Source organism: Klenkia sp. AC732 (assembly GCF_979256525.1).
Genome location: NZ_CEEDOS010000011.1, coordinates 1 through 56645, shown reverse-complemented (window position 1 = coordinate 56645; position 56645 = coordinate 1). Strand labels below are relative to the sequence as shown.

55 protein-coding genes and 2 pseudogenes (1 of these 57 running past the window's edge) are annotated in these 56645 nt (G+C 74.5%); 35 read left to right on the top strand and 22 right to left on the bottom strand.

Going from position 1 to position 56645, the window contains the following annotated elements:
- Positions 1-721 carry the 3' portion of a 5-oxoprolinase subunit C family protein gene (locus AC0IVP_RS07175; protein WP_471755526.1) on the top strand. It extends 119 nt beyond the left edge of the window, so only the last 721 of its 840 coding nucleotides appear in the window; the start codon falls outside the window, past its left edge; the stop codon is at positions 719-721.
- Positions 722-753: 32 nt separating this feature from the next.
- Positions 754-1110, top strand: coding sequence for a hypothetical protein (locus AC0IVP_RS07170; RefSeq protein ID WP_471755524.1), 357 nt, complete (start codon positions 754-756; stop codon positions 1108-1110).
- A 4-nt stretch (positions 1111-1114) separates the two neighbouring features.
- Here the strand turns inward: AC0IVP_RS07170 and AC0IVP_RS07165 are convergent, their stop codons facing one another.
- The 3 genes from AC0IVP_RS07165 to AC0IVP_RS07155 all read right to left on the bottom strand — a co-directional run bounded on the left by AC0IVP_RS07165 (position 1115) and on the right by AC0IVP_RS07155 (position 4605).
- Positions 1115-2737 carry an FUSC family protein gene (locus AC0IVP_RS07165; protein WP_471755522.1) on the bottom strand — a complete coding sequence of 541 codons (1623 nt, stop codon included), beginning with the start codon at positions 2735-2737 and terminating at the stop codon, positions 1115-1117.
- Between the two features lie 79 nt (positions 2738-2816).
- Positions 2817-3791: an aldo/keto reductase gene (locus AC0IVP_RS07160; protein WP_471755520.1), complete on the bottom strand. Its 975-nt coding sequence runs from the start codon at positions 3789-3791 to the stop codon at positions 2817-2819.
- Between the two features lie 55 nt (positions 3792-3846).
- The gene (locus AC0IVP_RS07155; RefSeq protein WP_471755517.1) at positions 3847-4605 is read right to left on the bottom strand and encodes an SDR family NAD(P)-dependent oxidoreductase; all 759 of its coding nucleotides are present in this window, start codon (positions 4603-4605) and stop codon (positions 3847-3849) included.
- Positions 4606-4832: 227 nt separating this feature from the next.
- On the opposite strand from AC0IVP_RS07155, the gene AC0IVP_RS07150 reads away from it, so the two are divergent.
- From AC0IVP_RS07150 to AC0IVP_RS07130, 5 genes are all read left to right on the top strand, one after another.
- Positions 4833-5861 (top strand): methylenetetrahydrofolate reductase, encoded by a 1029-nt coding sequence (locus tag AC0IVP_RS07150; protein WP_471755515.1) that lies wholly within the window; start codon positions 4833-4835, stop codon positions 5859-5861.
- Positions 5858-7099, top strand: coding sequence for an amidohydrolase family protein (locus AC0IVP_RS07145; protein WP_200939007.1), 1242 nt, complete (start codon positions 5858-5860; stop codon positions 7097-7099). The genes AC0IVP_RS07150 and AC0IVP_RS07145 overlap by 4 nt, the downstream gene beginning before the upstream one ends.
- A gap of 141 nt (positions 7100-7240) precedes the next feature.
- Positions 7241-8035 (top strand): ABC transporter ATP-binding protein, encoded by a 795-nt coding sequence (locus tag AC0IVP_RS07140; RefSeq protein ID WP_471755513.1) that lies wholly within the window; start codon positions 7241-7243, stop codon positions 8033-8035.
- A gap of 32 nt (positions 8036-8067) precedes the next feature.
- Positions 8068-8955: an ABC transporter permease gene (locus AC0IVP_RS07135; RefSeq protein WP_082557061.1), complete on the top strand. Its 888-nt coding sequence runs from the start codon at positions 8068-8070 to the stop codon at positions 8953-8955.
- Positions 8956-9169: 214 nt separating this feature from the next.
- The gene (locus tag AC0IVP_RS07130; protein ID WP_056297028.1) at positions 9170-10345 is read left to right on the top strand and encodes a hypothetical protein; all 1176 of its coding nucleotides are present in this window, start codon (positions 9170-9172) and stop codon (positions 10343-10345) included.
- A gap of 193 nt (positions 10346-10538) precedes the next feature.
- On the opposite strand, the pseudogene AC0IVP_RS07125 reads toward AC0IVP_RS07130, so the two are convergent.
- A pseudogene (locus AC0IVP_RS07125) lies at positions 10539-12110 on the bottom strand (phytoene desaturase family protein); the annotation flags it as partial.
- 39 nt (positions 12111-12149) lie between these two features.
- A complete protein-coding gene (locus tag AC0IVP_RS07120) occupies positions 12150-13451 on the bottom strand; it encodes an amidohydrolase family protein (RefSeq protein WP_471755511.1) in 1302 nt (433 codons plus the stop codon).
- A 61-nt stretch (positions 13452-13512) separates the two neighbouring features.
- On the opposite strand from AC0IVP_RS07120, the gene AC0IVP_RS07115 reads away from it, so the two are divergent.
- The 5 genes from AC0IVP_RS07115 to AC0IVP_RS07095 all read left to right on the top strand — a co-directional run bounded on the left by AC0IVP_RS07115 (position 13513) and on the right by AC0IVP_RS07095 (position 18797).
- Positions 13513-14289 (top strand): creatininase family protein, encoded by a 777-nt coding sequence (locus AC0IVP_RS07115; RefSeq protein WP_056298125.1) that lies wholly within the window; start codon positions 13513-13515, stop codon positions 14287-14289.
- Positions 14286-15035: an SDR family NAD(P)-dependent oxidoreductase gene (locus tag AC0IVP_RS07110; RefSeq protein ID WP_471755509.1), complete on the top strand. Its 750-nt coding sequence runs from the start codon at positions 14286-14288 to the stop codon at positions 15033-15035. The genes AC0IVP_RS07115 and AC0IVP_RS07110 overlap by 4 nt, the downstream gene beginning before the upstream one ends.
- A gap of 9 nt (positions 15036-15044) precedes the next feature.
- Positions 15045-15629, top strand: coding sequence for a class I SAM-dependent methyltransferase (locus AC0IVP_RS07105; RefSeq protein ID WP_471755507.1), 585 nt, complete (start codon positions 15045-15047; stop codon positions 15627-15629).
- Positions 15630-15811: 182 nt separating this feature from the next.
- Entirely contained in the window at positions 15812-16957 is a 1146-nt protein-coding gene (sfnG, locus tag AC0IVP_RS07100) for a dimethylsulfone monooxygenase SfnG (RefSeq protein WP_471755505.1), read from the top strand.
- 220 nt (positions 16958-17177) lie between these two features.
- Positions 17178-18797, top strand: coding sequence for an ABC-F family ATP-binding cassette domain-containing protein (locus AC0IVP_RS07095; protein WP_056297049.1), 1620 nt, complete (start codon positions 17178-17180; stop codon positions 18795-18797).
- A 1-nt stretch (position 18798) separates the two neighbouring features.
- Here the strand turns inward: AC0IVP_RS07095 and AC0IVP_RS07090 are convergent, their stop codons facing one another.
- Positions 18799-20004, bottom strand: a complete 1206-nt coding sequence (locus AC0IVP_RS07090; protein ID WP_471755503.1) for an amino acid deaminase/aldolase — start codon at positions 20002-20004, stop codon at positions 18799-18801.
- A 102-nt stretch (positions 20005-20106) separates the two neighbouring features.
- Between AC0IVP_RS07090 and AC0IVP_RS07085 the strand changes: the two genes are divergently transcribed.
- From AC0IVP_RS07085 to AC0IVP_RS07075, 3 genes are read left to right on the top strand one after another with little or no spacing between them, the layout of a single operon-like run.
- On the top strand, positions 20107-21423 hold the full coding sequence (locus AC0IVP_RS07085; RefSeq protein ID WP_471755501.1) for a D-arabinono-1,4-lactone oxidase: 1317 nt from the start codon (positions 20107-20109) through the stop codon (positions 21421-21423).
- 10 nt (positions 21424-21433) lie between these two features.
- A complete protein-coding gene (locus AC0IVP_RS07080; RefSeq protein WP_471755499.1) occupies positions 21434-22021 on the top strand; it encodes a TetR/AcrR family transcriptional regulator in 588 nt (195 codons plus the stop codon).
- Positions 22018-23247, top strand: coding sequence for an MFS transporter (locus AC0IVP_RS07075; protein WP_471755497.1), 1230 nt, complete (start codon positions 22018-22020; stop codon positions 23245-23247). The genes AC0IVP_RS07080 and AC0IVP_RS07075 overlap by 4 nt, the downstream gene beginning before the upstream one ends.
- Here AC0IVP_RS07075 and AC0IVP_RS07070 read toward each other — a convergent pair.
- Both AC0IVP_RS07070 and AC0IVP_RS07065 read right to left on the bottom strand, forming a co-directional pair.
- Positions 23231-25090: a TIM barrel protein gene (locus AC0IVP_RS07070; protein ID WP_471755495.1), complete on the bottom strand. Its 1860-nt coding sequence runs from the start codon at positions 25088-25090 to the stop codon at positions 23231-23233. The two genes, AC0IVP_RS07075 and AC0IVP_RS07070, sit on opposite strands and share 17 nt — an antisense overlap.
- Complete coding sequence (locus AC0IVP_RS07065) at positions 25083-25982, bottom strand: shikimate dehydrogenase (protein ID WP_471755493.1); 900 nt, start codon at positions 25980-25982, stop codon at positions 25083-25085. The genes AC0IVP_RS07070 and AC0IVP_RS07065 overlap by 8 nt, the downstream gene beginning before the upstream one ends.
- 159 nt (positions 25983-26141) lie before the next feature.
- Between AC0IVP_RS07065 and AC0IVP_RS07060 the strand changes: the two genes are divergently transcribed.
- Together AC0IVP_RS07060 and AC0IVP_RS07055 are read left to right on the top strand one after the other, a co-directional pair.
- The gene (locus tag AC0IVP_RS07060) at positions 26142-26792 is read left to right on the top strand and encodes a TetR/AcrR family transcriptional regulator (RefSeq protein WP_056297064.1); all 651 of its coding nucleotides are present in this window, start codon (positions 26142-26144) and stop codon (positions 26790-26792) included.
- A gap of 262 nt (positions 26793-27054) precedes the next feature.
- On the top strand, positions 27055-28473 hold the full coding sequence (locus AC0IVP_RS07055; RefSeq protein ID WP_471755491.1) for an MFS transporter: 1419 nt from the start codon (positions 27055-27057) through the stop codon (positions 28471-28473).
- Between the two features lie 45 nt (positions 28474-28518).
- On the opposite strand, the gene AC0IVP_RS07050 is transcribed toward AC0IVP_RS07055, so the two are convergent.
- From AC0IVP_RS07050 to AC0IVP_RS07040, 3 genes are all read right to left on the bottom strand, one after another.
- Entirely contained in the window at positions 28519-29388 is an 870-nt protein-coding gene (locus AC0IVP_RS07050) for an oxidoreductase (RefSeq protein WP_056297071.1), read from the bottom strand.
- A 26-nt stretch (positions 29389-29414) separates the two neighbouring features.
- Positions 29415-30632: an MFS transporter gene (locus AC0IVP_RS07045; protein WP_471755489.1), complete on the bottom strand. Its 1218-nt coding sequence runs from the start codon at positions 30630-30632 to the stop codon at positions 29415-29417.
- 109 nt (positions 30633-30741) lie between these two features.
- Complete coding sequence (locus AC0IVP_RS07040) at positions 30742-31920, bottom strand: alcohol dehydrogenase catalytic domain-containing protein (RefSeq protein ID WP_056297077.1); 1179 nt, start codon at positions 31918-31920, stop codon at positions 30742-30744.
- A gap of 303 nt (positions 31921-32223) precedes the next feature.
- Between AC0IVP_RS07040 and AC0IVP_RS07035 the strand changes: the two genes are divergently transcribed.
- The 3 genes from AC0IVP_RS07035 to AC0IVP_RS07025 all read left to right on the top strand — a co-directional run bounded on the left by AC0IVP_RS07035 (position 32224) and on the right by AC0IVP_RS07025 (position 35491).
- On the top strand, positions 32224-33429 hold the full coding sequence (locus AC0IVP_RS07035) for a M23 family metallopeptidase (protein ID WP_471755487.1): 1206 nt from the start codon (positions 32224-32226) through the stop codon (positions 33427-33429).
- Between the two features lie 110 nt (positions 33430-33539).
- Positions 33540-34466 (top strand): cation diffusion facilitator family transporter, encoded by a 927-nt coding sequence (locus AC0IVP_RS07030; protein WP_471755485.1) that lies wholly within the window; start codon positions 33540-33542, stop codon positions 34464-34466.
- A gap of 71 nt (positions 34467-34537) precedes the next feature.
- Positions 34538-35491 (top strand): cytochrome c oxidase assembly protein, encoded by a 954-nt coding sequence (locus AC0IVP_RS07025; protein ID WP_235564845.1) that lies wholly within the window; start codon positions 34538-34540, stop codon positions 35489-35491.
- Between the two features lie 69 nt (positions 35492-35560).
- Here the strand turns inward: AC0IVP_RS07025 and AC0IVP_RS07020 are convergent, their stop codons facing one another.
- Positions 35561-37075 (bottom strand): MFS transporter, encoded by a 1515-nt coding sequence (locus AC0IVP_RS07020; protein WP_056297083.1) that lies wholly within the window; start codon positions 37073-37075, stop codon positions 35561-35563.
- A gap of 88 nt (positions 37076-37163) precedes the next feature.
- On the opposite strand from AC0IVP_RS07020, the gene AC0IVP_RS07015 reads away from it, so the two are divergent.
- Together AC0IVP_RS07015 and AC0IVP_RS07010 are read left to right on the top strand one after the other, a co-directional pair.
- On the top strand, positions 37164-37673 hold the full coding sequence (locus AC0IVP_RS07015; RefSeq protein ID WP_056298139.1) for a metallophosphoesterase family protein: 510 nt from the start codon (positions 37164-37166) through the stop codon (positions 37671-37673).
- Positions 37670-38518, top strand: a complete 849-nt coding sequence (locus AC0IVP_RS07010) for a putative RNA methyltransferase (protein ID WP_471755482.1) — start codon at positions 37670-37672, stop codon at positions 38516-38518. The genes AC0IVP_RS07015 and AC0IVP_RS07010 overlap by 4 nt, the downstream gene beginning before the upstream one ends.
- Positions 38519-38601: 83 nt before the next feature.
- On the opposite strand, the gene AC0IVP_RS07005 is transcribed toward AC0IVP_RS07010, so the two are convergent.
- Positions 38602-38871: a GlsB/YeaQ/YmgE family stress response membrane protein gene (locus tag AC0IVP_RS07005; protein WP_056297089.1), complete on the bottom strand. Its 270-nt coding sequence runs from the start codon at positions 38869-38871 to the stop codon at positions 38602-38604.
- 306 nt (positions 38872-39177) lie between these two features.
- On the opposite strand from AC0IVP_RS07005, the gene ctaD reads away from it, so the two are divergent.
- On the top strand, positions 39178-40929 hold the full coding sequence (gene ctaD, locus AC0IVP_RS07000) for an aa3-type cytochrome oxidase subunit I (RefSeq protein ID WP_056297093.1): 1752 nt from the start codon (positions 39178-39180) through the stop codon (positions 40927-40929).
- A 113-nt stretch (positions 40930-41042) separates the two neighbouring features.
- Entirely contained in the window at positions 41043-42329 is a 1287-nt protein-coding gene (gene serB, locus AC0IVP_RS06995; protein ID WP_471755480.1) for a phosphoserine phosphatase SerB, read from the top strand.
- A 9-nt stretch (positions 42330-42338) separates the two neighbouring features.
- Here serB and AC0IVP_RS06990 read toward each other — a convergent pair whose 3' ends face one another.
- Both AC0IVP_RS06990 and AC0IVP_RS06985 read right to left on the bottom strand, forming a co-directional pair.
- The gene (locus tag AC0IVP_RS06990) at positions 42339-42917 is read right to left on the bottom strand and encodes an isochorismatase family protein (RefSeq protein ID WP_471755478.1); all 579 of its coding nucleotides are present in this window, start codon (positions 42915-42917) and stop codon (positions 42339-42341) included.
- Positions 42918-42951: 34 nt separating this feature from the next.
- Entirely contained in the window at positions 42952-44235 is a 1284-nt protein-coding gene (locus AC0IVP_RS06985; RefSeq protein WP_056297099.1) for a nicotinate phosphoribosyltransferase, read from the bottom strand.
- 36 nt (positions 44236-44271) lie between these two features.
- On the opposite strand from AC0IVP_RS06985, the gene clpS reads away from it, so the two are divergent.
- Both clpS and AC0IVP_RS06975 read left to right on the top strand, forming a co-directional pair.
- On the top strand, positions 44272-44601 hold the full coding sequence (gene clpS, locus AC0IVP_RS06980) for an ATP-dependent Clp protease adapter ClpS (RefSeq protein ID WP_056297102.1): 330 nt from the start codon (positions 44272-44274) through the stop codon (positions 44599-44601).
- On the top strand, positions 44598-45092 hold the full coding sequence (locus AC0IVP_RS06975) for a DUF2017 family protein (protein ID WP_056297105.1): 495 nt from the start codon (positions 44598-44600) through the stop codon (positions 45090-45092). The genes clpS and AC0IVP_RS06975 overlap by 4 nt, the downstream gene beginning before the upstream one ends.
- Here AC0IVP_RS06975 and AC0IVP_RS06970 read toward each other — a convergent pair.
- A complete protein-coding gene (locus AC0IVP_RS06970) occupies positions 45034-45387 on the bottom strand; it encodes a hypothetical protein (RefSeq protein WP_056297108.1) in 354 nt (117 codons plus the stop codon). The two genes, AC0IVP_RS06975 and AC0IVP_RS06970, sit on opposite strands and share 59 nt — an antisense overlap.
- Positions 45388-45490: 103 nt before the next feature.
- Here AC0IVP_RS06970 and AC0IVP_RS06965 point away from each other — a divergent pair, with 103 nt between their 5' ends.
- From AC0IVP_RS06965 to AC0IVP_RS06935, 7 genes are all read left to right on the top strand, one after another.
- Positions 45491-45964: a M67 family metallopeptidase gene (locus AC0IVP_RS06965; protein ID WP_056297112.1), complete on the top strand. Its 474-nt coding sequence runs from the start codon at positions 45491-45493 to the stop codon at positions 45962-45964.
- A 158-nt stretch (positions 45965-46122) separates the two neighbouring features.
- Complete coding sequence (locus AC0IVP_RS06960) at positions 46123-46398, top strand: MoaD/ThiS family protein (RefSeq protein ID WP_471755476.1); 276 nt, start codon at positions 46123-46125, stop codon at positions 46396-46398.
- A gap of 25 nt (positions 46399-46423) precedes the next feature.
- On the top strand, positions 46424-47374 hold the full coding sequence (locus AC0IVP_RS06955) for a PLP-dependent cysteine synthase family protein (RefSeq protein WP_056297120.1): 951 nt from the start codon (positions 46424-46426) through the stop codon (positions 47372-47374).
- On the top strand, positions 47365-48051 hold the full coding sequence (locus AC0IVP_RS06950; RefSeq protein ID WP_471755474.1) for an HAD-IA family hydrolase: 687 nt from the start codon (positions 47365-47367) through the stop codon (positions 48049-48051). The genes AC0IVP_RS06955 and AC0IVP_RS06950 overlap by 10 nt, the downstream gene beginning before the upstream one ends.
- A gap of 13 nt (positions 48052-48064) precedes the next feature.
- Complete coding sequence (gene murI / locus AC0IVP_RS06945) at positions 48065-48874, top strand: glutamate racemase (RefSeq protein WP_056297122.1); 810 nt, start codon at positions 48065-48067, stop codon at positions 48872-48874.
- Positions 48871-49611 (top strand): MBL fold metallo-hydrolase, encoded by a 741-nt coding sequence (locus tag AC0IVP_RS06940; protein WP_056297125.1) that lies wholly within the window; start codon positions 48871-48873, stop codon positions 49609-49611. Before murI ends, AC0IVP_RS06940 begins: the two co-directional genes overlap by 4 nt.
- Positions 49612-49620: 9 nt before the next feature.
- A complete protein-coding gene (locus AC0IVP_RS06935; protein WP_471755472.1) occupies positions 49621-50586 on the top strand; it encodes a DNA polymerase domain-containing protein in 966 nt (321 codons plus the stop codon).
- Between the two features lie 57 nt (positions 50587-50643).
- On the opposite strand, the gene gndA is transcribed toward AC0IVP_RS06935, so the two are convergent.
- From gndA to AC0IVP_RS06915, 4 genes are all read right to left on the bottom strand, one after another.
- Entirely contained in the window at positions 50644-52080 is a 1437-nt protein-coding gene (gene gndA / locus AC0IVP_RS06930) for an NADP-dependent phosphogluconate dehydrogenase (RefSeq protein WP_471755470.1), read from the bottom strand.
- A 63-nt stretch (positions 52081-52143) separates the two neighbouring features.
- Positions 52144-52635 (bottom strand): thioredoxin-dependent thiol peroxidase, encoded by a 492-nt coding sequence (bcp, locus tag AC0IVP_RS06925; protein WP_471755468.1) that lies wholly within the window; start codon positions 52633-52635, stop codon positions 52144-52146.
- A 38-nt stretch (positions 52636-52673) separates the two neighbouring features.
- On the bottom strand, positions 52674-53078 hold the full coding sequence (locus AC0IVP_RS06920) for a YjbQ family protein (protein ID WP_056297134.1): 405 nt from the start codon (positions 53076-53078) through the stop codon (positions 52674-52676).
- Positions 53079-53134: 56 nt separating this feature from the next.
- Positions 53135-53806: a DUF4337 family protein gene (locus tag AC0IVP_RS06915; protein WP_471755466.1), complete on the bottom strand. Its 672-nt coding sequence runs from the start codon at positions 53804-53806 to the stop codon at positions 53135-53137.
- A 160-nt stretch (positions 53807-53966) separates the two neighbouring features.
- Between AC0IVP_RS06915 and rph the strand changes: the two genes are divergently transcribed.
- Positions 53967-54731 carry a ribonuclease PH gene (gene rph / locus AC0IVP_RS06910; RefSeq protein WP_082557015.1) on the top strand — a complete coding sequence of 255 codons (765 nt, stop codon included), beginning with the start codon at positions 53967-53969 and terminating at the stop codon, positions 54729-54731.
- Positions 54728-55333, top strand: a complete 606-nt coding sequence (rdgB, locus tag AC0IVP_RS06905) for an RdgB/HAM1 family non-canonical purine NTP pyrophosphatase (RefSeq protein ID WP_471755464.1) — start codon at positions 54728-54730, stop codon at positions 55331-55333. Before rph ends, rdgB begins: the two co-directional genes overlap by 4 nt.
- Positions 55334-55338: 5 nt before the next feature.
- Here rdgB and AC0IVP_RS06900 read toward each other — a convergent pair whose 3' ends face one another.
- Positions 55339-55917, bottom strand: coding sequence for a hypothetical protein (locus AC0IVP_RS06900; RefSeq protein WP_056297146.1), 579 nt, complete (start codon positions 55915-55917; stop codon positions 55339-55341).
- Positions 55914-56645: pseudogene (locus AC0IVP_RS06895) on the bottom strand (hypothetical protein); the annotation flags it as partial. The pseudogene AC0IVP_RS06895 and the gene AC0IVP_RS06900, both read right to left, overlap by 4 nt.

Sequence of the window (56645 nt, the reverse complement as noted above, 5' to 3'; positions counted from 1 at the left end):
GGCCAACCGGCTGGTGGGCAACCCGGTCGCCGCCGCACTGCTGGAGGTCACCGCCGGGGGGCTGGTGGTCCGTGCCGATGCGGAGCTGTGGGTGGCGCTGACCGGTGCGCGCTGCGCCGGGGCGCCCTACGCGGCCCCGGTCCGGCTGCGGGCCGGGGAGCAGCTGGCGCTCGGTGCGCCGGTCGGCGGGCTGCGCTCCTACCTCGCCGTCCGCGGCGGGGTCGACGTCGACCCGGTGCTGGGGTCCCGCTCCACCGACCTGCTCTCCGGGCTGGGGCCGGCCGTCGTCGTCGCCGGGGACGTGTTGCCGGTGGGTCCGGCGTCTTCTGCGTGGCCGGGGGTCGACGTCGCACCGGTCCTGGAGCCGCCGGCCGGGGAGGTCGTCGTGACCGTGCTGCCGGGGCCCCGCGCCGACTGGTTCACCGACGACGCCCGGGCGCTGCTGACCTCGGCCGGGTGGACGGTGACCGGGGACGGCAACCGGGTCGGCCTGCGGCTGTCGGGTCCCGAGCTGACCCGCGCCCGGGACGGCGAGCTGGCCAGCGAGGGCATGGAGCGCGGCGCCCTGCAGGTCCCGCCGTCCGGGCAGCCGGTGCTGTTCCTGGCCGACCACCCGGTCACCGGCGGGTACCCGGTGATCGGCTACGTCGCCGAGCCCGACGTCGACCGGTGCGGCCAGCTCACGCCCGGCCAGGTGCTGCGGTTCCGCGCGAGCCGTTGACGCCGGGGACGGCGGGCCGCCACCATCCCCGCGTGACCGCCGTCCCCACCGGACCGCCCGACGTCCACGCAGTTCCCCGCTCGCCGCTGCTGGCCGGTGCCGCCGTCGGCGTCCCCGGGCTCGGCTACGTGGCCCTCGTGCTCCTCCCGTGGCTGGCGGACGCCCCGTTCGTGCTGGGGGCCGGCCGGGGCGTCGGGTTCCTGGTCTCGGTCCTGGCGTTCACCGGGGCGCTGGTCGCGCTGGCGGTCAGCGGTGTCGCGCTGGTCCGGGGTGCCCAGCGGTCGGGCCGGACCGGGGCGTGGCTGCTCGTGGGCGCCACGGCGCTGCTGGTCGTGGGCTGGTTCCTGACGCCGGTGGCTCGGGCCCTGCTGGTCGCCCAGGTCGACTGACGGGTCAGAGGTCCGCGCGCACCCGGGCTGCGAGCACGTCGGCCAGGTGGGACTCCCCGCGCGCCCGGGTGCCCAACAGGCCCCAGCCCAGGTCGGCGGTCCACCGGCCCCGGCGCAGCCACGCCTCGGTGCCGGCCGCGGGCCGCAGCTCGGCCCGGGCGGCGGTGGCCACCTCGTTGAGGACGACCAGTGCGTCGTGCAGGGCGCCCTCGTCCACCGTGCCCTCGTCCACCGTGCCCTCGTCCACCGTGTCCTCGTCCACCGTGTCCTCGTCCACCGTGTCCTCGTCCACCGTGTCCTCGTCCACCGTGCCCTCGTCCACCGTGCCCTCGTCCACCGGGCCCTCGACCAGGGCGCGGGCCCGGGCACCGGCGGTCGCGACGACGCCGGGCAGTCGGCGGCTGGCGGCCCGCGGGAAGAGCAGCAACCCGGCGGCCAGCGCCAGCACGATGCCGACGACGGTCTCGGTGAGCCGCGTGGTGATCAGCTCCAGGCCGCTGCGCTCGGGCACCCCGACGTGCACCAGCAGCAGCGACAGCGGGGTGATGAAGGAGACCGCCAGCACGTACTGGTGGGCCACCAGCAGCTCCACCCCGACCAGCAGCAGGCCCACCGCCAGCACCTCCAGCCCGACCGGCAGGTCGGCGGCGAAGAGCAGTGCGGCCACGCCCACCCCGACCAGCGTCCCGGTCACCCGGTGCCCGGCGCGGGCCCGGGTGTTGCGGGCGTCGGTGCCCAGCAGCACGGCCACCGCGGTGGTGGCCGCCCAGTAGGTGCTCGCCAGGCCCAGCGCGCCGGCCACCAGCCCGGCCGCGGCCACGCCGAGCCCGATGCGCAGCGACGTCCACACCCACGGCGGCACCGGGCGGACGGCGACAGCGGCCCCGCCCGGCGGGGGAGCGGGCGCGTCGCCCAGCGGCAGCTCGCGCAGGAACTGCTCCTCCAGGACGCCCAGCTCCGCCCGCAGCGAGGGACGGCGACGCGACCCGGCGGCGACGGCGGCGTCAGCCACCCGCACCGCCCGGGCGACGACGGCGGGCCGGGTCGACCGGGCCGCGGCGACCGCGGCCCGGGCGGCGGCCACCGAGCGGCGCTCGGGGCCGGCCGGGTCCCACAGCCACGGGAGCATGACGACCAGCCAGGCCAGGGTGGCACCGGCCGCGGCCGCCGCGACGTGCTCGGCCAGCACGGTGGCGTCGGCGCCCAGCGCGCTGGCGCTGCCGCCGACCAGGACGACGCCGAGGGGCCCCGGCGGTCCGACCCGGAAGTGCGCGGTGGCCGCGGTGGCGGCTGCGGCCAGCGCGCCGAGGGTCACCGACAGCAGCGCCGGGCTGCCGCCGGTCAGCCCGCCCAGCGCCACGGCCGCGACGACCACCGCCGCGCAACCGGCGACCACCCCGGCCCGCCGCCGGTACGGCAGCGACGAGCCGTAGACCGCCGTCAGCCCGCCCAGAGCCGCGGCGGACCCCAGGTCGGGGTGGCCCAGCGCGACGCCGAGCGCCAGCGGCACGGTGACCGACGCCGCGGCGGACAGCGCCTTGCGTCCGCCGGCGGCCCACAGCGCGGCCGCGGCGGGCGGCCGTCGGCCCAGCAGGTGCGGGACGGCGCGGCGGACGGGGGAGGACACCGGGTGATCCTCGCGGTCCCGGCGGCGGGTCGTCGCGGCCGCGGACCCGCTCACCGGAAGGCCGCGACGAGCCTCACGCTCAGCTGAAGCCGCTGACCTCGTGCGGCCGGTAGGGCTCCTCGAGCCGGGCGACCTCCTCCTCGGTCAGCTCCAGGTCGACCGCGGCGACGGCGTCGGCCAGGTGCGCGGCCTTCGTGACCCCGACGATCGGCGCGGTGACCACCGGCTTGGACAGCACCCAGGCCAGTGCGACCTGGGCGCGCGACACCCCGCGCTCGGACGCGACGGCGGCCACCCGGGCCACGATCTCGGCGTCGGAGTCGTCGGTGTACAGCTTCTGGGCGAAGGCGTCGTCCTGGGAGCGGGTGGTGCTGGCGTCGGCGTCCCGGGTGAGCCGGCCGCGGGCCAGCGGGCTCCACGGCAGCACGCCGACCCCGGCGTCCAGGCAGAGCGGGTGCATCTCCCGCTCCTCCTCCCGGGCGATCAGGTTGTAGTGGTCCTGCATCGTCACGAAGCGGTGCCAGCCGTGCTCACCGGCCAGGTGCAGGGCCTTGCTGAACTGCCAGGCCCACATCGACGAGGCGCCCAGGTAGCGCACCTTGCCCGAGCGCACCAGGGAGTCCAGCGCCTCCAGCGTCTCCTCGACCGGCGTCTCGGGGTCCCAGCGGTGGATCTGGTACAGGTCGATGTGGTCGGTGCCCAGCCGCCGCAGGCTGGCCTCGGCCTCGGCCAGGACCGCGCGCCGGGAGAGCCCCGCGCCGTTGGGCCCCGGGCGCATCCGGCCGTGCACCTTGGTGGCGATGACGACGTCGTCGCGGTCGACGGCCTCCAGCAGCAGCGTGCCGGTGATCTCCTCGGAGGAGCCGGCGGAGTACACGTTCGCGGTGTCGAAGAAGGTGATGCCGGCGTCGAGGGCGGCCCGCACGATCGGGCGGGCGTCGTCCTCGGCCAGGCTCCACCCGTGCCCGCCGCGGGTGGGCTCGCCGAAGCTCATCATGCCCAGGCAGATCCGGGAGACCTGCAGGCCGGTGGTGCCGAGTCGGGTCTGGTCCATGCCCCCACCCTGCGCCGGTGGCCCGCATCGGGCCACCGGGCAGCGGCAGCGGGTGTCAGCGGGCGAGCAGCCCGCCGTCCAGCGGGTAGTAGGTGCCGGTAGCGAAGGACGACGCGTCGCTGGCCAGCCAGGCGACGAGCTCGGCGACCTCCTCCGGCGTGCCCAGGCGGCCCAGCGCGTGCTGCGCCGCCAGCCCGGCGCGGGCCTCCTCGCTCATGGCGGACTCCAGCAGCGGGGTGCTGATGAACGCCGGGCCCACGGCGTTCACCCGGATCCCCTCGGTGGCGTGCGCGAGTGCCGCGGCCTTGGTCAGCCCGACGACGCCGTGCTTGGCGGCCACGTACGCCGGCGCCGTCTCGATGCCCACGGCACCGAAGACGCTGGCCATGTTGACGATCGACCCACCACCGCCGGCGAGCATCGCCCGCACCTCGGCGCGCACGCCGTAGAAGACGCCGTCCAGGTTCACCGACAGCACCTTCCGCCAGTCGGCGGTGGAGTACTCCTCGACCGTCTGCGCGGGTCCGCCGATGCCGGCGTTGTTCACCGCGACGTGCAGGCCGCCCAGCCGGGCGACGACGTCGGCGACGAGCGCGTCGACGGCGTCGGGGTCCGAGCTGTCCCCGCCGAAGGCCTCGGCCCGGCCACCGGCCGCGCGGACCTCCGCGGCGACGGCCTCGGCCCGGTCCTGCGCCAGGTCGGCCACCGCGACGGCGGCGCCGCTGCGGGCCAGGGTGAGTGCGACGGCCCGGCCGATGCCCGAGCCCGCCCCGGTCACCAGTGCGACCCTGCCGTCCAGTTCGTAGTGCACCACGTCTGTCCCCTCTCGTCCGGGAGCCGGTCGGCTCCCCTGTCAGGGGCAACCGGTCCGGCCCGCGGTCGAGGCCCGCGACCGGGTGTCAGATGCGACACCCTCGGGGTCCGGTGCGCGCGGTCGCGGGCGTCACGCCCCGGAAACCGGCCGGGAACACCCCGGGACGACGCTGTCGCACCCAGCCGTCCCGACCCGAGGAGCCCGCCGTCGACCGCCGTCCCGCCCCGGTGACCCCCTCGGTCGACGTCGACCTGCAGCACGCCACCCGGGCCTGCCCCAAGTCGATGACGTACGGGCCCTGCGGTGGCGTCGGGGACGACGGGACGTGCGAGGTGGCACCGGTCCCGTGCTCGTTCCTGCCGCTGCCCACCGTCCGGTGGAGCGGTGCCCGGGAGAGCCGCACGGTGCCCGAGCCGCACCTGCTGGCCCTGATGCGGCAGCGTCCCGTCGTCGTGGCGGACCTGCCCGCGGTCGCGCTGTCCCGGGACTCCCTGGAGCGGGCGGCCGACCGGGTCGTCGGCGCCGTCGACGCGGTCCTGCTCGGAGACCACGGCGCCGCCCGGGTGCAGTTCTCCCCGAGCTACCGGGCCTCGCTCGTGCAGGCCCGCGGGGTGCCCGTGTGGCAGGGCCTCAACTGCCGGGACCGCAACCGGGTGGCGCTGGAGGGCGAGCTCGCCGGGCTCGCCGACCTCGGCGTCGGTGCCGTGCACTGCGTGACCGGCGACCACACGCTCACCGGCGACCGGCCCGACGCCCAGCCGGTCTTCGACCTGGACTCCACCGCGCTGGCCGCAGCGGCGAAGGCCGCCGGCGTGCTGGTGTCGGTGGGGGAGACCCCGCACGGCCCGCCCGCGCAGCGCCGCGCCGAGCGGCTGCGCGAGAAGGTCCGGGCCGGTGCCGACGTCTGCTTCGTGAACCACGCCGGCTCGGTCGAGGCGCTGCGGGCCTTCGTGGAGGAGGCCGGCGACCTCGGCGTCGACGTGCCCTTCGTGGCCTGTGTGGCCGTCGCCACCGACCCCGGGTCGGCCGTCCAGCTGCGCCGGTTCACCAGCCTGCGGCTGCCCGCCGGGTACCTGGCCGGCATCGAGTCGGCGCCCGACCCGCGGCGGGCCGGCATCGCCGCGGCCATCGCCCTCGCCCAGGCCTACCTGTCCGTGCCGGGGGTGCGCGGCGTCGACCTGTCCGGCGTCCCCACCGCCGGCGCCGAACTGACCACCGCCACGGGCCTGGCCGAGATCGGACGTGCACTGACGTGACGCTGTTGATGACCGGGGCCACCGACCTGGACGGACGCCACGTCGACGTCCGGGTGGACGGGGGAGTGGTCGCCGAGGTCGCCCCCGCGGGGAGCCTCGCGCCCCGTCCGGACGAGGAGGTGCACGACCTCACCGGGCACCACCTGCTGCCCGCCCCCGCCGAGCCGCACGCCCACCTGGACAAGGCGCTGACCAGCCACCGGGCGCCCAACGCCACCGGGGACCTGGCCGGTGCCATCGTGGCGATCCGGCAGATCGCCGACGCCTTCACCCACGAGGACCTGGTCGACCGGGCCACCCGCGCCGCGTACGAGTACCTGGCCAACGGGACGACGGCGATCCGCACCCACGCCGACGTCGGCGCGCACTCGGGCACCCGGCACGCCCGCGCCCTGGTCGAGGTGCGCGAGGCCCTCGCCGGGCTCGTCGACGTGCAGGTCGTCGCCCTGGCCAGCGCACCGTGGGGCCCGGGCGAGGCCGAGGAGAACGCCCGCCTGCTGGAGGAGGCCGTCGACCTCGGCGTCGACCTGGTCGGTGGGGCGCCGCACATGTGGCCCGACCGGGTCGCCGGGTTCGAGATGTCCTTCGAGGTGGCCCGCCGCCGGGGCCTCCCGCTGGACCTGCACACCGACGAGACCCTCGACCCCACCGCGCAGGGCCTGCTGCACCTGGCCCAGCGGGTCCGGGCCACCGGGTTCGCCCACGGCGCCACCGCCAGCCACTGCGTCTCCCTGGGCGTGCACCCCCTCGAGGTCGCCCGGGCCACCGCGGCCGAGGTCGCCGCGGCCGGGGTCGGTGTCGTCGCGCTGCCGCAGACCAACCTCTACCTGCAGGGCCGGGACGCACCCGTGGCGACACCGCGCGGGCTGACCGCCGTCCGCACGCTGCTGGAGGCCGGGGCCACCGTCGGGGCCGGCGGGGACAACCTGCGCGACCCGTTCAACCCGATGGGCCGCGCCGACGCCACCGAGGCCGCCTCGCTGCTGGTCACCGCCGGGCACCTGTCCACCCGGGAGGCCTGGGACGCGGTGTCGGCCGGGGCCCGCCGGTGCATGGGGCTGCCGGTGCCCGCCGTCGCCGTCGGGTCGGTCGCGGAGTTCCTCGCCGTCGAGGCGGAGAGCCTGGACGCTGCCGTCGCCGGGGCCGGGACCGCCCGCGTGGTGGTGTCCCGGGGCCGGGTGGTGGCGAGCAGCAGGGTGCAGCGGGTGTACCCGGGAGCCGGTGTGTCCCAGTCGTGACCAACCGGTCGGCTGCGTTCACCGATGGCACACGCAGGCGAAACAGACCCCGCGCAAGGTGACCTCGTCGCGCCGATCACCCGGTCGTGGCACCGATCCCACCGCGACCCACCGCGGTCCACCGAGCACCCGGAGGTGCCCGTGAGCGCACCAGCACCCACCGCCCCGTCCGCCGTCCGGAGCGCCGTCCCGAAGGGGCACGGAGACCTGGTGCTGCGCTTCCGCGACGTCGCCAAGGCCTTCCCCGACGGCACCGTCGCCCTGGAGGGCGTCGACCTCGACGTCCGCCGCGGTGACTTCGTCACCGTCGTGGGCCCCTCGGGCTGCGGGAAGTCGACCCTGCTGCGGATCGCCTCCGGGCTGTCCCCGGCGACGTCGGGCACCTCGCAGGTCGACGCGAAGCGCATCGGCTACGTCTTCCAGGACGCCACGCTGCTGCCCTGGCGCAGCGTGAAGAAGAACGTGGAGCTGCTCGCCGAGCTGCACGGGTTGAGCAAGACCGCGACGCACCAGGCCGCGCTGGACGCCATCGAGCTCGTCGGGCTGCGCGGCCACGAGAAGAAGCTGCCGCGGGCGCTGTCGGGCGGCATGAAGATGCGGGCCTCGCTGGCCCGCTCGCTCACCCTGGACCCCGACCTCTTCCTCTTCGACGAGCCCTTCGGCGCGCTGGACGAGATCACCCGCGAGCGCCTCAACGACGAGCTGATCCGGCTCTTCGCCAGCAAGGGCTTCGGCGCGCTGTTCATCACCCACTCGGTGAGCGAGGCCGTCTACATGTCGACCAAGGTGCTGGTGATGTCCGGGCGCCCGGGCCACATCGTGGACACCTTCGAGGTGCCCTTCGGCCCCGACCGCACCCCCGAGCTCCGGTTCACCCCCGAGTTCGCCGAGCTCGCCGGCAAGGTCTCCCACGCCCTCCGCGAGGGGCACTCGTGACCACCACCGCGCACTCTCCCGAGGAGACCCTCGTGACCGCCACCGTCGACACCCCGCCCACCGCGCCGACCGCCGACCCGGTGCTCACCGGCGCCGGCACCGCGCCGCTGGTGAAGCGGTCGGGCAGGGGGCGCAAGCGGGTCACCGACTCGTTGCTGCCGATCGCGGTCTTCGCCGCGCTGATCGGCGTCTGGTACGCGATCACCTACCTGGTGCTGGACCCCGGCCGGCGCTTCCTCATGCCGGCGCCGCACACGATCATCACCGACGCCCTCTTCGACGGCCCGACGATGGACAAGGTCCTGCCGGCGCTGGGCCGCTCCATCGTCGTCACCTTCACCGGCCTGGCGATCGCCATCGTCATCGGCATGGTGTGGGCCATCGCGATGAGCCAGAGCCGGCCGGTCGAACGGTCGCTGTTCCCCTACGCCGTCGCCCTGCAGTGCATCCCGATCCTGGCCCTGGTGCCGCTCATCGGGTTCTGGTTCGGCTACGACTTCCCGTCCCGGGTGATCGTCTGCGTGATGATCTCGCTGTTCCCGATCGTGTCGAACACGCTCTTCGGCATCCAGTCGGTGGACCGCGGCATGCACGAGCTCTTCACCCTGCACAACGCCAGCCGCACCACCCGGCTGCTCAAGCTGGAGCTGCCGGCCGCCATGCCCGCGATCTTCGCCGGGTTCCGCATCTCCGCCGGCCTCTCCGTCGTCGGCGCCATCGTCGGTGACCTGTTCTTCAAGCAGGGCGACCCCGGCCTGGGCATCCTGCTGGACAACTTCCGGGCCCGGCTCCAGGGCCAGGAGCTCTTCCTGACGATCATCGTCACCGCCGCCCTGGGGTTCGCCGTCTTCGGCCTCTTCGGCTGGCTGGCCAAGGTCGCCGTCGGGCGCTGGTACGACCAGTCCCGCGACGCCGGTTGACCTCCGCCCCACCCCACCCGCCCGGTCTCCGGGGCCGCCGGCACGCGGCCCCGGTGACCGGTGCTGCCCAGACCCGGCCGCCACGGCCGTCGCACCACCCTCCCCGCAGCACCTCCCGCACCGCCCCGCACCACCGGGTCCGCGCACCGCCGCCGGCCCCGACACGACCCCCCGAGCCTGAGGGGCCGTGCCTCTCCCACCCCTAGGAGCACGTGTGCGCATCACCCGGACGACGTCGGCCCTCGCGGCCACCGCCCTGCTGGCCCTCTCCCTCGCCGCCTGCGGCAGCGACGACAGCGACTCGGCCGCGGCCGGCCCCTCCGGCGAGGTCGGCAGCAACGACCTCGCCGCCGCCGGCTGCCCCAGCAACATCGTCGTCCAGACCGACTGGAACCCCGAGTCCGAGCACGGCGGCCTCTACGAGTCCCTCGGTGACGACTACGTCGTGGACGCCGGCAGCAAGACCGTCAGCGGCACCCTCATCGACTCCGAGGGCGAGAGCACCGGCGTCACCCTGGAGATCCGCGCCGGCGGCCCGGCCATCGGCTTCCAGACCGTGACGGCGCAGATGTACACCGACACCGACATCAACCTGGGCTACATCGCCACCGACGAGGCCATCCAGCTCTCGGACAGCCAGCCCACCACCGCGGTGCTGGCCCCGCTGGAGATCTCCCCGACCATGATCATGTGGGACCCGGCGACCTACCCCGACGTCACCTCCATCGAGGAGCTCGGCGAGGCCGGCACCACCGTGCGCTACTTCGAGGGCTCGGCCTACATGGCCTACCTGACCGGCGCCGGGATCCTGAACAGCGACCAGGTCGACGGCTCCTACGACGGCACCCCGGCCGGCTTCGTCGCCGCCGCCGGTGAGGTCGCCCAGCAGGGCTTCGCCTCGGCCGAGCCGTTCATCTACAAGAACGAGGTCACCGACTGGGGGAAGGACGTCGAGTACCAGCTCGTCTACGACGCCGGCTTCCAGCCCTACCAGTCCTCGATCTCGGTCCGCTCCGACGACCTCGAGGGCATGTCGGACTGCCTGACCGCGCTCGTCCCGATCATGCAGCAGGCCGACGTCGACTACCTGGCCGACCCGGCCCGGGCGACCTCGATCATCCTGGACCTGGTCGAGCAGTACGACACGGGCTGGGTCTACTCCCAGGGCGTGGCCGACTACTCGGTGGAGACCCAGAAGGAGCTCGGCCTGGTCGGCAACGGCCCCGACGACACCCACGGCAACTTCGACACCGACCGCGTCGACACCCTGATCGAGCAGACCACGCCGATCTTCACCGAGCAGGGCAGCGCCCCCACCGACGGCATCACCGCCGACGACCTCGTCACCAACGAGTTCATCGACGACTCGATCGGCGTCCCCGCCACCTGACCGACAGCACCGCCGGCGACGGCCCGTCGTCCCCCGCGTGGGGGACGGCGGGCCGTCGCCGTGACGGGCGATCGGCCCGCCCACACCCCCCCCGAACCGATCAGTGCGTGCCTGGTGCGCAGTCCGCGACCGGAGTGCGCACCCAGCACGCCGTGATGCGTGGTGGCGGTACTGCGGCCGAGCGCGGTGGCGGTCAGGCGGCGAGCGGGACGCCGACCGCGCGCAGGACCACCGACGCCGCGTTCCGGCCCGAGGCGCCCCAGACGCCGGCACCGGGGAAGGTGCCCGCGCCGGTCAGGTACAGCCCGCGCACCGGGGTCTCGTAGCGGGTGAGCTCGCGGTCCCGACCGACCAGCGCGGCCAGCGGTCCGCCGGAGAACGAGGGGGCGTAGCCGCGGGCCATCGAGAAGTCGCGCTCGTAGTCCTCCGGCGTCACCACCCGCCAGCGCCGGACGGCGTCGGCGAACCCGGGGGCCAGCTGCGAGGCGTAGGCGTCCAGCCAGCGCCGGGGCTCGGCCGAGCCGGTCCAGCCTCCGGGCAGCGCGTACGGCGTCCACAGCACCTCGAGGCTGAACACGTGGTCCTCGCCGACCCGCATCGTGGGGTCCAGCACCGACGGGGTGTTGGCCAGCATCATCGGGCGCTGCGCGACCCGGCCCGCGGGCAGCAGGTCGAAGGCGGCGGCGATGCCGGCCAGCCCGGTGGAGACCGTCGTCGTCGGCACGCCGGGGTCGAAGGGGCCGACGGTGGACCGCAGGGCCTCGATGCCCGGGTGCCGGGGCAGCTCGCCGACGACGGCGTCGATCTTGGACTCGTACCCGTCGGCCAGGGGGCGGGCCGACCAGCGGGCCACCATCTCCCGCGCCCCGGCCGGGGCCGAGCCCAGCCAGTTGACCAGTGCGTCCCGGGGGTCGACGGCGCACACCACGGTGCCGGCCTCGACCAGCTCGCCGTCGGTCAGCCGCACCCCGCGCACCCGCTCGCCCTCCAGCACGACCTCGGCCACCCGCGCCCCGGTGCGCACCCGGCCGCCGGCGGCGACCAGCGCGGCCTCCAGCGCGTCGGGCAGCGCACCGGACCCGCCCTCGGGCCGGCCGATGCCGACCAGGTGCCGCATCGCCATGCCGGTCGCGCCCAGCCCGGTGCCGGGGGTGCCGTGCGTGACGCCCCAGACGGCGGGTCCGGTGGTGAACGCGCCGGCGATCAGCGACTCGTCGGTGAAGTACCGGGCCAGCACCTCACCGACGCTGCGCCGCGACCAGTCCAGCAGCCGGGGGAGCGCGGCTGCGCGCCGGTCGGCCAGCCGGCGGAGCACCGCACCCGGGGTGGGCGGGGCGGAGGTGAGCTCGGTCAGCAGCCGGGCGACGGGGGTGGCCGCACGCAGGTAGCGCCGGTACCCCTCGACCTGGGTGGGGTGGGTGACGGCGAGGGCGTCCAGGGTCCGCTCGACGTCCCGGAACTGGACGAACGGCGCCGCGGCGGGGGCGTCCCAGGTGACGTGCAGCGCCTGCGGGTCGACCTCCAGGTAGCGCAGCCCGTGTGCGGCGAGGTCCAGCTCGGCCGCGATCGACGTCGTCCGGACCATCGTGTGGTCGCAATTGCAGGTGTTCACCCGGGCGCCGAGCGCGTCGACGGTGGAGGCGCAGCCGCCGGTGGAGTCCCGCGCCTCCAGCACCAGCACGTCCAGCCCCGCGCGCGCCAGGTAGGCCGCGCAGACCAGCCCGTTGTGCCCGGCCCCGACCACCACGACGTCCGTCATGGCCGCACTGTCGCGGTCGGTCGTGTCAGGCCGGTTCCGTCGGCGTCACGCCCGCGTGGACCGCCGGGCGAGCAACGACGTCAGGTCTGCCACGACGTCGCCCTCGTCCCGGCTCACCAGCTCGCCGTCGCGCACCACCACCCGCCCGCCGACGACGACGTGCCTGGGGCGCCGGCCGGGGGAGGCCCAGAGCAGCCCGGCGACCGGGTCGGCGACCCCGGCGTCGGCCACCCCAGTGACGTCCCAGCAGACCAGGTCGGCTCGTGCGCCGGGGGCGATCCGGCCGAGGTCGGGGCGGCCCAGGCCGTCGGCGGAGCCGGTGGTGGCCCAGCCCAGCACCTCGCGGGCGGTCACCGGCCGGCCGACGAGGGGGGCGACCTGCATGGCCAGGCGGGCGTCGGCGAGCAGGTGACCGCCGTCGTTCGAGCCGCCGCCGCTGGTGCCCAGCCCCACGGCGACCCCGGCATCGGCCAGCGCGGCGGCGGGAGCGATGCCCCAGCCCATCGGCAGGTCGCAGCCGGGGGCGTGGGTCGCGGTGACCCCGCTGGCCGCGACCCGGGCCAGCTCGCCCGGGGTGAGGTCGCACAGGTGGGCCAGCGTGACGTCGGGGGCCAGCCAGCCCCACTCCTCGAGCAGCTCCAGCGGACGTCGTCCGTACCGCTCCAGGGCGATGACCACGTCGACCTGCTCGTTGGCCTGGGTGCGCCGGCGCAGCCCGCGGGCGGCCGCGACCTGCGCCATGAGCGCGAACGTCTCGGGGGAGTCCGAGTGCACCCCGGCCGGGCCGACGGCGACCTGCACGACGCCGTCGGCGGTGACCCCGCCGTGCGGGACCAGGGCCGCGGCGACCGCGTCGGCCGAGGCGGCGGCGGTCTCGGCGTCGTCCCGGGCGGAACCCCGGACGAACGCCACCCGTGCGCCCAGGTCCCGGGCCGCCTGCACGGTCGCCGACGCCAGCGCGACGCCGTCGCCGGTGGAGGCGGGCCAGGTCAGGTGGTGGTCGGCCACGGTGGTGACGCCGGACAGCAGCGCCTCGGCCAGCCCGGCCGACGCGGCCGCGTGCCCGAGCTCGGGGTCGACGCCGACCGCGTCGTAGGCCGCGGCCATGGTGGGCAGCCACTCCCGCATCGGCACGCCGCGGGTGCCGGGCAGCGTCCGGAACGCGGTCTGCAGCAGGTGCGCGTGGGCGTTCACCAGCCCCGGTGTGACGACGCAGCCGCGGGCGTCGAGCACCTCCCCGCCGTCGACCGGGACGGCGGAGACGGTGCCGTCGGCGGCGCACCAGACGTCGCCGGTCACCTCCCCGGCACTGGTCGTGACGACGAGGGCACCGGTGACCGTGAGCACGCGGCCGACCCTGACACCGCGGTGTTACGGCAGCGCAACGCGGCCCACCTACGGTCCGCCCGTGACATCCCGCCTGCTCACGGAGCTGTCCGCTCCCGCCATCGCCGAACGTCTCGGCCCGGACTCGGTGCTGGTGCTGCCCACGGGCGCCATCGAGCAGCACGGCCCGCACCTGCCGGTCGCCACCGACCTGATCGCCGCGCAGACGCTGGCGGAGCGGACCGTCGAGCAGTTCGGCGACGAGCTCGACCTGTGGCTGCTGCCGCCGCTGGCCTACACGAAGTCCAACGAGCACGCCTGGTCCGGCGGCACCTTCTGGTTGTCGGCGGAGACGCTGCTGGCCGTGCTGCACGACCTGGGCCGGTGCGTGGCCAAGACCCCGGCACGCCGGCTGGCCTTCCTCAACGGGCACGGCGGGAACTCCGCGCTGCTGCAGGTCGCGGCCCGGGACCTCCGGCTGGAGTCGGGCCTGCGTACCTTCACGCTGCACCCGGCGGTGCCCGCCGACCAGGGCGGGGACAGCCCGGCCGACGAGCTCGGCATGGGCGTGCACGGGGGCCACGAGGAGACGTCGTTGATGCTGCACCTGCGCCCGGACCTGGTCGACATGACCCAGGCCGACCGCTGGGTCCCCGAGCACCTGGCCGAGTACCGGCACGTCCGGTTCGGCGGCCCGGTGTCCTTCGGCTGGACGTCGGAGGACTTCGGGCCGGCCGGGGTGATCGGCGACGCCACGCACGCCACCGCCGAGCGCGGCGAGCAGCGGGCGGCGGCGATGGTCACGTACCTGGGCGAGGCGCTGGCCGAGGTCTCCCGCTTCGAGCCGGGTCCCCGGTGAGGCTGTCGGGCAAGCGCGTCGTCGTCACCGGCGGCGCCCGCGGCATCGGGGCCGCCATCGTGCGCCTGTTCGGTGCCGAGGGTGCCCGGGTCGTGGTCCTGGACCGGCTGGTCGCCGAGGCCTCCGCGGTCGCCGCCGAGGTGGGCGGGACGGCGCTGGCGGTCGACCTGGCCGACGTCACCGCCACCCGCGAGGTCACCGAGGAGGCGATCGCCACCCTCGGCGGCATCGACGTGCTGGTCAACAACGCCGGCATCCTGCGCTTCGGGTCGCTGCTGGAGCTGGACCCGGCCGCCTGGGACGAGGTCTTCGCCGTGAACGCCCGGGCCATGCTGGTCACCACCCAGGTCGCCGCGCGGGCGATGATCGCCCAGCGGACGCCGTCCTCGGACTGCGTGGGGAAGATCGTCAACATGGCCTCGATGGGCGGCAAGGCCGGCGGGGCGGGGCAGGCGCACTACGCCGCGTCCAAGGCCGCGGTCATCGGGCTGACCCGGGCCACCGCCGAGGAGCTCGGCCCGCACGGCATCACCGCCAACTGCATCTGCCCCGGCTACGTGCTCACCGAGATGGGCGCGGCCACCCGCACCGCCGCCGACGTCGCCCGGTGGTCGGCCAAGTCCCCGCTGGGCCGCCTGGGCGAGCCGGCCGACGTCGCCCGCACCGCGCTGTTCCTGGCGTCGGGGGACTCCGACTACCTCACCGGTGACGCGCTCAACGTCACCGGCGGCATGGTCACGCACTAGGCGCGCGGGATGCAGGCAGAGGACTGGGACGCCCGGTACGCGGAGAAGGCACAGTGGTCGGCCGAGCCGAACGCGCTGGTCGCGGAGCTGTGCGCGGACCTGGAGCCCGGGGTCGCCGTCGACCTGGCCGCGGGGGAGGGCCGGCACGCACTGTGGTTGGCCGCCCGCGGCTGGGAGGTCACCGCGGTCGACTTCGCCGCCGTCGGCCTGGACCGTGGTTGGGACACCGAGCACGGCGCGGCCGTCACCTGGGCCGTCGACGACGTCACCACCTGGTCGACGGCGCCGGGCAGCTGCGACATGGTCCTGGTGGTCTACCTGCACCTGCCCGAGGCCGGGATGACGGCGCTGCTGACCCGGGCGGTGGACTGGCTGCGCCCCGGCGGGCGGCTGCTGCTGCTGGGCCACGACGTCGACAACGTCGCGCACGGGGTGGGCGGGCCGCAGGACACCACGATCCTGCACTCGGTGGACCGGCTGGCCCCGGTGGCCGCGCTGCTGGACGTCGACCGGTGCGAGCAGGTGCGCCGGGAGACCCCCGCCGGCACCGCGCTGGACACGCTGCTGTGGGGCACCCGACCCGTCTCGAGGTGAAGACCACCAGGTCGGTGTGCTTTCCTGGCCCGGTGCCGACCCAGGAGCTGACTCGACGCCGTGTCGTCGACTTCTGCCGTGTCACCAGCACCGCGTGCACGACCCGCTGTCCGCGCTGAGCGCTCGCTCCCGGACCGGCCCACGCACGTCTCCCTCCCACCTCTCGTGAGGACACCCCTGCCATGAGCGCACCCCCCACCCCCGGCGACGAGCTGCAGGCCTCGAAGTTCGCCTACTGGGTCCCCAACGTCAGCGGCGGCCTGGTCACCTCGACCATCGAGCAGCGCACCGACTGGGGCTACGACTACAACAAGAAGCTCGCCCAGACCGCCGAGGCGGTCGGGTTCGAGTACGCGCTGAGCCAGGTGCGGTACATGGCCAGCTACAGCGCCGCCTTCCAGCACGAGTCGGTGTCCTTCTCCCTGGCGCTGCTGCTGGCCACCGAGCGGCTCAAGGTCATCGCAGCCGTGCACCCCGGCATGTGGCAGCCCGGTGTGCTCGCCAAGCTCGGCGCGACCGCGGACCACCTGAGCAACGGCCGCTTCGCCGTGAACGTCGTCTCCGGCTGGTTCAAGGGCGAGTTCACCGCGATGGGCGAGCCGTGGCTCGAGCACGACGAGCGCTACCGACGCAGCGAGGAGTTCATCAGCGCGCTCAAGGGCATCTGGACCGAGGACGGCTACACCCTGGGCGGCGACTTCTACCGCTTCCGCGACTTCGACCTGCAGCCCAAGCCGCTGTCCTCGCCGGGCCGCCCGCACCCGGAGGTCTTCCAGGGCGGGAACTCCACCGCCGCCCGGCAGATGGCCGGCCGGGTCTCGGACTGGTACTTCTCCAACGGCAAGGACCTGGCCGGCATCGACGAGCAGATCCGCGACGTCCGCGCGGTCGCCGACCCGCTGGGCCGCCGGGTCCGGTTCGGTCTCAACGGCTTCGTCATCGCCCGGGACACCGAGGCCGAGGCGCACGACACCCTCCGCGAGATCGTGGCCAAGGCCGACAAGCCGGCCGTCGAGGGGTTCCGGGACGCCGTCGCCCAGGCCGGCAGCTCGACCGGGGACAAGAAGGGCATGTGGGCCGACTCCTCCTTCGAGGACCTGGTCCAGTACAACGACGGCTTCAAGACCAACCTGATCGGGACGCCGGAGCAGATCGCCGAGCGCATCGTGGAGTTCCGCCGGCACGGCGTGGACCTCTTCCTCACCGGTTTCCTGCACTTCCAGGAGGAGATCGAGTACTTCGGCGCCAAGGTGCTGCCGCTGGTGCGCGAGATGGAGCAGGCCGCCGGCTTCGCGCCGACCGAGTTCCAGCCCGCCGCCGCGGTCTGACCCCGGTACGGTCCCGCCCATGATGGTCGAAGGACCTCGTCCTCCTCAGCACGAGCAAGCTCGCGCCGAGCCTCTGGACGAGGCCGGGCTGTGATGGACCGGGACAAGCAACGCGTGGTGGCGGGGATCGTCGTCCTGGCGATGGTGCTGGCCGCCGGCGCGGTGGTCTTCTCGATCCTGCTGGGCTGACCCGGTCGGGTCGTCCGGGACACTGGGCGGCGTGGGATACGTCGACGTCACCGGGATCCGGTTCACCCTGCCCGACGGGCGGGTCCTGCTGGACGACGTCTCCTTCCGGGTCGGGGACGGCGCCTGCGCCGCCCTGGTCGGGGAGAACGGCGCCGGCAAGACCACGCTGCTGCGGATCATCACCGGCGACCTGACCCCGGACGCCGGGTCGGTCGCCCTGGTCGGCGGTCTGGGCGTGATGCGCCAGTTCATCGGATCCGTCCGCGACGACACCTCGGTGCAGCAGTTCCTCGTCGACCTGGCCCCGCCGCCGGTGCGGGCGGCCTGGGACGCCGTCGCGGCCACCGAGCTGGCCATGATGGAGCGCGACGACGAGCCCACCCAGATGGCCTACGCGAACGCGCTGGGGCACTGGGGCGACGTCGGCGGCTACGACGTCGAGGTCACCTGGGACACCGTCACCGTGGCCGCGCTGGGCGTGCCCTACGAGCAGTGCAAGTACCGCGAGCTGCAGACGCTGTCCGGTGGTGAGCAGAAGCGGCTGGCGCTGGAGTGCCTGTTGCGCGGCCCGGACCAGGTGCTGCTGCTCGACGAGCCGGACAACTACCTCGACGTCCCCGGCAAGCGCTGGCTGGAGGAACGGCTGCGGGAGACCCGCAAGACGGTGCTCTTCGTCAGCCACGACCGGGAGCTGCTGGACACCGTCGCCGACCGGGTGGTCACCGTCGAGGGCGGGACGGCCTGGGTGCACGGCGGCAGCTGGGCCGCCTACCCCGCCGCGCGCGACGCCCGGCACGAGCGGATGGCCGAGCTGCGGTTGCGCTGGGAGGAGGAGCACCAGCGCCTGGTGGACCTCACCCGCACGATGCAGCAGCAGGCCGCGAACTCCCCGGACATGGCCAACCGGTACCACGCGATGCAGACCCGGCTGGCCAAGTTCGAGGCCGCCGGCCCGCCCCCGGAACGCCCGCCGCAGCAGGAGGTGGCGATGCGCCTGAAGGGCGGCCGCACCGGCGTCCGGGTGCTGGTGGCCGCGGACCTGGAGCTGACCGGGCTGATGAAGCCCTTCGACGTGGAGCTGGACTACGGCGACCGGGTCGCGGTGCTGGGCTCCAACGGCGCCGGCAAGTCGCACTTCCTGCGGCTGATGGCCGGCCAGGACGTGACCCACACCGGCACCTGGAAGCTCGGCGCCCGCGTCGTCCCCGGCTTCTTCGCCCAGACCCACGCGCACCCGGAGTGGATGGAGCGCACGCTCACCGACCTGCTGTGGCACGGGGAGCCCGGCCGCCCGGGCATCGACCGGGGCCGGGCGATGGCGGTGCTGCGCCGCTACGGGCTCGCCGCGGCCGGGGACTCGCTGTTCCGGTCGCTGTCCGGTGGCCAGCAGGCCCGGTTCCAGGTGCTGCTGCTGGAGCTGTCCGGGGCGACCCTGCTGCTGCTCGACGAACCCACGGACAACCTCGACGTGCTCAGCGCCGAGTCGTTGGAGCAGGCGCTGGCCGCCTTCGACGGCACCGTCGTCGCGGTCACCCACGACCGCTGGTTCGCCCGCTCCTTCGACCGGTTCCTGGTGTTCGGCTCCGACGGCCGGGTGCGGGAGACGCCGGAGCCGGTCTTCGACGAGGCCCGGGTGCAGCGGGCCCGCTGACTCAGAGGGTCCGCCCCTCACCCCGGTAGGTGGACCAGGACCCGACCAGGTCCTCGCCGGCGAGCACGTGCAGGGCGTCGACCCGCTCGCACAGCTCGCCGGCCTTGGCGTGCCGGAACCACACCCGGTCACCCACGCCCAGGCCCGCGGTGCCCGGCCCGCGCAGCGGGGTCTGCACCTCACCGGCGCCCTCGCTGGGCAGCAGTCGCAGGCCGGCCGGGTACGTCGGTCGGGGCACCCGGTCGGCGCCGGGCGGGCCCGAGGCGATCCAGCCGCCGCCGGCCGCCGTCACCAGGCCGGGGGCGGGCACCCGGGTCACCGGCAGCGCGAAGAGCGCCGCGGGCCGGCCGCGGAAGGCGCGGTAGGTGTCGAAGAGGGTCGGGGAGTACAGCCCGGAACCCGCGGCGAGCTCGGTGACGGCGGGCTCGGTGGTGGTGGTCTGCAGGCTGCCGGTGCCGCCGCCGTTGACGAACTCCAGCGGCGCGACGGCGGACACCGCGGCGACCGCGGCGGCCCGCCGGGTCGCGATCTCCCGCACCGAGGCGGCCTGCAGTCGACGCACGGCCATCCCGCGCAGCGGCCGCCCGGGCGGGGCGTCGCCGAGCCCGGCGACCTGCGCCTCGTAGGCCATCAGCCCGACGAGGGTGAAGCCCGGCCGTGCGACGACGTGCCGGGCCAGCGCGGTGGCCTCGGCCGGCGTGTGCACCGGCGAGCGGCGCACCCCCACGTGCACCCGGCCCCCGGCCGCCCGGAACGAGGCGTCCAGGTCCAGGCACACCCGCACGTCGGGACGGCGCCCGGGCGGGCACACCGCGTCGACGACGTCCAGGTGCGCGGGGGAGTCGACCATCAGGGTGACCCGGGTGCAGGCGACCTCGTCGGCGACCAGCGCGGCGATGGCCGAGCGGTCCACCGTCGGGTAGCCGACGACGACGTCGGTGCTCACCGGGTCCTCCCCGCCGGCCAGCCACAGCGCCTCGGCCAGCGTGTAGCCCAGCACCCCGGCGAACCCGTCCTGGGCCAGCACCCGGCGCAGCACGTCGCGGCTGCGCACGGACTTGCTGGCCACCCGGACCGGTCGCCCGGCCGCCCGGCGCACCAGGTCCGCGGCGTTGGCGTCCAGGGCGTCGCGGTCCAGCACCGCCAGCGGCGGGTCCAGGTGGGCGGTGGCTGCGTCCAGGCGGGCCCGGGCGGCGTCGGCGTCCATGGGCAGGCAGCCTGGCCCGGCGACACCGAGTGGGTCAAGTGACCCAGACGCTTGACCTGGGGACGTCGGCGCGGCACCGTGCGCGGGACGAGAGGAGCGGTCGTGGGCGATTGGCGCAACTGGGCGGGCAACCAACGGGCCGCCGGCATCGAGGTGCTGCACCCCGCGGGCACCGCGGAGATCGCGGCCGTGCTGACGACGGCGGCCGCGCGCGGCCGGCGGGTCCGGCCGATCGGCAGCGGGCACTCCTTCACCGCGATCGGCGCGCCCGAGCACGTCCAGCTGCGGCTGGACCGGCACGCCGCCCTGCTCGACGTCGGTCCCACCGGCCTGGTCACCGTCCAGGCCGGGATGCCGCTGCACCGGCTCAACGCCGAGCTCGCCGCCCGCGGCTGGGCGCTGGAGAACCTGGGCGACATCGACCGGCAGACCGTCGCCGGCGCGCTGTCCACCGGCACCCACGGCACCGGTGCCGCCTTCGGTGGGCTGGCCACGCAGGTCCGGGCGCTCCAGCTCGTCACGGCCGACGGCAGCGTGCTGACCTGCTCGCCGTCCGAGCACCCCGAGGTCTTCGACGTCGCCCGGCTGGGCCTGGGCGCCCTCGGCGTGCTGTCCACCGTGACCCTGCAGGCGGTCCCGGCGTTCGCCCTGGCGATGGTCGAGGGCCCGGCCCGGCTGCCCGAGCTGCTCGAGGACTTCGCGGAGGTGATGACCTCCGCCGACCACGTCGAGTTCTACTGGTTCCCGCACACCGACCGCTGCCTCACCAAGCACAACACCCGGGTGCCCCTGGCCGACGGCCTGGACCCGCTCCCTCGCTGGCGCACCCTGTGGGACGACGAGGTGCTCTCCAACGGCCTCTTCGCCGCCGTCCTCGCCCTGGGCCGGCGGGTGCCCGCGCTGGTGCCGCCGCTGGCCCGGCTCTCCGCCTCGGCCCTGGGCGCCCGGGCGGCCACCGACCTGTCGCACCGGGTGTTCGTCTCCGCCCGCCGGGTCCGGTTCCGCGAGATGGAGTACGCCGTGCCCCGCGAGGCCGCCCCCGAGGTGCTTTGCGAGATCGCCCGGCTGGTCGACGCCTCGGGGTGGCGGGTGCCCTTCCCGGTGGAGGTCCGGGTCTCGGCCGCCGACGACGTCCCGCTGTCCACCGCGGTCGGCCGGGAGACCGCCTACGTCGCCGTGCACGTGCCCGCCCGCACCGAGCCCGGTCCGTACTTCGACGCGGTCGAGGCCGTCTGCGGCGCCGTCGGCGGCCGCCCGCACTGGGGCAAGCTGCACGGCCTGGGCGCGGCGGAACTGACCGACCGGTACCCCCGGTTCGGCGAGTTCGTCGCGCTGCGCGACCGGCTCGACCCAGCCGGGGTCCTGGGCAACGCACACCTGGACCGGCTGCTCGGCACGCCCCGCGCCGCGGTGGTCTGAGGTGCCCCGAATGCCGGCGGCGGACCGGCGTGGGGCCCTGGTCGAGGCGGCGCTGCGGGTGATGTCCCGCGACGGCCTGGCCGCCGGCACCACCCGGGCCGTCGTCGCCGAGGCCGGCATGTCGCTGGCCAGCTTCCACTACGCGTTCGCCTCCCGGGACGAGCTGATGCGCGAGCTCGTGGACCGGGTGGTCGGCCGGGAGCTGGCCGCGGTGACCCCGGAACCCGGGGCCTCGCTGACCGGGACGCTGCGGGCGGCGGCGCACGGCTACCTGGCCCACCTGGAGGCCGACCCGGGCGCCGAGCTGTTCATGCTCGAGCTGACCCTGCACGCCGTCCGGGACCCCTCGCTGGCGCCGCTGGCCGCCCGGCAGTACACCGCCTACACCGCCATGGCCGCCGGGCTGCTCGAGCGGGCGGCGGCCGCCGCCGGCACCGCGTGGCGCCGTCCCGTCGGGGACCTGGCCCGGCTGCTGGTCGTGCTGCTGGACGGGGTGACGACGACCTGGCTGGTCGACCGGGACACCGCGGCCGCCGCGGCCGCGCTGGACGCCGCGCTGGAGGTCTTCACCCGGGCGCACGCCGGGGCCCCCGCGTGAGGGCGGACCCCGTCGCCCCGCGCGCCGGGCCCCCGGACGCCGCCGGCGCCCGGGTCGGTCGCGGGTGGACCCTGCGGTTCGGCCTGCTCTGGCTGGGGCTGTGGGCCGCGCAGCTCGCCCCGGTCCAGCTGCTGCTGCCGGTGCTGCTCGCCGACGTCGACCCGGCACACCGGGTGCGCGACCTGGGCCTGGTCAACGGCCTGGCCGGGCTCGCCGCGCTGGCCGCGCTCCCGCTGTTCGGCCGCTGGTGCGACCGCACCCGCAGCCGGTTCGGCCGCCGGCGGGTCTGGGTCGCGGCCGGGGTGGTCGTGGACGCGCTGGGCCTGGTGCTGCTGGCCGGGGCGACCACCTGGCCGGCCGTCGCCGGGGCCTGGCTGGTCGCCCAGCTGGGGCTCTACGCGGCGATGACCGGTCTGACCGCGGTCATCGCCGACCAGGTGCCCGCCGGGCAGCGGGCCACCGTGTCGGCCGCGGTCTTCGCCCCGCAGGCGCTGGGCATCGTCGTCGGACTCGGTGCCGTGGCCGCCGTGGACGCCCGGCCCGGCCCCGGCGCGCTGGTGCTCGTCGTGCTCCTGCTGGTCACCGCGGTGCCCTGGCTGCTCCGCTCCCGGGACACCCTGCCCCTGCCGGACGTGCCGACGGTGGCGCGGGTGCGGACACCGGCCACCGGCGACCAGAGGTGGGCCTTCGCCGGCCGGCTGCTGGTCAACCTGGGCAACGCCCTCGGGACGACGTACCTGCTGTACTTCCTGGCCGACGGCCTCGGCGTAGCCGACCCGGAGGGCGCCCTGCTCACCGTCACGCTGGTCTACCTGGTGACCACGGTGGCCGCGACCTGGCTGGGCGGGCGGCTCTCCGACGCCACCGGCCGCCGCCGGGCCCCGGTCGCGGCGGCCGCCGGCCTGCAGGCGCTGGCCTGCGCACTGCTCGTGGTGGCGCCGTCGTGGACCAGCGTCCTCGTCGCCGGCGCCCTGCTCGGGGCCGGGTACGGCGCCTTCACCTCGGTCGACCAGGCGCTGGTGACCGAGGTGCTGCCCGACCCGGACGCTCTGGCCGCCGACCTCGGTGTGCTCAACGTGGCGCTGGTCGCCCCGCAGGCCCTGGCGCCGCTGCTCGCCGCCCTGGTGATCAGCTCGCTGGGCGGCTACCCGGTGCTCTTCGCCGTCGCCGGGGTGACCACCGTGCTCGGGGCGCTGTCGGTGTCCCGGATCAGGTCGGTGCGCTGAGCGGGCGCGCCCGGCTCCCGCTCTCCGCCCGGGCCCGGCGGTGGGCCGCCATCCGGACCGGGGAGTTCGCCGCGCCGTAGGAGTCGTAGCCGGCCAGCCGCTGCACCACCTCGAAGAACACCCGGCCGCCCAGCACCTCGGTGTAGAGGTGCACGAACGCGCCGTGCCCGTCGGTGTCGTAGAGCAGACCGTGCTCGCGTAGGTCGGCCAGCAGTGCCGGGTCCAGGTCCAGGCGGTCGTCGAGGTCGGCGTGGTAGTTCGCCGGCACCGCGAGCAGCGGGGCGCCGGCCGCACGCAGCGCCCGGGCGGTGGCGACGACGTCCCCGGTGGCGAAGGCGACGTGCTGGGGGTCCGGGACCCCCGGTGTCCACCCGCCGCCACGGCGCAGCAGCGACACCGACAGCGCCAGCCGCACGTCCCGGGACGGCGTCGTCACCCCGCGGGAGCGGACCAGCCCGAAGGGCGCCGCCACCTCGGCGTCGGCCCCCGGGGTCAGCCCGAGCACCGACCGGTAGAACAGCCCGGCCTCGTCGTAGGCGTCGAAGGGCTGCGTCAACCCGACGTGGTCGGTGTGGGTCAGCCCGACGCCCTCAGCCGTCTCCCCGGTGGCCAGGAAGTCCGCGGGCCACCCGTCGGGGCCGGTCCGGGCGAAGAAGACCTCGGTGCCGTCCGGGGCGGCCACCGCGGACAGCTCGGCCTCCGCGGCGCCCCGCGTGCGGGGCAGCACCGGCGCCCGCAGCGCCTCGGCGCGTGCAGCCGACGCGGTGGGGTCCACCGACTCCACCGCGAGCGCGACGACGGAGGCCTCACCGGGTGCCGCCGGGGTCGTGGACCCGGCGTTGAGCAGCACCCGGGCGGTGCCCTGCTCCCACAGCTGCACCGGCTTGGAGCGGTGCTGACCGGTGTGCGCGAACCCCAGCCGCGCCAGCACGTCGGCCAGCACCGGCCCGGAGACGCCGTCCACCGCGAGCTCGGTGAACGCGTGCCCGGTCAGCTGCGGCGCGGCGGGCAGCACCAGCCGGTCGACCGGCAGCTCGGCCTCCAGGGCCAGCAGCGACCGCATCGCATCGACCGCCGTGCGGGCCGGGTCGGCCTGCCGGAAGACGTCGTTGAAGACCTCCAGCGACAGCGGCCCGGTGTAGCCCGCGGCCAGCACGTGGCCGAGGAAGGCGGGCAGGTCGAAGGCACCCTGGCCGGGGAACAGCCGGTGGTGCCGGGACCACTGCAGCACGTCCATCGACAGCTGCGGGGCGTCGGCCAGCTGCAGGAAGAACAGCTTGTCGGCGGGCACGTCGGCGAACCCGGCCGGGTCGCCGCCGCGGGAGAGCACGTGGAAGGAGTCCAGGCACAGACCCAGTGCCGGGTGGTCGGCCGACCGGACGACGTCCCAGCTGTGCTCCCAGGTGGACACGTGCGTGCCCCAGGCCAGCGCCTCGTAGGCGATCCGCAGCCCGCGCTCGTCGGCCAGCTCGGCGGCGGCGTGCAGCTGGGCGGCCAGCTCGTCGTCGTCGGTGACGGCGGTGGGGGAGACCGCGGAGCAGACCAGCACGGTGTCCACGCCCAGCTCGGCCATCACGTCGAACTTCGCCCGGGCCCGCCGCAGATTGCGCGCCACGGTCGCCGGGTCGGTCGAGTCCAGGTCGCGGAAGGGCTGGTAGAGGTCGATGGACAGCCCCAGGTCCGTGCAGCGGGCGGCCAGCTCGGCCGGCGCCCACGGCGACGCGACCAGGTCGGGCTCGAAGACCTCGATGCCGTCGAAGCCGGCGGCTGCCGCGGCGGTGGTCTTGTCCTCCAGCGTGCCGGACAGGCAGACCGTGGCGACCGACCGGCGGCGCTCAGCCAACGGGGGTCCCCGGGACGTCGACCAGCGTCTGGAAGTGGGCCAGCACGCGGTCGGCGTCGGGCTCGACGCCGGTGAACAGCCGGAAGGAGTCGACGGCCTGGAAGACCGCCATGCCGCCGCCGTCCAGCACCCGGCAGCCGCGCTCGCGCGCGGTGGTGACCAGCTCGGTGGCCAGCGGCCGGTAGACGACGTCGGCGACCCACAGGTCCGGTCGCAGCAGCTCACCCGGCACGGGGGAGCCCGGGTGGGCGGCCATCCCCGTGGGGGTGGCGTGCACCAGGCCGTCGGCGGCGCCGAGCGCGGTGGCCAGCCCGGTGAGGTCCCCGCCCTCGGCCCGGTCGGCCCCGAACAGCTCGCGCAGCGACCCGGCCAGCACGGTGGCCCGCTCGGTGTCGACGTCGAGCACGGTGAGCCGGCCGGTGCCCAGGGTCAGCAGTGCGTGCGCGACGGCGGCGCCCGCGCCGCCGGCACCCAGCAGCACCACCCGGTCCAGGGCGGCATCGGGCAGGCCCCGGTCGACGTTGCGGGCGAAGCCGGACCAGTCGGTGTTGTGCCCGACCGCGCGGCCCCCGGTGAAGACGACGGTGTTCACCGCGCCGAGCGCCTGCGCGTCCGGGGAGAGCTCGTCGAGGTGCTCGATCACCAGCTGCTTGCACGGGTGGGTCACGTTCAGCCCGTCGTAGCCGGCCAGCCGGGCGGCGGCGACCAGCTCGCCGACCGCCTCCGGGGCCAGGCCCAGCACGTCCAGGTCCAGCCGTCGGTAGACGTAGCGGAGCCCCAGTGCGTCGGCCTCGCGCTCGTGCATCTGCGGGCTGAGAGAGGGGCCGATGCCCTGACCGATCAGCCCGACGACGACGCCCGGACGGTCGGGCTGGGCGGTGGGGACGGGCACGGTGCCTCCGGGTGGATGTATGTACCGGATGGTGAGTTGGTGCGACCCAGGACACCACACGGACGCCGCGGGCACCACCCCGCCGGGTGGTCGTCCCGCTCCTCGGTGGCCACCTAGGCTCGGGGCGCCGCCGCCCGGCGGTCCGACCCAGGGAGACGCGTGTCCGCCCAGCCCGCCGACGCCGCGCCCGAGCGCACCCGCGACGCCGAGCGGACCCGGGCCGAGATCCTCGCCGTGGCCACCTCGGAGTTCGCCGACTCCGGCTACGCCGGGGCCCGGGTCGACGTCATCGCGGCCCGCACCAGCACCACCAAGCGGATGATCTACTACTACTTCGGCAGCAAACAGGGTCTGTACGTCGCCGTCCTCGAGGCCGCCTACACCCGCATCCGTGGGCTGGAGCAGCAGCTCGACGTCGAACACCTCGACCCGGTCGAGGCGGTCCGTGAGCTCGCCGGGCTGACCTTCGACCACCACGAGGCGCACCCGGACTTCATCCGGCTGGTCAGCATCGAGAACATCCACCACGGCGAGCACATCGCCTCCTCCGCCGTGCTGTCCACGATGGCCAACCCGGTCCTCGACGTCCTCGGCGCGATCCTGGACCGCGGCCGCACCGCCGGCGTCTTCCGCACCGACGTCGACGCGTTGGACGTGCACCAGGTGATCAGCGGGTTCTGCGTCTTCCGGACGGCGAACCGGCACACCTTCGGCACGCTCTTCGGCCGCGACATGCTCGACCCGGCCACCCGTGCCCACCAGCGCCGGATGCTCGGCGACCTCGTGGTCGCCCACCTCACCGCGGTCTGACCGACCGGCGGCGCGTCCGCGCCGTGGCGCTTGACACGGTGACCCGCGCCACCTCACCATCCAGTACGTAACCAGTTGGTACATAGACCGACGGACACGAGCTCCAGCCCTGACGAGGGCAGGCCGGACGTCGACCGGAGACCCCGGACGACGTGCGCACAGCACTGCAACGCCGCACCGCTGACCGCACCCGCGCACCGCAGGCCCACCGGGCCGGCGGTCGCCGGCAGGCCCGACCTGCCACCACCCCCAGGAGACCGTCATGAGCACGACCCACGAGGCGGGCGGCCCGCCCGCCGCGACGCCGCCGGCCGTCAAGCGCACCCCGAAGAAGGCCGCCCTGAGCGGCTGGCTGGGCAGCGCGCTGGAGTACTACGACTTCTTCATCTACGCCCAGGCCGCTGCGCTGGTCTTCCCGACCGTCTTCTTCCCGGCCGACGACCCGCAGGTCGCCGTCGTCGCGTCACTGGCGACCTTCGGCGTCGGCTACGTGGCCCGCCCGATCGGGGCCTTCGTCCTCGGGCACTGGGGCGACACGCACGGGCGCAAGAACATGCTCGTGCTCTGCATGCTGATGATGGGCGTCTCGACCTTCCTGGTCGCGGTGCTGCCCACCTACGGCCAGGTCGGCGTGCTCGCCCCGGCGCTGCTGGTGCTGATGCGGCTGGTCCAGGGCTTCGCGGTCGGCGGCGAGATCGCCGGGGCCAGCACCATGACCATGGAGCACGCGCCGTTCGGCAAGCGCGGCTTCTACACCAGCTTCACCCTGCAGGGTGTCCAGGGCGGGCAGCTGCTCGCCGCGGCGATCTTCCTGCCGCTGGCTGCCGTGCTGCCCGAGGACGACTTCCAGAGCTGGGGCTGGCGCATCCCGTTCCTGCTCAGCGCCGTCGTCATCGTCGTGGGCCTGGTCGTCCGTCGGAAGGTCGAGGAGACCCCCGCGTTCCAGGAGAAGGCCGCGACCGGCGAGGTGCCCAAGGCACCGATCGTGCAGGTCGTGCAGGAGAACGGCGCCGACATGCTGCGCGTGGTCGTCATGGCGCTGATGAACGCCGTCCCGCTGACCGCCACGGTCTTCGGTGCCACCTACGCGACCAGTGAGGCCTACGGCGTCGGGTTCTCCACCGCCACCTACCTGTGGATCTCCGTCGTCGGCAACCTGGTCGCGATGGTGCTCATCCCCTTCGTCGGCGACCTGTCCGACCGGATCGGCCGTCGGCCCTGCATCATCGTCGGCGCACTGGGCTCCACCGCGATGGCCTACGCCTACCTGCACGCGATCAGCATCGACAACGTCCCGCTGGCGTTCGTGTTCGCACTGCTCATGTGGGGGTCGGTGTACCAGGGCTACAACGCGGTGTTCCCGAGCTTCTACCAGGAGCTCTTCCCCACCCGCACACGCGTGACCGGCTTCGCGGTGAGCCAGAACATCGGCACGATGATCACCGCGTTCCTGCCCTCGCTGTTCGCCGCCATCGCACCGCCCGGGTCCAACGTGCCGCTGATCGTGGGCAGCATCGTGTTCGGCATCGGGATCGCAGTGGCCCTGGCCGCCCTCTCCGCGCGGGAGACCCACCGGGTGGCCCTGGACGACCTCGGCCGGGCTGACGCCGTCCCGATGGACAAGGCCGAGTACGCCCGGGTCAGGGCGAACCCGCTCGAGGACGTCACCGCCCGCGTGTGAACCGCTGCACCGGGGTCCCGCCGTCCGGCGGGACCCCGGTGGACGTCACGGTCCGCCGATGGCGTCCAGCTCGGCCAGTTCGGCAGGCCCCAGCACGCGGGCGGCCGACTCCAGGTTGGCCTCCAGGTGGGCCACCGACGAGGTGCCCGGGATCAGCAGCACGTTGGGCGAGCGGGCCAGCAGCCAGGCCAGCGCCACCTCCATGGGCGTCGTCTCCAGCGTGCGCGCCACCGACTCCAGCGCCCGGGACTGCAGGGGGCTGAAGCCGCCCAGCGGGAAGAACGGCACGTAGGCGATGTCCTCGCGGGCCAGTGCGTCGATCATCGGGTCGTCGGCGCGGTGCACCAGGTTGTAGTGGTTCTGCACGCAGACCACCGGTGCGATGGAGCGGGCCTCGGCCAGCATCGTGGTCGACACGTTGCTCACCCCGATGTGCCGGACGAGTCCCTCGGCCTGCAGCGCGGCCATGGTCTCCATCGGCTCGGCCATCGAGCGCTCCACCGGCTCGGCGAACCCGGGCATCCGCAGGTTCACCACGTCGAGCGCGTCCAGGCCCAGGTGGTCCAGGTTGTCGTGCACCGCCTGCCGCAGCTCGTCGGCCCCCAGCGCCTCGGGCCAGTCGCCCTCCGGCGTCCGGCGGGCCCCGATCTTGGTCACGATGGTGAGCTGCTCCGGGTAGGGGTGCAGCGCCTCGCGGATGAGCTCGTTGGTCACGTGCGGGCCGTAGTAGTCGCTGGTGTCGATGTGGTCGACCCCCAGCTCCACGGCCCGGCGGAGCACCGCGACGGCCGCGTCGCGGTCGGCCGGCGGGCCCATCACGTGCGGTCCTGCCAGCTGCATCGCGCCGTAGCCGATGCGGTGCACGGTGCGGTCGCCGAGGACGAGGTCCCCGGCGCGGTCAGCCGTCGTCGTCATGTCCCCGGTCTACCCCGGGACGGCGGTCAGCGCGCGGCGACGGCCGCCGTGGCCCGCTCCCAGGTGTCCACGTCGGCGACGACGGGGTCCGGCGTCAGGGCGTCGACCCGCTCGGTGCGCATGGCCAGCAGACAGACGACGGTGCCGGCCAGGGCGAGGGCGGCACCCACCCAGATCGGCGCGGTGTAGCCGTAGCCGGCGCTCAGCACGCCGGCCCCCAGCGCCGCACCGATCGCGTTCGCCACGTTGAAGGCGCCCTGGTTGGCCGCGGACACCAGCGATCCGCCGCGCACCCGCGCGGCCTCGATGACCTTGTTCTGCACGACCGGTCCGGCCGCGAAGGCCACCGTGCCGAAGAGCACCAGCAGCACGACGGCGGCGGCCGGGGTGCGCACGGTCAACGCGAAGGCCACCAGCAGCAGCGCGGTGACCAGCAGCCCGACGAGCACGAAGCGCAGGCCGTAGCGGTCGCCGAGCTTCCCGCCGGCGAGCGTGCCGACGGTGGTGCCGACGCCGAACAGCGCCAGCACCGGCGTCACCCAGCCCTCGGTGAGGCCACCGAGCTCGGTGAGGATGGGGGAGACGTAGGAGTAGACGGCGAACAGGGCGGCGAAGCCGACCATGGTCACGCCCAGCACCATCCACACCTGGCGGCGGCGGAAGGCACGCAGCTCGCTGCGCAGGTCGGTCTTCTCCCCGCTGACGGCCGGCATCCAGGCGGACAGCCCCGCGATCGTGACCAGTCCGATCACGGCGCAGGCGGCGAGCACGAGCCGCCAGCTGGTCTGCTGGGCGACGAAGGTGCCCAGCGGGACGCCGATGACGTTGGCCAGGGTGAGCCCGACCATCATCAGCGAGATGGCCTGGGTGGCCTTGTCGCGGGGGACGAGCCGCCGGGCGGCGACCGCGCCGACGCCGAAGAACGAACCGTGCGCGAGGGCGGTGAGCACCCGGGCCACGACCAGCGTCGTGTAGTCCGGCGCCAGGGCGGACAACGCGTTGCCGACCACGAACACGACCATCAGGCCGATCAGGGTCTGCTTGGGGGTGAACCGGACGCCGAGGGCGGTCAGCGTGGGCGCCCCCAGCACGACGCCGACGGCGTAGGCGCTGATCAGCAGCCCGACGGCGGAGACGGAGACGCCGAGCCCGTCGGCGATCTCGGGCAGCATGCCCATCACCACGAACTCGGTCGTGCCGATGCCGAAGGCACCGATGGCCAGGGCGAGCAGGGCGCGGGGCACAGCAGTCCTCTACGAGGCAGACGTCGGGGGTACCCCCAGCCAAGGCCATGAGCCCCCCGACGCCATCCCGTGACGGGCATGAGACCCGTCACGTCGTGTACCGGTCACCTCACGGCTGCAGCAGCACCTTCACCGTGCCGTTCCGCTTCTGACGGAAGTCCTCGTAGGCCTGGGGTGCCTGCTCGAGGGGCACCCGGTGGGTCGCGAAGTCGTCCACGCCCAGGACGTCGGAGTCCTCCAGCAACGGCAGGATGTCCGGCACCCAGCGCCAGACGTTGGCCTGGCCCATGTGCAGGCCGATCTGCTTGTCGAACATGCGCATCAGCGGCAGCGGGTCGGTGGCCCCGCCGTAGACGCCCGACAGCGAGATGGTGCCGCCGCGGCGGACCGCCTCGATCGCGGTGTTGAGCGCGGCGAGCCGGTCGATGCCCGCGACCGTCATGACCTTCTCCATGATCGCGTCGGGCACCAGTGCCGAGGCCTTCTGGGCGAGCTTGGCGCCGGGTGAGCCGTGCGCCTCCATGCCCACGGCGTCAATGACGCTGTCCGGCCCGCGGCCGGCGGTCGCCTCCCGGACCTGCCCGACGACGTCGGCCTGGTCGGTGCTGGCGATGACCTCGATGCCGCGGGCGCGGGCCCGGGCGATGCGCTCGGGGACGACGTCGGAGGCGATGACCCGGTAGCCCAGGTGGGCGGCGATCCGGGCGCACATGTCCCCGATGGGTCCCAGCCCCAGCACCAGCACCGTCCCGCCCTCGGGGACCTTCGCGTACTGCACCGCCTGCCAGGAGGTGGGCAGCACGTCGGACAGGTAGACGAACCGGTCGTCCGGCGGGCCGTCCGCGACCTTGATCGGCAGCGTGTTGCCGAAGGGCACCCGCAGGTACTCCGCCTGCCCGCCCGGGACCTGGCCGTAGAGCTTGGTGTAGCCGAACAGCGAGGCGCCCATGCCCTGGTCGCGGTTCTGGGTGGTCTCGCACTGGCTCTGCAGACCCTGCGAGCAGGTCCAGCAGGTGCCGCAGGAGACGTTGAACGGGACGACGACCCGGTCGCCGGCCTTGAGGGCGGTGACCTCGGGCCCCACCTCGCGGACGACGCCCATCGGCTCGTGGCCCATGACGTCACCCACGGTCATGAACGGGGCCATCACCTCGATCAGGTGCAGGTCGGATCCGCAGACCCCGGTCGAGGTGATCTCGACGATGACGTCGGTGGGGTCGGTGATGGTCGGGTCGGGGACCGTGTCGACGCGGACGTCGTCGCGGCCGTGCCAGGTGACTGCGCGCATGCGGGAGTGCTCCTGTCGGGCTCGGGGGCCACCGCGTCACACCGCACACCCGTGGTCTCCAGGTGCGCAGCGGTGCGTGTGGTGTCTCTCGCACCTACCCGCTCCCGGGCTCCGCACGCCTGTCCGCTGTGCGATCACCACCTCACGGAGGGTCGCCGTTTGGCAGCTTGTGTGGTGACCTGCCCCACAAATCGCCCGTCGGTACCCCCGGACCCTGGTCACGAACGGATCACGACGTGTTTACATGGGTCCCGTTCCGGATCGCACGGACCTCCCCCCAGCTCCCCGACGAGAGACAGGTGCATGACGCTGCAACACCCGGAACGGCTCCTGTCGGACGTCCTGGACACCCGGACCGGTGCTCGTCGCACCCCTCTCGGCCCACTCGTCACCGCAGGACCGCAGGGCGCGGCCGCGTCGGGGGGACCGGCCACCGCGGACTCCATCCCGGTCTGGTCCGGTGACACCGAGTCACGGCTGGTCCCGCACCTCGCCGTGCACCCGTCCGCCGGCCGGCCCCGGACCGGCGAGCGCGCCGTCCGCGCCGCTGCCGGTCGGGCGGCCCGCACGCTCTCCTCCCGCGACGTCCCGGCCGCCGACGCAGCCGTCGTCCCGCTCGCCTCCGCCGGCGACGGCGACCTCGTGCTGGCCGATGCGCCCCGGGCCGACGTCGAGGTGTCCGCCGCCGAGATCATCGCCGCGATCGCCGAGGGCCGTGTGCCCCGCGGCCGGCACCGCGTGGCCCGCCCGGTGCGGGAGCGGTCGGTCTCCGGCCCCGGCCGGATGCGCCGCCCCACGCTCTACCTCGCCGCCGCCCTGGTCGGGGCGACCGGTGTCGGGCTGGTCACCGCCGGGGGCGACCCCGCAGCGCAGGCCGACACCGAGACCGCCACCCAGGCGACCAGCGTCGCCGACGCACTCGGGCTGCAGGCCGCCCCGGCGTCGCCGGCCGCGGTCGAGACCCGGGCGGTCGACCAGCTCCAGCAGATGGTCGCCAGCCGTGCCCAGCGCGAGACCGAGCAGGTGGCCGCCGCCGACGCGCAGGCCGCTGCCGACCAGGCCGCGCTCGACGCGCAGGCCGCGGCCGAGGCCGCCGCCATCGAGGCGGCCCGGCCCCGGGCCGTCGCCCCCGTCGACGGCGCCCGCCTGTCCAGCACCTTCGGCTACCGCTGGGGCACGCTGCACGCCGGCATCGACCTGGCCGCGCCGATGCTGACCCCGGAGTACGCCGTCATGGACGGTGTGGTCCTCAAGGCCGGCGCCGCCAGCGGCTTCGGTCAGGCCGTCTACATCCAGCACGAGAACGGCGACGTCACGGTCTACGGCCACATGGAGCAGATCCTGGTCACCGCGGGTCAGGTCGTGCAGGCCGGCGACACGATCGCGCTGCTGGGCAACCAGGGCCAGTCCACCGGTCCGCACCTGCACCTCGAGGTCCACCTGGGCGGCATCGACGGGGAGAAGGTCGACCCGGTCCCGTGGCTCGCGGAGCGCGGCGTCACCCTCTGAGCCCAGCTCCACCGCACGCCCCGTCCTCGTCCGAGGGCGGGGCGTTCGTCGTCCCGGGGGAGGGTGAGGCACACTCCTCGCATGCACGTCGACGCATGTGACGCCTCCTGATGGGCCACGACCACGCGCACGGCCACGCCCACGGCGGGACCGTCTCCGCCGGACACCGCCGACGGCTCGCCCTCGTGCTGGCCATCACCGGCACCGTCCTCGTCGTCCAGGCCGTCGGTGCCGTGCTGTCCGGCTCGTTGGCGCTGCTCGCTGACGCCGCCCACATGGCCACCGACACCGTCGGCATCGCGCTGGCCCTGGGCGCGGTGACCCTGGCCCAGCGACCGGCCTCGGGACGACGCACCTTCGGCTGGCAGCGCATCGAGGTGCTCGCCGCCGCCGGCAACGGACTGCTGCTGCTGGCGGTCGGTGGCTACGTCGTCGTCGAGGCCGTCCGCCGCATCGGCGACCCGCCGGAGATCCGGTCCGGGCTGATGCTCACCGTGGCCGTGCTGGGCCTGGTCGCCAACCTGGTCTCCCTGGCCCTGCTGCGCGAGGGGCAGGGGGAGTCGCTCAACATGCGCGGCGCCTACCTCGAGGTCCTCGGTGACGCCCTCGGGTCGGTCGCCGTCATCGTCGCTGCGCTCGTCATCGCCACCACCGGCTGGACCGCCGCCGACGTCGTCGCCTCCTTCGTCGTCGGCGCCCTGGTGCTGCCGCGGGCCTGGTCGCTGCTGCGGGACGCCCTCGACGTGCTGCTGGAGGCCGCACCCCGCGGCGTCGACATGGCCGAGGTGCGCCGGCACGTGCTGGGCGTGGAGGGCGTCACCGACGTGCACGACCTGCACGCCTGGACCATCACCTCCGGGCTCCCGGTGCTGTCCGCGCACGTCGTCGTCGACGACGCGCTGCTGGCCGACGGCCACGGCGGTCGGGTGCTGGACGCGCTCTGTGCCTGCCTGGGTGGGCACTTCGACGTCGAGCACTGCACCTTCCAGCTGGAGTCGGTCTCCCACCGGGCGCACGAGGCACCCGTCCACGACTGAGGGGGCACCCCCTCGCAGGGCCGTCGGGGCCGTGCCTTCACGTCGGCGGGAACGGTGGGAGAGTGGGGGACGTGCACGACCACTCGGACATGTGGATGCCCACCGACCCGCCCACCTGGGCCCGACTGTTCACCCCGCACCTGGACGGCTGGTCCTGGATCGCCGGACTGACCGTGCTGGCGATGGTCGCCTACCTCGTCGGCCTGGTGCGGCTGCGCCGGGCCGGCGTGCGCTGGCCGTGGTGGAAGACGCTGTCGTTCACCCTCGGTGCGATCTCGCTGTTCGCCGTCACCGGGACCGAGCTGCACGGGTACTCGATGGTGCTCTTCAGCGTGCACATGGCCCAGCACATGGTGCTGTCGATGGTGTCGCCGCTGCTGCTGCTGCTCGGTTCCCCGGTGACGATGGCGCTGCGGGCCCTGCCCCGGGGCAAGGGCGCCGCCGGCGCACCGCGGGCGCTGCTGCTGGAGGCGCTGCACAGCCGGCTCGCCCAGTTCCTCGCACACCCCGGGTTCACGATCCCGCTGTTCATCGTCAGCCTCTACGGGGTCTACTTCACCCCGCTGTTCGACGACCTGATGGCCGACCCGCTGGGTCACCAGTTCATGCTCGCCCACTTCACCGTCACCGGGCTGTTGTTCTTCGGGCCGCTGCTGGGCCAGGACCCGTGGCCGCGGACCGTCGGGCACGCCGGTCGGATGATCGAGCTGCTGCTCCCCATGCCCTTCCACGCCTTCTTCGGCGTCGCGATCATGATGGCCGACACCCTGGTGGTGGAGACCTTCGCCAACCCGCCGTCCTCGTGGGGGGTGGACCCGCTGGCCGACCAGACCACGGCGGGGTCCATCGCCTGGTCCTTCGGCGAGCTGCCCACCGTGCTGGTGCTGGCCGTCGTGTTCTTCCAGTGGGCCGGGTCCGAGACCCGCCGCAACAAGACCCGTGACCGCACGATCGACCGGGTCGGGGACGTCGAGCTGGACGCCTACAACGCCCGCCTCAAGGCCATGGCCGCCTCCGGGCGCTGAGCCACCCGGAGCCCGGACGCCAGACGGCCCGGCGCCCCCGAGGGGGTGCCGGGCCGTCTGTGTGTCCGGTCAGCCGGCGTGCACGGCCATCTCGGCCGGCAGGTCGTCCTTGCTGGCCTGGATGAGCACGGCCGAGGCGATCGCGGCCACCAGCAGCAGCCCGGCACCCCAGGTGAAGGCCGTCGTGTAGCCCTCGACCTGGGCGACGAGCGGGGCCACCGGGTCCTGCTCGGTCGCCGGGCGGTCGGCGAGGGAGTTGGTGATGGCGGTGACCGAGAAGGTCGCCAGCAGCGCCGTCCCGATGGAGGCACCGACCTGCTGGACGGCCTGCAGGACCGCGCTGGCCGCGCCGGCGTCGTGCTCGCCGACACCCACGAGCGCCAGGTTGGACAGCGGCACGAAGGTGAAGCCCAGTCCCAGGCCCAGCAGCAGCTGGCCCGGCAGGGCGACCTGCCAGAACGGGGTGTCCAGGCCGAGGAAGGACAGGGTGAACAACCCGCCCGCGGCGAAGAGCCCACCGGCGACCATCAGCGGCTTGGGGCCGATCCGGGGCACCAGCTGGCTGGCCGCCCCGGCCGCCACCAGGACGCCGGCGGTCACCGGCAGCGAGGCGAAGCCCGCGCTGACCGGGGTGTAGCCCAGCACCTGCTGGAAGTACAGGCTCAGGAAGAAGAACGAGCCGATCAGCCCGGCCCCCACCAGGGTGGCGGTCAGGTAGGCGCCACCGCGGTTGCGGTCCAGCACCAGCCGCATCGGCAGCAACGGGTTGCGCACCCGGAACTCCACGACGACGAAGGCCACGATCAGCGCGACGCCCAGCAGGATGAAGGTCAGCGCCGGGCCGTTCGCCCACGGGCTGCTGCCGTCGCCGGCCTGGGCCGCCTCGGCGACCTTGGTGAACCCGTAGACCAGCGACGCGAGGCCGACGGTGATCAGCACGGCACCCGGGACGTCGTACTTCGTCTCACCGGAGGCCTTGCTCTCGGGCACGATGCGCCAGGCCGCGACGACCGCCAGCACCGCGATCGGCACGTTGACCCAGAAGCACCAGCGCCAGTCGGCGTACTCGGTGAGCACGCCGCCCAGCAGCAGGCCCACGGCGGAGCCGCCACCGGCGATCGCGCCGTAGACCGCGAAGGCCTTGGCCCGCTCGGCAGCATCGGTGAACAGCACGGTGATCAGCGCGAGCGAGGCGGGGCCCAGCAGGGCGCCGAAGGTGCCCTGCAGGGCGCGGGCGGCGAACAGCAGCGCCTCGTTGGTGGCCAGACCCCCCAGTGCGGAGGCCAGCGCGAAGCCGACGGCACCCACCAGGTAGGTGCGCTTGCGGCCCCAGAAGTCGGCGATGCGCCCGCCCAGCAGCAGGAAGCCACCGAAGGTCAGCGTGTAGGCGGTGACGATCCACTGCTGGTTGGCCTCGCTGATGTCGAGGTCCACCGAGACGGCGGGCAGCGCGATGTTCACGATGGTCGCGTCCAGCACGATCATCAGCACGGTCACGGCGATGACGGCCAGGGCCAGCCAGCGCTGCGGGTAGGGGTGGTCGGCGGACGCGGCGGTGGGCCGGTCGCGGGCGGGGTCGGTCACGGGGTTCCTCGAGGGGTGCGGGGAGCGGGGAGCCACGGTGCGGACGACGTCGGCCGGGTGGTGGGGGGAGAGCTGCGACGATGGTGGCGTGCCTGCACGTCTGACGGTGATCGCCGACACGCACCTGCCCAAGCGGGCGAGGGACCTGCCGCATTCCCTCTGGCGTGAGATCGATGCCACCGATGTCGTCGTCCACGCCGGCGACTGGGTCGACGTGGCCCTGCTCGACGAGCTGGAGCGCCGGGCGCACCGGTTGGTCGGCGTCCACGGCAACAACGACCACGGCCCGCTGCGCGAGCGGCTGCCCGAGGTGGCCCGGGTCGAGATCGAGGGCGTCCGCCTGGCCGTGGTGCACGAGACCGGGGACGCGAAGGGCCGCGAGGCACGCTGCTCGGTGGGCTACCCGGACACCGACGTGCTGGTGTTCGGCCACAGCCACATCCCCTGGGACACCACGACCGCCACCGGACTGCGGCTGCTCAACCCGGGCTCGCCGACCGACCGCCGGCGCCAGCCGCACTGCACCTACCTGACCGCGGTCGCCGATGCCGGCGTGCTGCGCGACGTCGTGCTGCACCGGCTGCCCCCGCGCACGTGAGCCCGCCCCTGCCGCCCGCCGCGGTCGCGCTGCTCGCCTGCCCGGTCTGCGGCGAGGGGTTCACGGTGGCGGGGGAGTCGCTGCGCTGCGCAGCCGGGCACGCGTTCGATCGGGCCCGCCAGGGCCACGTCACCCTGCTGCCGCCCTCGGGGTCCCGGCACGGAGGCGACTCGGCGGCGATGGTCGCCGACCGGGCCGGCTTCCTGGCCGCCGGCCACTACGCCGGGGTGACGTCGGCGCTGGCCGACGCGGTGCTGGCCGAGGGGGAGCCCGGCACGCTGCTGGACCTGGGTGGGGGTACCGGGGACCACCTGGCCGGCGTGCTCGACCGAGCTCCCGCCGCCGTCGGGGTGGTCCTGGACGCCTCCCGGTACGCGGCCCGCCGGGCCGCCCGGGCGCACCCCCGGGCGATGGCGGTGGTCTCGGACAGCTGGTCGGCCTGGCCGGTGCGTCCGGCCTCGATCGACCGGGTGCTGGTGGTCTTCGCCCCGCGCAACGGCGCGGAGACCGCGCGGGTGCTGGCACCGGGCGGGCGGCTGGTGGTGGTGACCCCGGCGGCGGACCACCTGGGGGAGCTGGTCGGCCCGCTGGGCCTGCTCTCGGTGGACCCGGACAAGGCCGCGCGGCTGGCCGCCTCGCTGGAACCGCACCTGCACCCGGTCGCGACGGGTGGGCACCGCGAGGTGCTCGAGCTCGACCACGGCGCGGTGCGGACGCTGGTGGGGATGGGCCCGCACGCGCGGCACCTGGCGCCGGGGGCCCTGGACGCCGCCGTGGCCGCGCTGCCGGCCCGGGTGGGGGTCACCGTGGCCGTCGACGTCTCGACCCACGCCGCAGGGAGCTGAGCGGGCCGCAGACGCAGACGAGGGCCCGGCCTGGTGGCCGGGCCCTCGTCGGAGGTCCTACGCGGTCTGTGGGACCGCCGGGGTCAGCGTCGGACGGACTTGCGGCCGCTGACGGCCACGTAGACGCCCAGCACGATGATCGCGCCGACGATGGAGCCGATCCAGCCGGCGGTGCCCAGCTCGAAGCCGTTGCCGCTGATGAGGCTGCCCAGCAGGTTGCCGACCAGGGAGCCGATGATGCCCAGCACGATCGTGGCGACGATCGAGAGGTCCTGCTTGCCGGGGATGACGGCCCGGGCGATGAAACCGGCCACGAGGCCGATGACGATCAAGACGATGATGTTCCAGATCACGGGGGGACCTCCAAGGGTGTGACGGCGCCGGGGCGCCGTCGGTGCGTCGGTCTCTCCAACGCAGATGATCATGTGCCCTGCCTGAGCGGCCCCAAACCGTCCGCGGGTCACGATCTGGTCCCGACGGGGGAGTGGACGCCCGCCTGCGGAAGCACCCCTTCCGACCCGTTCCCGCAGGTCAGTGGCCCGCCCCGAGGAGACCTGGGACACGCTCGAGGGTGGGGGTGGCACGCCTCTCGGACCCCGCCGGAGCGGCGTCACCCATCCCACGCACAGCGGGCGTGCACACCGTCTAAGCTCCGGGACGTGACGATCGCCCCCGCTCCGATCGTGAGCCGGCCCAGCCCGGCTCACGTGGCCGAGAAGGGTTCGCGGCTCTCGATGCTGCTGCGGACCACGGACCACAAGACCATCGGCCTGATGTACATGGCCACGTCGTTCAGCTGGTTCATGATCGGTGGCCTCATGGCCATGCTCATGCGCGGCGAGCTGGCGCGGCCTGGCCTCCAGTACCTGTCGAACGAGCAGTACAACCAGCTGTTCACCATGCACGGCACGGTGATGCTGCTCTTCTTCGCGACGCCGCTGTTCTTCGCGTTCGCGAACCTGATCCTGCCGCTGCAGATCGGCGCCCCCGACGTCGCCTTCCCGCGCCTGAACGCCTTCAGCTACTGGCTGTTCCTGTTCGGTGGGCTGATCATGATCTCCGGGTTCTTTACCCCCGGTGGTGCGGCCGACTTCGGCTGGTTCGCCTACAGCCCCCTCTCGGACGTGACGAACTCCCCGGGTGCCGGTGGGGACCTGTGGATCGCCGGCCTGGCCGTGTCCGGCCTGGGCACGATCCTCGGTGGCGTCAACTTCATCGCCACGATCGTCTGCCTGCGGGCCCCGGGCATGACCATGTTCCGGATGCCCATCTTCGTGTGGGCCGCCTTGGTCACCAGCGTCCTGATCCTGCTGGCCTTCCCGATCCTGACCGCGGCCCTGATGGCGCTGCTGGCCGATCGCCACCTGGGTGCGCTGGTCTTCTCCGCCGCCAACGGCGGGCCGATGCTGTGGCAGCACCTCTTCTGGTTCTTCGGGCACCCCGAGGTCTACATCATCGCGTTGCCGTTCTTCGGGATCATCTCCGAGATCATCCCGGTGTTCAGCCGCAAGCCGCTGTTCGGCTACAAGGGCATGATCTTCGCGATCATCGCCATCGGCGCCCTGTCGCTGACCGTGTGGGCACACCACATGTTCGCCACCGGTGCGGTGTTGCTGCCGTTCTTCAGCTTCCTGTCCTACGTCATCGCCGTGCCCACCGGCATCAAGTTCTTCAACTGGATCGGCACGATGTGGCGGGGGCAGCTGACCTTCGAGACGCCGATGCTGTTCTCCATCGGCTTCCTGGTGACCTTCCTCCTCGGCGGTCTGACCGGCGTGCTGCTGGCCTCCCCGCCGGTGGACTGGCACGTCTCGGACACCTACTTCGTCGTGGCGCACTTCCACTACGTGGTCTTCGGGACCGTGGTCTTCGCCGCCTACGCCGGCATCTACTTCTGGTTCCCCAAGATGTGTGGCCGGATGATGGACGAGCGGCTGGGCAAGGTGCACTTCTGGCTGACGTTCATCGGCTTTCACGCCACGTTCCTGGTGCAGCACTGGCTGGGCAACGAGGGCATGCCGCGTCGCTACGCCGACTACCTGCCCACCGACGGCTTCACCACGCTGAACACGATCTCCACGATCGGGTCCTTCGTGCTGGGCGCCTCGACGCTGCCGTTCCTCTACAACGTCGTGAAGTCCTGGAAGTACGGGCAGCTCGCACTGCGCGACGACCCCTGGGGCCACGGCAACTCCCTGGAGTGGGCGACGTCGTCCCCGCCGCCGCGGCACAACTTCCTGGAGATCCCGCGCATCCGCTCCGAGCGCCCCGCGTTCGAGCTGCACTACCCGCACCTGCGGGAGCGCATGGAGGCCGAGGCGCACGCCGGCAAGAAGCACGGCCCGTACGCCAGCGAGCTGGTGGACGGCACCGGTGCCCGTCAGGGCGCCAACGACCCCGACCCGTTCTGAGTCGGTAGCGCACGTCACCACGAACGCCCCGCAGGCCACCGGCCCGCGGGGCGTTCGCGCGTCCGCGGGAGTGTGTGCAGGACCGCAGTCCCACGTCGGGCACGATGACCGCCGTGACCGGCCCCGAGCAGGACGTCCCGACCACCCCGGCCCCGACCACCCCGGCCCCGAACACCGAGGGCACCGCGGATCCGGTGGTCGACGTCCCGCACGCCGGCGCGCTGCTGACCGTGACCGGTGCCGACCGGCCGGGGGTGACCGCCCGGCTCTTCGCCGCCCTGGCCGTCCTGCCGGCGCTGGAGGTCGTCGACGTGGAGCAGGTCGTGGTGCACGGCCAGCTGGTGCTCGGCGTGGTGGTGCAGGAGCACGGTGCCGACGACGACGCCGCGCTGGTCGCGCGCCTGCGTCCGGTCGCCGCCCGGGTCGGTGACGAGGCCGGGGTGCAGGTGCTCGTGGAGCCCGCGGCCGGGGCGACGGGGCTGGTCGCCGACGGCGTCCGCAGGCACCACGTGATCGTGCTGGGCCGTCCGGTGCCCCCGGAGGCGGTCGGTGGCGCCGCCCGCGCCATCGCCGACGTCGGCGGCAACATCGACGCGATCCGCCGCCTCTCGGACTACCCCGTCACCAGCTTCGAGCTGACCGTCTCCGGCGCCGAGGCCGCCCCGCTGCGGGCCGCCCTGGGCGCGGTCGCGGCGGCCACCGGTGCCGACGTCGCCGTCGAGCAGGTGGGCCTGGCCCGGCGCAACAAGCGGTTGATCGTGCTCGACGTGGACTCGACGCTGGTGCGCGGTGAGGTCATCGACGAGCTGGCGGCGCGGGCGGGGCGGGCTGCGGAGGTCGGCCGGATCACCGCCGCCGCGATGAACGGTGAACTGGACTTCGAGCAGTCCCTCCGGGCCCGGGTGGCCGCGCTGGCCGGGCTGCCGGTCAGCGTCCTGGACGAGGTCCGCGAGCACCTCGTGCTGACCCCGGGGGCGCGCACCCTGATCCGCACCCTGCAGCGGCTGGGTTTCCGCTGCGGCATCGTCTCCGGCGGCTTCACCCAGATCACCGACCCGCTGGCAGCCTCGCTGGGCCTGGACTTCGCCGCCGCCAACACCCTCGAGGTCGCCGACGGCGTGCTGACCGGTGGTCTGGTCGGGGAGATCGTCGACCGGCCCGGCAAGGCCCGGGCCCTGGCCCGGTTCGCCGCCGAGTTCGGCGTCCCGCTGGACCAGACCGTCGCGGTCGGAGACGGCGCCAACGACCTGGACATGCTGGCCGCTGCAGGGCTGGGCATCGCGTTCAACGCCAAGCCCTTCGTGCGGGAGCAGGCGCACACGGCGCTGAACCAGCCCTACCTGGACGCGGTGCTGCAGGTGCTGGGCTTCACCCGCGACGAGGTCCTCGACGCGGTGTGACCCGGGGGTCTAGAAGCGCTGGGGCTCCCCGGACAGCTGCACGCCCGCGGTGCGCAGCTGCTCCAGGGCCGCGGCCGTCGTGCCCTCGGCCACCCCGACCGTCAGGGGCAGCAGCACCCGGGTGGTGAAGCCGGCCCCGACGGCGTCCAGCGCGGTCGCCCGCACGCAGTGGTCGGTCGCGATGCCGACCACGTCGACGTCGTCGACACCGTGGGAGCGCAGCCAGTCAGCCAGCCCGGTGCCCTCGCTGCTGCCCTCGAAGCCGGAGTAGGCCGCGGCGTGCTCGCCCTTGTCGAAGACCGCGCGCAGCAGGCCCCGGTCCAGGGCCGGGTGCAGGTCGACGCCGTCGGTGCCGACCACGCAGTGCCGCGGCCAGGTCTCCACGAAGTCCGGGGCGTCGGAGAAGTGCCCGCCCGGGTCGACGTGGTGGTCCCGGGTGGCGACGACGTGGGCGTACTCGCCGCGCTCCAGGCCCTGCCCGGCGTGCTCGGTGACGGCCGCAGCCACGGCCGCCCCGCCGGCGACGGCCAGGCTGCCGCCCTCGCAGAAGTCGTTCTGCACGTCCACGACGATCAGCGCACGGGTCATGCCGACCATCCTGCCGCGCCCCCGGGGCCCCCGCTCAGGCGGTGACGGTGTCGATGGCGGGCTCCCCGCGGGACAAGGACCACGCCTCGGGTGGCAGCGCCGTGCGGACCTGCTCGTGGTGGGCGCGGGCGGCCCGCAGTGCCTGCGCCGGGGTGTCGGTGGACACCAGCTCCCCGCCGCGCACCAGTGGCACGGTCAGCGCCCGGTCGCCGTCCCGGCCCTCGACGTCCCCGGGGACGACGACCTCCGCGGTCGCGGTGCCCGACGCGTCGTGCCGACGGACGGCGGTCTTGCGGCCGCCGACCGACCGCTTGCCCTCGCTGTTCTTGGCCACCGGGACGCCGTCGCGCTCGACGAGCTTGTAGACCATCCCGACGGTGGGGGCGCCGGAGCCGGTGACCAGCGAGGTGCCCACGCCGTAGCCGTCGACGGGGGCGGCGGCCAGCGCGGCGATGGCGTACTCGTCCAGGTCGCTGGTGACGGTCACCCGGGTGCCGGTGGCGCCCAGGGAGTCCAGCAGCTCGCGCGCCTGGGTGGCCAGCAGGCCCAGGTCTCCGGAGTCCAGGCGCACCGCACCGAGCTCGGTGCCGGCGACCTCGATCGCCGTCGCGATGCCCTGCATCGTGTCGTAGGTGTCGACGAGCAGCGTGGTCCCGGTGCCCAGGGCCGCGACCTGCGCGCGGAAGGCGGCGGCCTCGTCGTCGTGGAGCAGGGTGAACGCGTGCGCGCTGGTGCCCGCGGTGGGGACGCCGTACCGGGCGCCTGCGGCGAGGTTGGACGTGGAGGCGAACCCGACCAGCCATGCGGCGCGGGCGGAGGCGACGGCGGCCTCCTCGTGGGTGCGCCGGGAGCCCATCTCGATGCACGGCCGACCGCCGGCGGCGCCGACCATCCGGGCGGCGGCCGAGGCGATCGCGGAGTCGTGGTTGAGGATCGAGAGAGCCAGGGTCTCCAGCAGCACGGCCTGCCCGAACGGCGCCCGCACGGTGAGCACCGGGGAGCCGGGGAAGTACAGCTCGCCCTCGGCGTAGCCCTCGACGTCGCCGGTGAAGGAGAAGTCGGCCAGCCAGTCCAGCAGCGCAGGGTCGGTGAGGCCCTGCTCGCGGACCGCGGCCAGCTCGTCGTCGCCGAACCGGAAGTCGACCAGGTGCTCCAGCAGCCGGCCGGTGCCGGCCACGACGCCGTAGCGGCGGCCGTGCGGCAACCGCCGTCCGAAGACCTCGAAGACGCAGTCCCGGTCGGCGGTGCCGTCGGCCAGGGCGGCAGCCAGCATCGTCAGTTCGTACCGGTCGGTGAGCAGAGCGGACCCCAGCGGCATGGAGCTGGAGCGTAGGGGGCGACCTAGAGTGGTGCCGTGGCCGGACCCCTCGCGCCTGAGCGCACAGCCCCCGAGCGGACGGTGACGCCCGAGGTCACCCCCGACACGACCACCGGCGAGGAGTTCGAGCTCGACCGGCCGTGGGTCACCGTCGTGTGGGACGACCCGGTGAACCTGATGACCTACGTGACGTTCGTGCTGCAGGAGCTCTTCGGCTACGACGAGCCCACCGCCACGACGCTCATGCTGCAGGTGCACCACGAGGGCAGGGCGATCGTGAGCTCGGGCCCGCGGGAGCGGATGGAGCACGACACCAGCCGGCTGCACGCCTACGGCCTGTGGGCCAGCTACCAGAGGGACGCGTGAAGCCCTTCCGCCGCCGCGGCGACGTCGTCGTCGGCGGGCTGGTCGACGCCGAGGTGCGGGTGCTGGGGCTGCTGGTCGACCAGCTGGAGCAGCTGCTGTCCCTGGACGGCGACGACGCCGGCGGGGACCCGGTGCTGGACCGGCTGCTGCCGCCCGGGCACGCCTCGGACACCGAGATCGCCCGGGACTACCGGGACCTCACCGAGGCCTCGCTGCGCGAGGGGAAGGCCGACGACCTCGCGGTCGTGCGGGCCAGCACGCCCGAGGGGGGCGGGGAGGTCCGGCTCGACGAGGACCAGGCCCGCGCCTGGCTGCGGACCACGAACGACCTGCGGCTGGCCCTGGGCACCCGGCTGGGCATCACCGCAGACACCGAGCCGCCCACCGACCCCGAGGGGGAGGAGGCCCAGCAGCACGCCGTCTACGGCTGGCTCACCGCCGTGCAGGGGTCCCTCGTCGACGCGCTGGTCGCCGGGGGCCGCCGGAGGTGAGCACGACCAGCGAGGCCAGCAGCAGGTCCAGCACGAAGAACACGTAGACCAGGTTCGGCACGGTCAGGCCCTTCACCAGCCCGCCGATCGAGGCCAGCAGGACCACCGCGCTCAGGGCCAGCACCAGCAACAGCCCGAGCACCCGGCCGACGACGACGATCACGTACTCCGTGCGGTCCGCGCCGGTGGGCTTCAGCGTCCGGGCGCCCCGCCGGGACAGCCGGCGGACCCCCAGCACGAGGGCCGGGACGGCGACCACCAGCACGCCGACCACCATCAGGACCTCGATCAGCAACGGTGCTCCACGAGTCGGCACCGTACCGGTCCGGCGGAGCGCGGACCCCGGGCCGGCATCCCCGGGGGCGGGGAGGGGCCGGGCGAGGCCTAGACTGGCCTCCGTGCTGCGCATCGACCGGGCGACCCGCGACGCGATCGTCGCGCACGCCCGGGCCGACCACCCCGACGAGGCGTGCGGCGTCGTCGCCGGCCCCGAGGGCAGCGACCGGCCGGAGCGGTTCATCCCGATGCTCAACGCCGCCCGGTCGCCCACGTTCTACGAGTTCGACAGCGCCGACCTGCTCAGGCTCTACCGGGAGATGGACGACCGCGACGAGGTCCCCGTCGTCGTCTACCACTCGCACACCGCGACCGAGGCCCACCCCTCGCGCACCGACGTCAGCTACGCCTCCGAGCCGTTCGCGCACTACGTGCTCGTGTCCACCCGCGAGCACGGTGCGCAGACCGGCCTGGCCGGTGACGACGTCGAGTTCCGGAGCTTCCGGATCGTCGACGGCGTGGTCACCGAGGAGGACGTCGAGGTCGTCGAGTCCTACCTCTTCGGGCACTCGCCCACCACGGTCGTCTACGACTGAAGAAGGACCCCCTCGCCCCCGCGACGTGCTCCGCGCGCCGCGGGGCCCTGCGAGGGGGCCGGTGGAATCAGAGTCCTGTCCAGGACGTTCCACCTGGTAGCGCCCGACCTCGCTGCGTGCTGCGCGGGGCACACCCCACTGATCAGAAGAGGTACGTCATGGCCATCGAGGTCCGGATCCCCACCATCCTGCGCACCCACACCGGCGGCAACAAGACCGTCTCCGGCGCCGGGGAGACCCTGGGCGCGCTGGTCGACGACATCGAGGGCCAGCACCCGGGCATCAAGAGCCGCCTGGTCACCGACGAGGGCAAGCTGCACCGCTTCGTCAACGTCTACGTCAACGACGAGGACGTCCGCTTCACCGGCTCGCTGGACACCCCGGTCAAGGACGGCGACTCCGTCACCATCCTGCCCGCGGTCGCCGGCGGCTGACCCCGACCCCACAGGAGCTGCCCCCGTGGCCCGTTTCGCCTCGCTCGTCGACTCCCTCGGCGGCACCCCGCTGGTCGGGCTGCCGTCCCTCTCGCCCACCGCCGACGTCCGGCTGTGGGCCAAGCTCGAGGACCGCAACCCGACCGGGTCGATCAAGGACCGGGCCGCCATCGCGATGATCGAGGCGGCGGAGAAGGAGGGGCGGCTGCGGCCCGGAGCGACCATCCTGGAGCCGACCAGCGGCAACACCGGCATCTCGCTGGCCATGGTCGCCCGCCAGCGCGGCTACCGGCTCATCTGCGTCATGCCCGAGAACACCTCGGTGGAGCGGCGGCAGCTGCTGGAGATGTACGGCGCGCAGATCATCGGATCACCGGCCGCCGGCGGCAGCAACGAGGCCGTCCGGCAGGCCAAGGCGCTCGCGGCGGAGAACCCGGACTGGGTGATGCTCTACCAGTACGGCAACCCGGCCAACGCCGAGGCGCACTACACCGGCACCGGCCCGGAGATCCTGGCCGACCTGCCCTCGATCACCCACTTCGTCGCCGGCCTGGGCACCACCGGCACGCTCATGGGGGTCTCCCGGTACCTGCGTGAGCACAAGCCCGGTGTGCAGGTGATCGCCGCCGAGCCGCGCTACGGCGAGCTGGTCTACGGCCTGCGCAACATCGACGAGGGGTTCATCCCCGAGCTCTACGACGCCGACCTGCTCGACAGCCGGTTCTCCGTGGGCCCCGACGACGCCGTGCACCGCACCCGCCAGCTCGTCGAGCGCGAGGGCGTCTTCGCCGGCATCTCGACCGGGGCGATCCTGCACGCCGCGCTGGGCATCGCGGACAAGGAGGTGGCGGCCGGGCGCAAGGCCGACATCTGCTTCATCGTCTGCGACGGCGGGTGGAAGTACCTGTCCACCGGCGCCTACGGCGGCACCCTGGACGAGGCCACCGCCGCCCTGGAGGGCCAGCTGTGGGCCTGAACGACGAGCTCGCCCCCGACCTGCACGTCCCCGCCGCCGGGCTCCTCTTCGACAACGACGGCGTGCTGGTCGACAGCCTCGCCGCCGTGGAGAGCGCCTGGAGCCGGTGGGCCCTCGCGCACGACCTGGAGCCCGAGGCCGCGCTGTCGATCGTGCACGGCCGCCGGGCCGCGGACACGGTCGCGCTGCTCGTGGCCGAGGAGCAGCGGGCGGCTGCGACCGCGCTGATCGACGCCTTCGAGCTGGAGGACGCCGAGGTCGTCGCCGCCATGGCCGGCGTCCCGGCGTTGCTGGCCATGCTGCCGGTGGGGAGCTGGGCCGTGGTCACCTCCGGCACCCGCGCCCTGGCGACCGCCCGGCTGCGCAGCGCCGGCATCCCGGTGCCCGAGGTCTTCGTCGCCGCCGAGGACGTCACCGCCGGCAAGCCCGACCCGGCCGGCTACCTGGCCGCTGCGCGCGGGCTCGGAGTCGAGCCGGCCCGGGCCCTGGTGCTCGAGGACAGCCCCAGCGGCATCGCCGCCGGACTGGCCGCGGGCTGCCGGGTGCTGGGCATCGGCGAGGAGGCCCTGGCCACCCCCGCCGACCTCGTGGTGCGTGACCTGGCCGGGGCCCGGTGGGCCGGCGACGGGCTGCTGCTGCCGGCCGCCACCGTGCTGCGGGGCCCTGCAGACCGCTAGCCTGGGGCCCGAGATGGGGAACCCGGAGAGCGCTGCGGACGCACCGATCGGGGTGTTCGACTCCGGGGTGGGTGGTCTCACCGTCGTGCGGGCCGTGCTGGACCAACTGCCGCACGAGTCCGTCCGCTACGTCGGGGACACCCGCAACGGCCCCTACGGTCCGCTGCCGATCGCCGAGGTCCGCGCGCACTCCCTGGCCGTCATGGACGACCTGGTCGAGGCCGGGGTCAAGATGCTGGTGGTGGCGTGCAACTCGGCCAGCGCCGCGTGCCTTCGCGACGCCCGCGAGCGGTACGACGTCCCGGTCGTGGAGGTCGTGCTGCCGGCCGTGCGGCGGGCCACCGCCGCCACCCGCAGCGGGCGGGTCGGGGTCATCGGCACCACCGCGACCATCACCTCCGGCGCCTACCCCGACGCCTTCGCCGCCGCCCCGCAGGTCACCGTCACCAGCGCCGCCTGCCCCAGCTTCGTGGACTTCGTCGAGCGCGGGGTGACCAGCGGGCGCCAGCTGCTGGGGCTGGCCCAGTCCTACCTGGACCCGCTGCTGGCCGCCGACGTCGACACGGTCGTGCTGGGCTGCACGCACTACCCGCTGCTCACCGGGGTCCTCTCCCTCGTCCTGGGCGACGGCGTGACCCTGGTGTCCAGCGCGGAGGAGACCGCCAAGGACGTCTACCGGGTGCTCACCACCGCCGACCTGCTGCGCCCGGAGTCCGCCGGGCCCCCGCGGCACGCCTTCCTGGCCACCGGTGACCCCGAGCCCTTCGCCCGCCTCGGCCGGCGGTTCCTGGGCCCGGAGATCGACCAGGTGCAGGCAGCGTGAGGCTCACCGTCGTCGGCTGCTCGGGCTCGGCACCCGGCCCGGACTCCCCGGCCTCCTGCTACCTCGTCGAGCACGAGGGCTACCGGCTGCTGCTGGACCTGGGCAACGGGGCCTTCGGGGCGCTGCAGCGGGTGGTCGACCCGGACGCGGTCGACGCCGTGTTCCTCTCCCACCTGCACGCCGACCACTGCCTGGACGTCGCGCCCTTCGTCGTCTGGAAGCGGTACTCGGGGCGCTCCACCCGCGACCGGGTGCCGCTGTACGCCCCCGTGGGCGCGGACCGTCGGCTGCGGCTGGCCTACGACGCCGCCGACGGCCCGGTCGACGACGTGTTCGACGTGTTCGCCATCGGGCCGGGGGAGTGGCAGCTGGGGCCCTTCCAGGTCTCCACCGCGCGCACCGCCCACCCGGTGGAGTGCCACGCCGTGCGGCTCACCGCCGGCGGGCGGTCGCTGGTCTACACCGGCGACACCGGCGTCAGCCCGGCCGTGGTCGCGCTGGCCCGGGGGGCCGACGTCCTGCTGGCCGAGGCGGCGCACCCCGACGTGCCCGGGCTGCCCCCGGACCTGCACCTGACCGGCCGCGAGGCCGGCGAGCACGCCCGGGACGCCGGGGTGGGCCGGTTGCTGCTGACCCACGTGCCGCCGTGGGTGGACCGGTCCGCCCAGCTGGCAGCAGCGTCCGAGGTGTTCGGCGAGACCGAACTCGTCGTCCCGCTCGGGGTCTACGAGGTCTGAGGAGGCCCGGTGGCAGCAGCAGAGAAGGAGGAACGGGACGGCGTCTCGTTCTCCAGCCTGGACGACGAACTGGGTGACGGGCTCGGGGTGACCAAGCGGGCGCTGCTGGAGCACTACGACGCCTTCGCCGACCGGCTGGTGCCGCTGCTGGCCGGGCGCCCGCTGACCGCGGTGCGGATCCGCCCGGGAGCCGCGGCCTTCGTGCAGCGCGACGTGCCCAAGGGTGCCCCGGACTGGGTGCGGACCGCGGCCACCTGGTCCGACCGGGCCAAGCGCGAGGTGCACCAGGTGCTGGTCGAGGACCGGCGCACGCTGCTGTGGCTGGCCAACCAGCGGGCCGTCGAACTGCACGTCCCCTTCTCCACCTGGTCGACCGCCGAGGGGTTCGGTGAGCCCACCGGCCTGGTGCTGGACCTCGACCCGCCCGACGACGGGCCCTTCAGCGCCGTCGTCGCCACCGCCCGGCTGGCGCGGCAGGCGCTGGCCGACGCCGGACTGACCGCGGCCGTCAAGACCACCGGCTCGCGCGGGCTGCACCTCGTCGTCCCGGTGCGCGGGTCCTCGCACGAGGACGTCGCCGCGGCCACCCGCGCACTGGCCGCCCGCACCGCTGCCCTGGACCCCGGGGTGGCCACCACGGCCTACGTCGTCGCCGAGCGCGGTGGCCGGGTGTTCGTGGACTCGACCCGTTCGGGCCGCGGCACCATCGCCGTCGCCTACTCCCCGCGCGCCCGCCCCGGCCTGCCGGTGTCCGCGCCGGTCTCCTGGGAGGACCTGGACGCCGCCGACCCGCGCGGCACCACCGTCACCGACGCGGCCGCCCGGATCGCCGGCGACCCGTGGGCCGACGCACTGCCCGCACCCCAGCTGCTGGATGCCGATGTCGTCGCCGAGGGCCACACCATCCCGGTCGCCCGGGTCGCCGCCATGCACGAGGGCAAGCGCCGCAAGGCCGCCGCCCGCGCCGCCGAGTGACGGCTGAGGGGGCGCGCCCACGTGCGGCGCGCCCCCTCGGCTGTCACTCGGTGCGGGTCAGGCCTCGACCTCGCGGCGGTCCTCGGACCACATCGTGTGGAAGGAGCCGTCGGCGTCGACGCGCTTGTAGGTGTGCGAGCCGAACCGGTCGCGCAGGCCCTGGATGAGGGCGGCGGGGGAGCGCTCCGCGCGCAGCCCGTCGTAGTAGGCCAGCGCGCTGGCGAACCCGGGGGCGGGCACGCCGTGCCGGGCGGCGCCGGCGACCGCCTGGCGCCAGCCCTCCTGGGCGTCGGCGACGGCGTCCCGGAAGTACTCGTTGGTCAGCAACGTGGTCAGGTCGGGCTCATCGCTGAAGACCTGGCGGACCCGGTCCAGGAACGCGGCCCGGATGATGCAGCCGTCCCGCCAGATCGCGGCGAGGGCGCCACGGTCGACGTCCCAGCCGTGCTCCTCTGCGCCCCTCGCGATCTGGTCGAAGCCCTGGGAGTAGGCGACCACCTTGGCCGCGTAGAGCGCCTGGCGGACGCTCTCGGTGAACGCCTCCCGGTCGGCGACCTGGTCGTCCCAGTCGCGGCCGGGGCCCGGGAGCACCTCCTGGGCGGCGGCGCGCTGGTCGACGTGGCCGGACAGCGCACGGGCGAAGACGGCCTCGGCGATGCCGGAGACCGGGGTGCCCAGGTCCAGTGCGGACTGCACGGTCCAGCGGCCCGTGCCCTTCTGCTCCGCCTCGTCCAGCACGACGTCGACGAAGGGCTTGCCGGTCTTCGCGTCGGTGTGCCGCAGCACCTCGGCGGTGATCTCGATCAGGTAGGACCGCAGGTCGCCCTCGTTCCAGGTGGCGAACACGTCCCCGATCTCGGCCGGCGTCATCCCCAGGCCCTGGCGCAGCAGGTCGTAGGCCTCGGCGATGAGCTGCATGTCGGCGTACTCGATGCCGTTGTGCACCATCTTGACGAAGTGCCCGGCGCCGTCGGTGCCCACGTGGGTGCAGCAGGGCTCGCCGTCGACGTGGGCGGAGATGTCCTCCAGCAGCGGGCCGATGACCGCGTAGGCCTCCGCCGAGCCGCCGGGCATGATGCTCGGCCCGTTCAGCGCGCCCTCCTCGCCGCCGGAGATCCCGGCGCCGACGAAGTGCAGGCCCCGCTCACCGAGCTCGGCGGTGCGCCGGATCGTGTCGGTGTAGCGGGCGTTGCCGCCGTCCACCAGCACGTCTCCCTCGTCCAGCAGCGGTGCGATCGCCTCGATGACGGCGTCGGTGGGGTCGCCCGCAGCGACCATCACGATCACCTTGCGGGGCCGCTCCAGGGCGGCGACCAGGTCCTCGAGGGACTCGACGGGGACCAGGTCGCCGTCCTCGGCGTGCGCGCTCATCAGTGCGTCGGTCTTGGCCTTCGTGCGGTTGTGCACCACCACGTGGTGCCCGTGCCGGGCCAGGTTGCGGGCGAGGTTGGCACCCATGGTCGCGAGCCCGGTGACGCCGATCTGTTCGCTCATGCACCCGGTCGTGCCCGACCGGGTGGTGGGCTACACGTGTTGAGGGACTCCCCGCACGGGACGTCAGTCCAGACCGAGGTCCCGCCGGAGCTTGGCGACGTGGCCGGTGGCCTTCACGTTGTACCCGGCCTTCTCGACCCGGCCGTCGGCGTCGATGACGAACGTCGAGCGGATCACCCCGACGACCTCCTTGCCGTACAGCTTCTTGGGCCCGAAGGCGCCGTAGGCCTTCATGACCTCCTTCTCCGGGTCGGAGACCAGGGTGATCGACAGCGACTCCTGCTCCCGGAACCGGGCCAGCTTCTCCGGGGCGTCGGGGGAGATGCCGATGATGTCCAGCCCGGCCTCGGCGAACTCGCCGGCCGCCGAGGTGAAGTCGACGGCCTGCGCGGTGCAGCCCGGGGTGAGCGCGGCCGGGTAGCAGTAGACGACCACGCGGCGGCCACGGCGGTCGGCCAGCGAGACCGGGTTGCCGTCGGCGTCGGGCAACGTGAAGTCAGGGGCCTGGTCGCCGGGGGAGAGCCGGGTCGGGGTGGCGGTGTCGCTGTCGGTCACGGGTGCATGGTGGCAGACCCCGGCGCGGGGTGGCCGGCTCAGCCGGCCAGGAAGCTGAAGCGGACGTGCCGGGTCGGGTTGTCGCCGTTGGTGTCGACGAAGCAGACCCGCTGCCAGGTGCCCAGCGCCATCCGGCCCTCGAGCACCGGGATGGTGGCGTGCGGGGGCACGAACGCCGGCAGCACGTGGTCCCTGCCGTGCCCGGGGGAGCCGTGCCGGTGCCGCCACCGGTCGTCGGTGGGCAGCAGCACGTCCAGCTGCGCCAGCAGGTCGTCGTCGCTGCCGGCGCCGGTCTCGATGACGGCGATCCCGGCGGTGGCGTGCGGGACGAAGACCTGCAGCAGGCCGTCGCCCTCGCCGCGGACGAACTCCGCGCACTCGTCGGTCAGGTCCACGACGCTGGGCACGCCGCCGGTGCGCACCTGGCGCAGTTCCGATCGCATGCCCCGATGGTGCGGTGGCCGGGCCGCTCGCGCAGCCCGGCCGCAGGCGCGACCGCTCAGAGCGCGACGAGCAGCTGCACCAGGCCGGCGAGGAACCCCAGGGTGCCGACGCCGAGCATCACGGCCTGCGGCACGAAGGACCGGAACACCGAGGCGATGCCGGCGAAGAACAGCGACAGCGCCAGCAGCACGGTGGCGACGTCGAACTGGCCGCCCTGCTCGTCGTTGGCCCGGGCCTGGGCGAAGACGGAGTCGGACTGCTCGGTGAGCTCGTTGCCCTGGGCGTACTCCTCCAGCGCGTAGGGCGACCCGGCGTCGGTGTCGAAGGGGTCGGTCACCTCGTCGCCGGTCTGGTCGTACCAGTCGATCGTCGTCTGCAGGTTCTCGCTCATGAACTGGTCGCGGAAGACGTCGGCGGTGTCGGCGTCCCCGGTGACCAGGTAGCCGGCGTAGGTGAGGAACAGCCCGCGGTCGTAGTTGAACTGCCCGTTCGCGTCGCCGTAGACGTCGGCGGCCTGGCTGGTGAGGTTGTTGGCCTCGGAGTAGCCGGCGATGGCGTCGCCGCCCAGGACGCCGCTCTGGTAGGCGGCGAAGGCGGTGGCCGTCGCCGAGAGGCCCAGCACCAGGGCGGCGCCGAGCTCGAGGAAGCGGCTGCGCTTCTCCTCGCGGGTCTCGGCGGGCCCGGCAGCGGGGGTCACGTCGTCGGTGGAGGCGGCGTGCTGGGACATCGGGCGTGGTCCTCGTCTGTCGTCTGCGGCCTGACCAGCGGGTCGACCAGCGCGGACAGTAGGTGTCGACGACCGTCGACGAGGGTGCCGTGCACCGCGCGCCGCCCGGTCGCGCCGACGGCGTCGTCGCACCCGCCCCACCCCACTACCCTCGTCCCACGTGACCCTCCCCGAGAGCGCCCGACCTGCAGGAACCCGTGCCGACGGCCGCCGTGCCGACGAGCTGCGCCCGGTGACGATCACCCGGGGCTGGCTGGACCACGCCGAGGGGTCCGTGCTCGTCGAGTTCGGCCGGACCCGGGTGCTGTGCGCGGCCAGCGTCACCGAGGGCGTGCCCCGCTGGCGCCGCGGCTCGGGCCTGGGCTGGGTGACCGCCGAGTACTCGATGCTCCCGCGCGCCACCCACACCCGCAGCGACCGCGAGTCGGTCAAGGGCAAGGTCGGGGGCCGCACGCACGAGATCAGCCGGCTGATCGGCCGCTCGCTGCGGGCCTCCATCGACCTGTCCGCACTGGGGGAGAACTCGATCGCGCTGGACTGCGACGTGCTGCAGGCCGACGGCGGCACCCGCACCGCGGCCATCACCGGGGCCTACGTGGCACTGGCCGACGCGGTGGCGTACCTGGGGGAGCGCAAGAAGCTCGCGAAGAAGGCGCCCCTGGTCCAGTCGGTGGCCGCGGTGAGCGTCGGCGTCATCGACGGCCAGCCTCGGCTGGACCTGGCCTACGAGGAGGACGTGCGCGCCGGGACCGACATGAACGTCGTGTGCACCGGGGACGGCGGCTTCGTCGAGGTGCAGGGCACCGCCGAGGGCGCGGTGTTCGACCGGGCGACGCTGGACCAGCTGCTGGACCTCGCCGTCGCCGGGTGCGCCGACCTCACCCGCCTGCAGGAGCAGGCCCTGCAGGCCACGGTCTCCCGGTGAGCCGGCTGCTGCTGGCCACGCGCAACGCCGGCAAGCTCGCCGAGCTGCAGCGGCTGCTGGCCACCGCCGTCCCCGGGGTCCAGGTGCTCGGGCTGCGCGACGTCGAGGAGTACCCGGAGGCCCCCGAGGACGGCGCCACCTTCGAGGACAACGCGCTGCTCAAGGCCCGCGAGGCCGTCCGGTACAGCGGTCTGCCGGCCGTCGCCGACGACTCCGGCATCACCGTGGACGCGCTGAACGGGATGCCGGGCATCCTGTCCGCCCGCTGGTCGGGCCGGCACGGGGACGACCCGGCCAACACCGCGCTGCTGCTGGGCCAGCTCGCCGACGTGCCCGACGAGCGGCGGGGCGCGGCGTTCGTCTGCGCCGCCGCGGTGGTCACCCCCGACGGCACCGAGCGGGTGCTGCGCCGGGAGTGGCGCGGGGTCGTCGTCCGGGAGCCGCGGGGCACCAACGGCTTCGGCTACGACCCGGTGTTCGTCCCCGAGGGCCTGCAGGTGACGTCGGCGCAGCTGTCCCCGGCCGACAAGGACGCGATCAGCCACCGCGGGCAGGCCTTCGCGGCGCTGGTGCCGGTGCTCGGGGAGCTGCTCGGCAGCTGAGCGGGTCAGCCGCGGGTCGCCGTCCAGGTGATGAAGGCGACCGCCCCGGTCACGAAGACCGGCGGGAAGGAGAGCACCAGGAAGGCGGCGACGACCCGGTCGGTGCGCCACAGCACCGCGAGCCGGCCGGGGAGCCGGCTCGTGCGGACGCCGTCACCGGTCAGCGGGGCGCCGGCCGAGCGGGCCGCCTGCCACGCCTCGACCCGGGCCCAGCCCGGGGCCAGGCCGCACACCACGGCGATCACCGCCATCGCGACCAGGGTCAGCACGAGGTGCCGCGGCTCGAGGACGACGACTCCCGCGGCACCCGCGCCGGCGGCGAACCCGGCGATGGTGATGGCGCCGAAGGCGAAGACGGCGCCGAAGACGACGACCACCGTCAGGCAGGCACCCAGCAGTGCGGTGTGCAGCGGCGTCATGGTCAGCAGGGCCGCCACGAGCTCCACCACCACCAGCGCCAGGCAGGCCAGCAGCACCGGGCCCATCGGGATCCGGATCGGACTGCGCACCGCGGCGGGCGGCGCGGCCGTGGCCGTCGCGGTGGGCGGGCGGGCGCGGTCCAGGCTGGTCGACGCCGTGCTCACGAGGGGTCGCCGAGCCAGGACAGCAGGCCCGACGCCGGACCGGCGACCCGGGGTGGTGCCCCGGTCCGCGCAGCTGCCGGCGCCGGCACCGGACGGAGCGTGCCGACCCGCGAGACCGCGCCGGCGGAGCGCGGTGCGGGCGGTGGCACCGGACGGGGCGCGGTGATCGGGGTGACCGGGTCAGGACGCGGGGCCAGGGTCGGCAGCGGGCCCTCGCGACGGACCGGCTCGGCCGCGGGCCGGACCGGGACCGGCGGCACCGGGGGCAGGGCCCGCACCGGGGGCCGGGTGTCGGAGGCCACCACCGGGACGGCGGGGAGAGCGCGCGGGCCCGGGACCGGGGGCAGGCCACGACCGGCGGGGAACGGCGGCACCGGCGGTCGACCGCCCAGGGAGTGCGCGCCCCGGCCGTCGGGGCCCAGGCCGTCGACGCCGATCTGCTCGACCAGCCGGCGGGCGAGGTCCGCCGGGTCGGGCCGGGCCGGCTCGGGCAGGCCTCCACCGGTCTCGACGTCGTAGCTGCGCGCCCGGTGCGACCCGCGCCGCTGGGGCACGCTGGACAGCTCGCTGATCATGTCGTGCTCGTCGAGGACGTCGAGCTCGGCCCGGAGCTGGGCCAGGTCGTCGAGGTCCAGCGGGGGCATCGGCACGACGGTGCGGCGGACCACCGGCGGCACCGGCGCAGCCGGGAGCGGCGTCGGGTCGGCCTCGGGGGCAGGGGAGGGCTC

Coding starts and splice junctions, on each gene's coding strand:
- AC0IVP_RS07160 (WP_471755520.1), bottom strand. CDS start 3,791: ATGGACCAGACCCGACTCGGCACCACCGGCCTGCAGGTCTCCCGGATC.
- AC0IVP_RS07105 (WP_471755507.1), top strand. CDS start 15,045: ATGCAGGCAGAGGACTGGGACGCCCGGTACGCGGAGAAGGCACAGTGG.
- sfnG (WP_471755505.1), top strand. CDS start 15,812: ATGAGCGCACCCCCCACCCCCGGCGACGAGCTGCAGGCCTCGAAGTTC.
- AC0IVP_RS07090 (WP_471755503.1), bottom strand. CDS start 20,004: ATGGACGCCGACGCCGCCCGGGCCCGCCTGGACGCAGCCACCGCCCAC.
- AC0IVP_RS07080 (WP_471755499.1), top strand. CDS start 21,434: ATGCCGGCGGCGGACCGGCGTGGGGCCCTGGTCGAGGCGGCGCTGCGG.
- AC0IVP_RS07055 (WP_471755491.1), top strand. CDS start 27,055: ATGAGCACGACCCACGAGGCGGGCGGCCCGCCCGCCGCGACGCCGCCG.
- AC0IVP_RS07050 (WP_056297071.1), bottom strand. CDS start 29,388: ATGACGACGACGGCTGACCGCGCCGGGGACCTCGTCCTCGGCGACCGC.
- AC0IVP_RS07040 (WP_056297077.1), bottom strand. CDS start 31,920: ATGCGCGCAGTCACCTGGCACGGCCGCGACGACGTCCGCGTCGACACG.
- AC0IVP_RS07035 (WP_471755487.1), top strand. CDS start 32,224: ATGACGCTGCAACACCCGGAACGGCTCCTGTCGGACGTCCTGGACACC.
- AC0IVP_RS07030 (WP_471755485.1), top strand. CDS start 33,540: ATGGGCCACGACCACGCGCACGGCCACGCCCACGGCGGGACCGTCTCC.
- AC0IVP_RS06990 (WP_471755478.1), bottom strand. CDS start 42,917: ATGACCCGTGCGCTGATCGTCGTGGACGTGCAGAACGACTTCTGCGAG.
- AC0IVP_RS06985 (WP_056297099.1), bottom strand. CDS start 44,235: ATGCCGCTGGGGTCCGCTCTGCTCACCGACCGGTACGAACTGACGATG.
- AC0IVP_RS06960 (WP_471755476.1), top strand. CDS start 46,123: ATGGCCATCGAGGTCCGGATCCCCACCATCCTGCGCACCCACACCGGC.
- murI (WP_056297122.1), top strand. CDS start 48,065: ATGGGGAACCCGGAGAGCGCTGCGGACGCACCGATCGGGGTGTTCGAC.
- gndA (WP_471755470.1), bottom strand. CDS start 52,080: ATGAGCGAACAGATCGGCGTCACCGGGCTCGCGACCATGGGTGCCAAC.
- AC0IVP_RS06920 (WP_056297134.1), bottom strand. CDS start 53,078: ATGCGATCGGAACTGCGCCAGGTGCGCACCGGCGGCGTGCCCAGCGTC.
- AC0IVP_RS06915 (WP_471755466.1), bottom strand. CDS start 53,806: ATGTCCCAGCACGCCGCCTCCACCGACGACGTGACCCCCGCTGCCGGG.